This is a genomic window from Streptomyces sp. NPDC054813 (assembly GCF_053611365.1).
In genome coordinates, this window is the sequence record NZ_JBSHAF010000008.1 from 119,925 (window position 1) to 175,706 (window position 55,782).

51 protein-coding genes, 1 other RNA gene and 2 pseudogenes (2 of these 54 running past the window's edge) are annotated in these 55,782 nt (G+C 70.9%); 27 read left to right on the top strand and 27 right to left on the bottom strand.

All coding sequences use genetic code 11. The features are described from left to right. On the bottom strand, positions 1-528 hold the 5' end (the start) of the coding sequence (locus ACWGJB_RS17950; protein ID WP_453381353.1) for a multidrug effflux MFS transporter. Its footprint begins 777 nt before the window's first position; 528 of the gene's 1,305 nt are visible here — the first part of the coding sequence; the start codon lies at positions 526-528; the stop codon falls past the left edge of the window. Between the two features lie 144 nt (positions 529-672). Between ACWGJB_RS17950 and ACWGJB_RS17955 the strand changes: the two genes are divergently transcribed. Both ACWGJB_RS17955 and ACWGJB_RS17960 read left to right on the top strand, forming a co-directional pair. Next, positions 673-1,671, top strand: a complete 999-nt coding sequence (locus ACWGJB_RS17955) for a Gfo/Idh/MocA family protein (protein WP_453381106.1) — start codon at positions 673-675, stop codon at positions 1,669-1,671. Positions 1,672-1,794: 123 nt separating this feature from the next. Continuing rightward, positions 1,795-2,553 (top strand): SDR family oxidoreductase, encoded by a 759-nt coding sequence (locus tag ACWGJB_RS17960; protein WP_453381107.1) that lies wholly within the window; start codon positions 1,795-1,797, stop codon positions 2,551-2,553. Between the two features lie 238 nt (positions 2,554-2,791). Here ACWGJB_RS17960 and ACWGJB_RS17965 read toward each other — a convergent pair whose 3' ends face one another. After that, the gene (locus ACWGJB_RS17965; protein WP_453381108.1) at positions 2,792-3,970 is read right to left on the bottom strand and encodes a D-alanyl-D-alanine carboxypeptidase family protein; all 1,179 of its coding nucleotides are present in this window, start codon (positions 3,968-3,970) and stop codon (positions 2,792-2,794) included. Between the two features lie 200 nt (positions 3,971-4,170). Here ACWGJB_RS17965 and ACWGJB_RS17970 point away from each other — a divergent pair, with 200 nt between their 5' ends. Together ACWGJB_RS17970 and ACWGJB_RS17975 are read left to right on the top strand one after the other, a co-directional pair. Next, positions 4,171-5,637 carry an ABC transporter permease gene (locus tag ACWGJB_RS17970; protein WP_453381109.1) on the top strand — a complete coding sequence of 489 codons (1,467 nt, stop codon included), beginning with the start codon at positions 4,171-4,173 and terminating at the stop codon, positions 5,635-5,637. 88 nt (positions 5,638-5,725) lie between these two features. After that, entirely contained in the window at positions 5,726-6,526 is an 801-nt protein-coding gene (locus ACWGJB_RS17975; protein ID WP_453381110.1) for an ABC transporter ATP-binding protein, read from the top strand. Between the two features lie 18 nt (positions 6,527-6,544). Here the strand turns inward: ACWGJB_RS17975 and ACWGJB_RS17980 are convergent, their stop codons facing one another. Further along, positions 6,545-7,531 (bottom strand): aldo/keto reductase, encoded by a 987-nt coding sequence (locus ACWGJB_RS17980; protein ID WP_453381111.1) that lies wholly within the window; start codon positions 7,529-7,531, stop codon positions 6,545-6,547. A 116-nt stretch (positions 7,532-7,647) separates the two neighbouring features. Then, the gene (locus tag ACWGJB_RS17985; protein WP_453381112.1) at positions 7,648-7,974 is read right to left on the bottom strand and encodes a nuclear transport factor 2 family protein; all 327 of its coding nucleotides are present in this window, start codon (positions 7,972-7,974) and stop codon (positions 7,648-7,650) included. A 120-nt stretch (positions 7,975-8,094) separates the two neighbouring features. Here ACWGJB_RS17985 and ACWGJB_RS17990 point away from each other — a divergent pair, with 120 nt between their 5' ends. The 5 genes from ACWGJB_RS17990 to ACWGJB_RS18010 all read left to right on the top strand — a co-directional run bounded on the left by ACWGJB_RS17990 (position 8,095) and on the right by ACWGJB_RS18010 (position 12,042). Continuing rightward, positions 8,095-8,640 (top strand): DoxX family protein, encoded by a 546-nt coding sequence (locus ACWGJB_RS17990; RefSeq protein ID WP_453381113.1) that lies wholly within the window; start codon positions 8,095-8,097, stop codon positions 8,638-8,640. Positions 8,641-8,671: 31 nt separating this feature from the next. Then, positions 8,672-9,052, top strand: coding sequence for a MazG-like family protein (locus tag ACWGJB_RS17995; protein WP_453381114.1), 381 nt, complete (start codon positions 8,672-8,674; stop codon positions 9,050-9,052). A gap of 162 nt (positions 9,053-9,214) precedes the next feature. After that, positions 9,215-10,165 carry a MerR family transcriptional regulator gene (locus ACWGJB_RS18000; RefSeq protein ID WP_453381354.1) on the top strand — a complete coding sequence of 317 codons (951 nt, stop codon included), beginning with the start codon at positions 9,215-9,217 and terminating at the stop codon, positions 10,163-10,165. Between the two features lie 185 nt (positions 10,166-10,350). After that, the gene (locus ACWGJB_RS18005; protein ID WP_453381115.1) at positions 10,351-11,250 is read left to right on the top strand and encodes a dihydrodipicolinate synthase family protein; all 900 of its coding nucleotides are present in this window, start codon (positions 10,351-10,353) and stop codon (positions 11,248-11,250) included. A gap of 159 nt (positions 11,251-11,409) precedes the next feature. Further along, positions 11,410-12,042 carry a DUF1345 domain-containing protein gene (locus tag ACWGJB_RS18010; protein ID WP_453381116.1) on the top strand — a complete coding sequence of 211 codons (633 nt, stop codon included), beginning with the start codon at positions 11,410-11,412 and terminating at the stop codon, positions 12,040-12,042. A 165-nt stretch (positions 12,043-12,207) separates the two neighbouring features. On the opposite strand, the gene ACWGJB_RS18015 is transcribed toward ACWGJB_RS18010, so the two are convergent. Next, positions 12,208-12,717, bottom strand: coding sequence for an RNA polymerase sigma factor (locus ACWGJB_RS18015; RefSeq protein ID WP_453381117.1), 510 nt, complete (start codon positions 12,715-12,717; stop codon positions 12,208-12,210). A gap of 50 nt (positions 12,718-12,767) precedes the next feature. Next, positions 12,768-13,895: a polyprenyl synthetase family protein gene (locus tag ACWGJB_RS18020; RefSeq protein ID WP_453381118.1), complete on the bottom strand. Its 1,128-nt coding sequence runs from the start codon at positions 13,893-13,895 to the stop codon at positions 12,768-12,770. Between the two features lie 278 nt (positions 13,896-14,173). Between ACWGJB_RS18020 and ACWGJB_RS18025 the strand changes: the two genes are divergently transcribed. After that, positions 14,174-14,725 carry an HD domain-containing protein gene (locus ACWGJB_RS18025; RefSeq protein WP_453381119.1) on the top strand — a complete coding sequence of 184 codons (552 nt, stop codon included), beginning with the start codon at positions 14,174-14,176 and terminating at the stop codon, positions 14,723-14,725. A gap of 112 nt (positions 14,726-14,837) precedes the next feature. On the opposite strand, the gene ACWGJB_RS18030 is transcribed toward ACWGJB_RS18025, so the two are convergent. The 5 genes and pseudogenes from ACWGJB_RS18030 to ACWGJB_RS18050 form a co-directional block, all read right to left on the bottom strand. Then, positions 14,838-15,671, bottom strand: a complete 834-nt coding sequence (locus ACWGJB_RS18030; protein ID WP_453381120.1) for a PIG-L family deacetylase — start codon at positions 15,669-15,671, stop codon at positions 14,838-14,840. A gap of 301 nt (positions 15,672-15,972) precedes the next feature. Beyond that, a complete protein-coding gene (locus ACWGJB_RS18035) occupies positions 15,973-16,515 on the bottom strand; it encodes an AMIN-like domain-containing (lipo)protein (protein WP_453381121.1) in 543 nt (180 codons plus the stop codon). 246 nt (positions 16,516-16,761) lie between these two features. Further along, the gene (locus tag ACWGJB_RS18040) at positions 16,762-17,577 is read right to left on the bottom strand and encodes an SAM-dependent methyltransferase (RefSeq protein ID WP_453381122.1); all 816 of its coding nucleotides are present in this window, start codon (positions 17,575-17,577) and stop codon (positions 16,762-16,764) included. Positions 17,578-17,794: 217 nt separating this feature from the next. Continuing rightward, positions 17,795-18,358, bottom strand: coding sequence for a hypothetical protein (locus ACWGJB_RS18045; protein ID WP_453381123.1), 564 nt, complete (start codon positions 18,356-18,358; stop codon positions 17,795-17,797). 9 nt (positions 18,359-18,367) lie between these two features. Then, a pseudogene (locus tag ACWGJB_RS18050) lies at positions 18,368-19,223 on the bottom strand (RHS repeat-associated core domain-containing protein); the annotation flags it as partial. Positions 19,224-19,331: 108 nt separating this feature from the next. Between ACWGJB_RS18050 and ACWGJB_RS18055 the strand changes: the two are divergent. The 3 genes and pseudogenes from ACWGJB_RS18055 (at position 19,332) to ACWGJB_RS18065 (ending at position 24,809) form a co-directional block, all read left to right on the top strand. Then, positions 19,332-20,459 (top strand): annotated as a pseudogene (locus ACWGJB_RS18055) (IS3 family transposase). Positions 20,460-20,817: 358 nt separating this feature from the next. Next, a complete protein-coding gene (locus ACWGJB_RS18060; protein ID WP_453381124.1) occupies positions 20,818-22,773 on the top strand; it encodes a DNA/RNA helicase domain-containing protein in 1,956 nt (651 codons plus the stop codon). 134 nt (positions 22,774-22,907) lie between these two features. Next, positions 22,908-24,809, top strand: coding sequence for a DNA/RNA helicase domain-containing protein (locus ACWGJB_RS18065; RefSeq protein WP_453381125.1), 1,902 nt, complete (start codon positions 22,908-22,910; stop codon positions 24,807-24,809). A gap of 298 nt (positions 24,810-25,107) precedes the next feature. Here ACWGJB_RS18065 and rnpB read toward each other — a convergent pair. The 4 genes from rnpB to ACWGJB_RS18085 all read right to left on the bottom strand — a co-directional run bounded on the left by rnpB (position 25,108) and on the right by ACWGJB_RS18085 (position 28,015). Next, positions 25,108-25,509: RNase P RNA component class A (gene rnpB, locus ACWGJB_RS18070), an RNA gene on the bottom strand. Positions 25,510-25,527: 18 nt separating this feature from the next. Then, a complete protein-coding gene (locus tag ACWGJB_RS18075; RefSeq protein ID WP_453381126.1) occupies positions 25,528-26,490 on the bottom strand; it encodes a DMT family transporter in 963 nt (320 codons plus the stop codon). A 16-nt stretch (positions 26,491-26,506) separates the two neighbouring features. Then, positions 26,507-27,337 (bottom strand): AraC family transcriptional regulator, encoded by an 831-nt coding sequence (locus ACWGJB_RS18080; protein WP_453381127.1) that lies wholly within the window; start codon positions 27,335-27,337, stop codon positions 26,507-26,509. A 36-nt stretch (positions 27,338-27,373) separates the two neighbouring features. Continuing rightward, complete coding sequence (locus tag ACWGJB_RS18085) at positions 27,374-28,015, bottom strand: TetR/AcrR family transcriptional regulator (RefSeq protein WP_453381128.1); 642 nt, start codon at positions 28,013-28,015, stop codon at positions 27,374-27,376. Positions 28,016-28,061: 46 nt separating this feature from the next. Here ACWGJB_RS18085 and ACWGJB_RS18090 point away from each other — a divergent pair, with 46 nt between their 5' ends. Beyond that, the gene (locus ACWGJB_RS18090) at positions 28,062-29,624 is read left to right on the top strand and encodes an FAD-dependent monooxygenase (RefSeq protein ID WP_453381129.1); all 1,563 of its coding nucleotides are present in this window, start codon (positions 28,062-28,064) and stop codon (positions 29,622-29,624) included. A gap of 87 nt (positions 29,625-29,711) precedes the next feature. On the opposite strand, the gene ACWGJB_RS18095 is transcribed toward ACWGJB_RS18090, so the two are convergent. Beyond that, the gene (locus tag ACWGJB_RS18095) at positions 29,712-31,148 is read right to left on the bottom strand and encodes an RNB domain-containing ribonuclease (RefSeq protein WP_453381130.1); all 1,437 of its coding nucleotides are present in this window, start codon (positions 31,146-31,148) and stop codon (positions 29,712-29,714) included. A gap of 136 nt (positions 31,149-31,284) precedes the next feature. Between ACWGJB_RS18095 and yaaA the strand changes: the two genes are divergently transcribed. Beyond that, a complete protein-coding gene (gene yaaA, locus ACWGJB_RS18100) occupies positions 31,285-32,067 on the top strand; it encodes a peroxide stress protein YaaA (RefSeq protein WP_453381131.1) in 783 nt (260 codons plus the stop codon). A gap of 94 nt (positions 32,068-32,161) precedes the next feature. After that, entirely contained in the window at positions 32,162-32,809 is a 648-nt protein-coding gene (locus ACWGJB_RS18105) for a bifunctional 4-hydroxy-2-oxoglutarate aldolase/2-dehydro-3-deoxy-phosphogluconate aldolase (RefSeq protein ID WP_453381132.1), read from the top strand. Here ACWGJB_RS18105 and ACWGJB_RS18110 read toward each other — a convergent pair. From ACWGJB_RS18110 to ACWGJB_RS18120, 3 genes are read right to left on the bottom strand one after another with little or no spacing between them, the layout of a single operon-like run. Next, the gene (locus tag ACWGJB_RS18110) at positions 32,781-34,046 is read right to left on the bottom strand and encodes a bifunctional RNase H/acid phosphatase (protein WP_453381133.1); all 1,266 of its coding nucleotides are present in this window, start codon (positions 34,044-34,046) and stop codon (positions 32,781-32,783) included. The two genes, ACWGJB_RS18105 and ACWGJB_RS18110, sit on opposite strands and share 29 nt — an antisense overlap. 19 nt (positions 34,047-34,065) lie before the next feature. Continuing rightward, complete coding sequence (locus tag ACWGJB_RS18115; RefSeq protein ID WP_453381355.1) at positions 34,066-34,809, bottom strand: zinc ribbon domain-containing protein; 744 nt, start codon at positions 34,807-34,809, stop codon at positions 34,066-34,068. Continuing rightward, complete coding sequence (locus ACWGJB_RS18120; RefSeq protein WP_453381134.1) at positions 34,806-35,645, bottom strand: Nif3-like dinuclear metal center hexameric protein; 840 nt, start codon at positions 35,643-35,645, stop codon at positions 34,806-34,808. Before ACWGJB_RS18120 ends, ACWGJB_RS18115 begins: the two co-directional genes overlap by 4 nt. Positions 35,646-35,831: 186 nt before the next feature. Between ACWGJB_RS18120 and ACWGJB_RS18125 the strand changes: the two genes are divergently transcribed. Then, positions 35,832-37,037, top strand: coding sequence for a hypothetical protein (locus ACWGJB_RS18125; RefSeq protein ID WP_453381135.1), 1,206 nt, complete (start codon positions 35,832-35,834; stop codon positions 37,035-37,037). A gap of 117 nt (positions 37,038-37,154) precedes the next feature. After that, on the top strand, positions 37,155-37,307 hold the full coding sequence (locus tag ACWGJB_RS18130) for a hypothetical protein (protein WP_453381136.1): 153 nt from the start codon (positions 37,155-37,157) through the stop codon (positions 37,305-37,307). A 58-nt stretch (positions 37,308-37,365) separates the two neighbouring features. Here ACWGJB_RS18130 and ACWGJB_RS18135 read toward each other — a convergent pair whose 3' ends face one another. From ACWGJB_RS18135 to ACWGJB_RS18145, 3 genes are all read right to left on the bottom strand, one after another. Continuing rightward, positions 37,366-38,310, bottom strand: coding sequence for a 3-oxoacyl-ACP reductase (locus ACWGJB_RS18135; protein ID WP_453381137.1), 945 nt, complete (start codon positions 38,308-38,310; stop codon positions 37,366-37,368). Between the two features lie 71 nt (positions 38,311-38,381). Then, positions 38,382-39,458, bottom strand: a complete 1,077-nt coding sequence (locus tag ACWGJB_RS18140; protein ID WP_453381138.1) for a Zn-dependent alcohol dehydrogenase — start codon at positions 39,456-39,458, stop codon at positions 38,382-38,384. 61 nt (positions 39,459-39,519) lie between these two features. Continuing rightward, complete coding sequence (locus tag ACWGJB_RS18145; protein ID WP_453381139.1) at positions 39,520-40,377, bottom strand: MaoC/PaaZ C-terminal domain-containing protein; 858 nt, start codon at positions 40,375-40,377, stop codon at positions 39,520-39,522. Positions 40,378-40,637: 260 nt separating this feature from the next. Here ACWGJB_RS18145 and ACWGJB_RS18150 point away from each other — a divergent pair, with 260 nt between their 5' ends. The 3 genes from ACWGJB_RS18150 to ACWGJB_RS18160 are packed head-to-tail and all read left to right on the top strand — an operon-like array spanning position 40,638 to position 43,656. Beyond that, positions 40,638-41,645, top strand: coding sequence for an ABC transporter ATP-binding protein (locus ACWGJB_RS18150; protein ID WP_453381140.1), 1,008 nt, complete (start codon positions 40,638-40,640; stop codon positions 41,643-41,645). Beyond that, positions 41,645-42,361, top strand: coding sequence for an ABC transporter permease (locus tag ACWGJB_RS18155; protein ID WP_453381141.1), 717 nt, complete (start codon positions 41,645-41,647; stop codon positions 42,359-42,361). The genes ACWGJB_RS18150 and ACWGJB_RS18155 overlap by 1 nt, the downstream gene beginning before the upstream one ends. 17 nt (positions 42,362-42,378) lie before the next feature. Next, positions 42,379-43,656: a sensor histidine kinase gene (locus ACWGJB_RS18160; protein ID WP_453381142.1), complete on the top strand. Its 1,278-nt coding sequence runs from the start codon at positions 42,379-42,381 to the stop codon at positions 43,654-43,656. On the opposite strand, the gene ACWGJB_RS18165 is transcribed toward ACWGJB_RS18160, so the two are convergent. Further along, the gene (locus ACWGJB_RS18165; protein ID WP_453381143.1) at positions 43,634-45,202 is read right to left on the bottom strand and encodes an alpha-L-arabinofuranosidase B; all 1,569 of its coding nucleotides are present in this window, start codon (positions 45,200-45,202) and stop codon (positions 43,634-43,636) included. The genes ACWGJB_RS18160 and ACWGJB_RS18165 overlap by 23 nt on opposite strands. 260 nt (positions 45,203-45,462) lie before the next feature. On the opposite strand from ACWGJB_RS18165, the gene ACWGJB_RS18170 reads away from it, so the two are divergent. After that, positions 45,463-46,095, top strand: a complete 633-nt coding sequence (locus tag ACWGJB_RS18170; protein ID WP_453381356.1) for a response regulator — start codon at positions 45,463-45,465, stop codon at positions 46,093-46,095. A 22-nt stretch (positions 46,096-46,117) separates the two neighbouring features. Here the strand turns inward: ACWGJB_RS18170 and ACWGJB_RS18175 are convergent, their stop codons facing one another. From ACWGJB_RS18175 to ACWGJB_RS18190, 4 genes are all read right to left on the bottom strand, one after another. Beyond that, a complete protein-coding gene (locus tag ACWGJB_RS18175) occupies positions 46,118-46,951 on the bottom strand; it encodes a hypothetical protein (RefSeq protein ID WP_453381144.1) in 834 nt (277 codons plus the stop codon). Then, positions 46,951-47,490, bottom strand: coding sequence for a SigE family RNA polymerase sigma factor (locus tag ACWGJB_RS18180; RefSeq protein ID WP_453381145.1), 540 nt, complete (start codon positions 47,488-47,490; stop codon positions 46,951-46,953). The genes ACWGJB_RS18175 and ACWGJB_RS18180 overlap by 1 nt, the downstream gene beginning before the upstream one ends. A 51-nt stretch (positions 47,491-47,541) precedes the next feature. Further along, complete coding sequence (locus tag ACWGJB_RS18185; RefSeq protein ID WP_453381146.1) at positions 47,542-48,978, bottom strand: MFS transporter; 1,437 nt, start codon at positions 48,976-48,978, stop codon at positions 47,542-47,544. 140 nt (positions 48,979-49,118) lie between these two features. Then, positions 49,119-50,339 carry a lipid-transfer protein gene (locus ACWGJB_RS18190; protein ID WP_453381147.1) on the bottom strand — a complete coding sequence of 407 codons (1,221 nt, stop codon included), beginning with the start codon at positions 50,337-50,339 and terminating at the stop codon, positions 49,119-49,121. A 204-nt stretch (positions 50,340-50,543) separates the two neighbouring features. Here ACWGJB_RS18190 and ACWGJB_RS18195 point away from each other — a divergent pair, with 204 nt between their 5' ends. From ACWGJB_RS18195 to ACWGJB_RS18215, 5 genes are all read left to right on the top strand, one after another. Beyond that, positions 50,544-52,295, top strand: coding sequence for an MFS transporter (locus tag ACWGJB_RS18195; RefSeq protein WP_453381148.1), 1,752 nt, complete (start codon positions 50,544-50,546; stop codon positions 52,293-52,295). 189 nt (positions 52,296-52,484) lie between these two features. Then, positions 52,485-53,138 (top strand): class I SAM-dependent methyltransferase, encoded by a 654-nt coding sequence (locus tag ACWGJB_RS18200; protein WP_453381149.1) that lies wholly within the window; start codon positions 52,485-52,487, stop codon positions 53,136-53,138. 111 nt (positions 53,139-53,249) lie between these two features. After that, positions 53,250-54,155, top strand: coding sequence for an N-acetylmuramoyl-L-alanine amidase (locus ACWGJB_RS18205; protein WP_453381150.1), 906 nt, complete (start codon positions 53,250-53,252; stop codon positions 54,153-54,155). 134 nt (positions 54,156-54,289) lie between these two features. After that, positions 54,290-54,838 carry a hypothetical protein gene (locus ACWGJB_RS18210; protein ID WP_453381151.1) on the top strand — a complete coding sequence of 183 codons (549 nt, stop codon included), beginning with the start codon at positions 54,290-54,292 and terminating at the stop codon, positions 54,836-54,838. A 290-nt stretch (positions 54,839-55,128) separates the two neighbouring features. Then, on the top strand, positions 55,129-55,782 hold the 5' portion of the coding sequence (locus tag ACWGJB_RS18215; RefSeq protein WP_453381357.1) for a hypothetical protein. The gene runs 180 nt beyond the window's last position; only the first 654 of its 834 coding nucleotides appear in the window; the start codon lies at positions 55,129-55,131; its stop codon lies off the right edge, out of view.

Consider the following 55,782-nt stretch of genomic DNA (forward strand, 5'->3'; position numbering starts at 1 on the left):
CCCGCCGATCAGCGGGGCGACGATCGGGGCCACTCCGGAGACCAGCATCAGGGTGGAGAAGAACCGGGCCATCGCGACACCGTCGTAGAGGTCGCGTACGACGGCCCGGGCGATGACTATGCCGGCCGCGCCCGCGAGGCCCTGGGCCAGGCGGAAGGCGACCAGCGTCTCGACGTTCGGCGCGAGGGCGCACAGGGCGGTGGCGGCGACGTAGACGGCGAGGCCGGCCAGCAGCGGGCGACGGCGGCCCCAGCGGTCGCTCATCGGGCCGACGACCAGTTGGCCGAGAGCCATGCCGGCGAGGCAGGCGGTGAGGGTGAGCTGGACGGTCGCGGCGGGGGCGTGCAGGGAGCGGGTGACCTCCGGCAGGGACGGGAGGTACATGTCCATCGCCAGCGGGGGTGTCGCGGTGAGCGCGCCGAGGACCAGCACCAGCAGCAGACCCGCGCGGCGGGCGGTGGGGGTGGTCGTGGGGGGTACGGCGGTGTCCTGGGCGTCCGGCGTCGGCGGTGCCGGCCGCTCCGGCATCTGGCGCATGTGTCCCCCCGCTCCTTCGGTTCCCGGCGGTCTCGCCCTGCGGATCCGCCCTTGATGAACCCCGATGTCCGCCGCCTATGCTCTCAGCTCGTACGGACTGCCTGGAAACACATGAGCGAGGGTGGGGCTGCCGGGATGGCTGAGCAGAGTGTGCGGTGGGGGATCCTGGCGACCGGCGGGATCGCGGCCGCGTTCGCGGCGGACCTGGTGGATCTGCCGGACGCGGAGATCGCGGCGGTGGCCTCGCGGTCGGCGGAGTCGGCGGAGGCCTTCGCGGAGCGGTTCGGGATCGGGCGGGCGTACGGCGACTGGGAGTCGCTGGCCCGGGACGAGGACATCGATGTCGTGTACGTCGCCACTCCGCACTCGGCGCACCGGGCGGCCGCCGGGCTGTGCCTGGAGGCGGGGCGGAACGTGCTGTGTGAGAAGGCGTTCACGATCGACGCCCGCGAGGCCGGGGAACTGGTGGCGCTGGCGAAGGAGCACGACCGCTTCCTGATGGAGGCGATGTGGATGTACTGCAACCCGCTGGTGCGGCGACTGAAGGCGCTGGTCGCGGACGGGGCGATCGGCGAGGTGCGGACCGTGCAGGCGGACTTCGGGCTGGAAGGGCCGTTCCCGCCGGCGCACCGGCTGCGGGACCCGGCGCTGGGCGGCGGCGCGCTGCTCGACCTGGGGGTGTACCCGGTGTCGTTCGCGCATCTGCTGCTCGGCGAGCCGGACGGGCTGTCGGCGCGAGCGGTGCTCTCGGACGAGGGCGTCGATCTCCAGACGGGTGCGCTGCTCTCCTGGGAGAGCGGTGCTCTCGCGGCGGTGCACTGCTCCATCGTCGGCGGCACCGGCACCACCGCCTCGGTCACCGGTTCCCGAGGCCGGATCGACATCCCGGACGGCTTCTTCAACCCCGAACGCTTCGTCCTGCACCGCGACGGCCGCGACCCCGAGGAGTTCGCCCTGGACCCGGCCGACGGCCCGCGCAACACCCTCCGCCACGAGGCCCGGGAGGTCATGCGCGCCCTGCGGGCCGGCGAGAGGGAGTCCCCGCTGGTCCCGCTCGACGGCACCCTCGCCGTCATGCGCACCCTGGACACCCTCCGCAACCTGATCGGCGTCCGCTACGCGGGCGAGGCGTAAAAGCACCCCGAGGTAAAAGCGCCCCAAAGGGGCGCGGGGAACTGCGCAACCAGCCACGACGGCGCCGCACCCAACCACCGACCCAACACGGCCCTCCCAGCGGAGCGCCTACGCTGCGACCCCATGAATGCCAAGCAATCGAAGATCGCCGTGGTGACCGGCGCCGGTTCCGGTGTCGGACGGGCCGTGGCCGTGGAGCTGCTGCGGGCCGGCTGGTCGGTGGCGCTGGCCGGGCGGCGGCCCCGGACGCTGGAGGAGACGGCGGGGCTGGTGCCCGAGGGCGCCTGCCTCGTCGTACGCACGGACGTGGCGCAACCGGAGGACGTGGCCGGGCTGTTCGCGGCGGCCGTGGCACGGTTCGGGCGGGTGGACCTGCTGTTCAACAACGCGGGGACGTTCGGGCCCGGCGGGGTGCCCGTGGAGGATCTCGCCTACGAAGCGTGGCGGCATGTCGTGGACACCAACCTCAACGGGGCGTTCCTGTGCGCGCAGGCGGCGTTCCGGCAGATGAAGGAGCAGGAGCCGCAGGGCGGGCGGATCATCAACAACGGGTCCATCTCCGCGCACACGCCCCGCCCGAACTCCGCCCCCTACACCGCGACCAAGCACGCGCTGACCGGTCTCACCAAGTCGCTGTCCCTGGACGGGCGGCCGTACAACATCGCGGTCGGGCAGATCGACATCGGCAACGCGGCCACGGACATGACGGCCCGGATGCAGACCGGCGCCCTCCAGGCCAACGGGGAGATGGCCCCCGAACCCGTGATGGACGTGGCCGATGTGGCGCGTACCGTCCGGCACATGGCCGAGCTGCCCCTGGCGGCGAACGTGCAGTTCGCGACGGTGCTGGCGACGACGATGCCGTACGTGGGCCGGGGCTGAACCACCGTTCAGCCCGGGCCTCCGCTACCTGCACAACCGGAGTTCAGACATCCGCGGTATTGCGGCCGGTAACGCGCCTATGCTCAACTTTCCTCCACCAGAGCTTCACAGTTGAGGCTCTGGTGTTCCGCCGACCACATCGAGGGGGAGGCGGCAGCCGTCCCACCGGACCGGGTGGGGGTGAACCCGTGCGGGACCGCGGGTACGCACCGGTGGGTGGGACGGCTGCCGCGTGACGTCAACTCGCCGGTGTGTCGGCCGAGTCGGCGCCGGCCGCCCGGCGACGCCGGCGCAGCGCCCAGGCCCCCGCCCCCAGCAGCGCGAGCGTTCCCGCGCCGCCCTCCGCGAGCCGCCACGGCGACGGTCCGGACGACCCCGAACCGGCCGCGGCCCCCGTCCCGGCCGCTCCCGCGGCGCCCTTGGCCGTACTGGGCGACGGGCTCGCGCTCGCGCCGCCCTCGCTCAACGGGTCGACCAGGGTGCCGACCGGCTGTGCCGAACTCCCCTTGCCGAAGCCCCAGTCGAGCAGCGCTGCGGTCTCCTCGTACACGGCGTTGCTGCCGGTGTCGGGGTGCATCACGGTGACCAGCAGGGTGCGGCCGCCCCGGGTGGCACCGCCGGTGAAGGTGTTGCCGGCGTGGCTGGTGTAGCCGTTCTTGACGCCGAACAGGCCCTTGTAGACGCCGAGTCCCCAGGAGCCGGTGAGCAGGCGGTCGGTGTTCTGGATCTGGAAGGTCTTCTTGCCGCCCGCCGGGAAGTCCGCGGTCCTGGTCCCGCAGTAGCCCCGGAAGTCGTCGTCCTTCAGCCCGTGCCGGGCGAAGAGGGTCAGGTCGTAGGCGGAGGACAGCTGGCCGGGGTGGTCGAAGCCGTCGGGGCTGACCACATGGGTGTCCAGGGCCTGCAGGTCGGCCGCCTTGGCCTGCATCTCGGCGACGGTCTTCGCGATGCCGCCGTTCATGTGGGCGAGGACGTGCACGGCGTCGTTGCCGGAGCGCAGGAAGACGCCCTGCCACAGCTGCTCGACGGTGTAGGTGATGCCGGGCTTGATACCGACCAGGCTGGAGCCGGCCGGGACGTCGGAGATGTCGCTGTCCTTGACCCGGTAGCGCTCGGTCCGCTCGAACTTCTTCAGCACGGTGTCCGCGAACAGCATCTTCAGCGTGGACGCGGGCGCCAGGCGCCGGTGCGCGTCGTAGGAGGCCAGCACCTCCCCGCTCGCGCAGTCGGCGAGCAGCCAGGCATGGGCGGTGATCTTCCTGGGAAGGCCGGTGGCACCGCGCACCTGGACGCCGCCGCGGGCGAGGCGCCCGCCGCCTATGACGGTGGCCGCGGAGGCAGTGGTCGCCGCGGAAAGGGGAAGAGCGGCGGCCGTCAGTCCGAAGACGGCACGCCTGGTCAGCCGAGAGGAATCGCGCACCCCGGGACCGTACACCGCATCGAACAGCGGATTCCTGGGCGGGCCCCCTCGCCGCGATAGAAATTTGCCGTCTTATGAAAGTTTGATAAGACTACGGGTTTTCTCAGCTCTGACACATCTTTTACCCAGTGTGACTCAAAGGTTTCTCCCTAGCTTGAGCTCGCGTCCACAGCGGGCGCCAAGAACCTTCGAGGAACGGGATGTTTGGCATCTATCTCAAGCGCGAGCTGGGCCGTAGAAAGAAGGCGGCCCTGGTCATCGCACTGGGTCTGGCGCTCGGAATCGCGCTGGTCATCACGGTCAACTCGGTGTCGGCCGGCATGACCCAGGCGCAGGACAAGGTCCTCAAGTCGCTGTACGGCCTCGGGACCGACATGACGGTCACCAAGGCCCGTACGGCACCCACCTCGGGCAGCTCCGGCGGCCCGAACTTCAAGTTCGGCGCCAAGTCCAGCAGCAGCTCCACGCAGAGCTCGGACCGCGTACAGACGCAGGGAGGTCAGGCCCTGAAGTCGACCCTGGTCACCAAGGTCGCCGCACAGAAGAGCGTGGAGAGCGCGGTCGGAGCGCTCTCCCTGAACGTGACCAAGGTCGACGGCTCCTTCACCCAGGGCAAGGCGCAGAGCTCCAGCGGCAGCAGCAACAGCGGTGGCGGCGGCCAGGGCCAGCCGGGCGGCGGCACCTCCACCGGCCAGCCGCAGGTCCAGGGCGGCGGCGCCAACTTCAACGTCAACAGCTACTCCGTCGTCGGCGTCGACGTGGCCCACCAGGGCCTCGGCCCGCTGTCCACGATGAAGATCACCTCGGGCAAGACCTTCACCTCGGCGCAGACCGGTGCCAAGGTCGCGGTGGTCAGCAAGTCGTACGCCAAGGAGAAGAAGTACAAGGTCGGCTCGACCTTCAAGATCTCCGGCACCAAGTTCACGGTCATCGGCATCGCGACCCCGGACAGCAGCGAGTCCGACACCGACCTCTACATCCCGCTGAAGCCGGCGCAGACCCTCGGCGACGCCAAGAACCAGGTCACCACGATCTACGTCAAGGCGACCGACTCCAAGCAGATCTCCACCGTGAAGAAGGAGATCACGTCCAACATCTCCGGTACGACGGTCACCACCTCCGCCGACCTGGCGTCCACCGTCTCCGGTTCCCTCTCCACCGCCTCCAGCCTGGCGACCAGCGTCGGCAAGTGGCTGTCCATCGCGGTCCTGGTGGCGGCCTTCCTGGTGGCGGCGCTGCTGACCTCCTCCGCGGTCTCCCGCCGGGTGCGTGAGTTCGGCACCCTGAAGGCGCTGGGCTGGCCCTCCCGGAACGTCACCCGGCAGGTCGTCGGCGAGTCCATGGTGAACGGCCTGATCGGCGGCGCCCTCGGTATCGCCCTCGGTGTCGGCGCGGCCTACGCGGTCACCGCGATCAGCCCCAAGCTGACGGCCCAGCTGGGCAGCACCGGCGGCGGTGGCGGCATGGGCGGCGGCCCGGGCGGCGGCGGGCCCGGCCAGCAGGCCACCCAGAACACCCTGGAGATCGCGCTGACCGCGCCGGTCTCGCTCACCACCATCGCGCTCGCGGTCGGCCTCGCGGTCACCGGCGGCCTGATCGCCGGTGCGATGGGCGGCTGGCGCGCCTCCCGGATGCGCCCGGCCGACGCCCTGCGCAGCGTCTCGTAACGCCGCCAGTCCCCCTCGGACCGGGGCGCCGCTTCCGATCCCCCCGGGACGCGGCGCCCCACCCCACTCACCACCCAGTGGAGAACCCATGTACAGACTCACCGGAGTCACCAAGCGCTACACCCGGGGCAAGGAGACGGTCGAGGCGCTGCGCGGCATCGACCTGACCATCGAGGACGGCGACCAGCTCGTCATCCAGGGCCCGACCGGCGGCGGCAAGTCGACGCTGCTCCAGATGATCGGCGGCCTGGACCGGCCGACCGAGGGCAGCGTCGAGCTGGACGGCGTCGACCTCGCGCGGATCAGCGAGGCGAAGCTGACCCGGCTGCGGGCCGAGAAGATCGGCATCATCTTCCAGTCGTTCAACCTGATCCCGACGCTCACCGCGCAGGAGAACGTCGAGACGGCCCTGGTGCCGCTCGGCGTGAAGCCGGCCGAGCGGCGCGAGCGGGCGGCGGAGGCGCTGCGCTCGGTGGGCCTGGGCGAGCGCCTCACCCACGCCCCCGCGGAGCTCTCCGGCGGCCAGCAGCAGCGGGTCGCCATCGCCCGTGCGCTGGTGAAGAAGCCGAAGGTACTGCTCGCCGACGAGCCCACCGGCAACCTCGACGAGGGCACCCGGGACGACATCATGGGCCTGCTGGAGGGCCTGTGGCACGAGTACGGGCTGACCTTCATCATGGTCACCCACGACTCCTCCATCGCCCGCCGCGCCCCGCGCCTGGCCACCATCAAGGCCGGCCAGATCACCCTCACCGAGCAGGGCCGCGGACAGCAGTACGCGCAGCAGCCCGCGGGCCACGGCGGCCCGCAGCAGCAGGACTACGGCCGGCAGCCGCACGGGCAGCAGCCTTACGTGCAGCAGCAGTACGGCGGCGGACCGGGCCACTGATTCATCCGCGGGGGCCGTTCAGCGCCCGAGCAGCCGGTCGATCTCGGCCAGCTGCCCGGCGGTGAGCGGCCCCTTCGCCATCGCCCCGGCGTTGTCCTCGGCCTGGCCGACGGACCGGAAGCCGGGGATGGGGACCGTGCGCGGGCTGCGGGCCCAGATCCAGCCGAGGGCGCCCTGCGCCAGGGTCCGGCCGCCGCTGGTGAGGACGGCCCGCAGCGCGTCGATCCGCGCGACCCACTCGGGATCGGCCCCGTCCCCGTCCCCGAACCCGGGCAGCCAGGCCGGCGGCCTGCTCCGGATGTCCCCCGCACCGGCCGCTTGCCGCCGCCCGCCGAGCAACCCCATCGCGAGCGGGCTGCGGTTGACGGCGGCAAGACCCAGGTCGTCCGCGACCCGCAGGAGTTCGGGCGCGTCCTGGAGCACGTTGAGGGTGTGCTGCACGGCCGTACAGTGCGGGCCCTCGGCGAAGACCGCGGCGCGGGCCGGGTCGTCGGTGCTCCAGCCGTAGGCGCGGATGAGCCCCTCCGTCACCAACTCCTCGCAGACGTCACGCAGTTCGACGGCACGGGCCGGGTCTGCGTCGGAGAGGTGCAGCTGGTAGAGGTCGACGTGGTCGGTTTCGAGGCGGCGCAGCGAGGCGGTGAGGGCACGGCGGACGTACGCCGGGGAGTCGTCGCTGCCGGTGAGGGTGCGGGTCTCCTCGTCGAAGACGTTGCCCCACTTGGTGGCGACGACGACCTCGTCCCGGCGCTTGCCGAGGGCGCGGCCGAGGACGCGCTCGCTGTGCCCGGCGCCATAGGTGTCGGCGGTGTCGAAGAAGGTGACGCCGAGGTCGAGGGCGCGGTGGACCGCCCGTACGGACTCCTCGTCGTCGACCTTGCCCCAGCCCAGCGGCTGCCCGGTGCCGTCCTGCCACTCGCCGCCGATGGCCCAGCAGCCGAAGCCGAGCGCGCTGACCTCGATGCCGGAACGTCCCAGGGTCCTGGTGGTGCTGTAGCTGTCCATGCCTGAGGACGCTAGGAGTTGAAGTGCACGCGAGGGCAAGGGGGCAGACAAGGAGGGCAAGGGGACGGACAAGGGGACGGGCAAGGGGACGGACAAGGTGCCGGACGAGGTGGCGGTCAGGCCTGCCCGGTCTCGAAGTGGGAGATACGGCCGTCGTCCTCGACGGTGAAGGCCCACCTGGTGCGCATCTCGCCCCAGGTGTCGTTGCGGTAACCGGCGACCAGGGAGCGGCCGTCGCGGGACTCGCTGTCGACGTCCAGGTGACCGTGGGAGGAGAAGATCTCGCGGTCGATCCACTCGGTGAGGTCCCGGTCGGAGCCGTCGTCGGCCATGGTCGCGTCCGGGGTGAGCAGTCCGAGGAGGCTCGCGCGGTCACCGGCGTTGACGGCGCCGACGAAGGCGCGGACGGCCGGGTCGCTGAGTCTGTCTGTGTGAATCGTCATGTCAGTCAGCGTCACACCACGGCCGGGGGCCCGCCACCCTAACGGCGCCGAGGACGGGCCGGTCGGGTGGCTCGGTGCGACGGTGGAGACCTGATCGCACCCCCGGCCGGAGGAGCCACCGTGACCTGCTACGACCGACGTGATGTGGGCCTGCTGCTGCTCCGGCTGGGGACCGGCGGGGTGCTGGCGGCGCACGGCGCGCAGAAGCTGTTCGGCTGGTTCGGCGGGGGCGGGATCGAGGGCACCGGCCAGTTCATGGAGTCGGTCGGGTACGCGCCCGGACGGCAGAGCGCGCTGGCGGCGGGCCTGGCGGAGGCGGGCGGCGGCACCCTGCTGGCGCTGGGCCTGGCGACCCCGGCGGCGGGAGCCGCGGCGGCCGGCGCGATGGCGGGCGCGGCCGCGCTGCACATGCCGAACGGGTTCTTCGCGGCGGAGGGCGGCTACGAGTACGCGGCGAGCCTGGGCCTGGCCGCCACGGGCCTGGCGGTCTCCGGTCCCGGCCGGCTCTCCCTGGACCACATGTTCTGGCATGTCTTCGACCGGGGCTGGATGGTCCCGGTGACGCTGGGAGTGACGGCGGCGGTCACGGCGGCGGTGATCGGAGCCCGGAACCAGCGGTTGCAGCGTCGACGGGAGGGCGAGCAGGAGACGTTGTTCGAGGAGTAGCGCCAGGTCGGTGCGCGGCAGACTACGACCCATGAGCGAACAGGACACCCCCGTCACCACCCCCGTCGCCACCCCTGTCACCCCCGTCACCCCCGTCGACCTGTGGCCCACCGTGGACGGCCTCTGGGCACGCCTGGAGGCCACCCGCGTCCACGCCGGACCGGAGGGCGTCCTCCTGCGCATCCTCAAACTCTCCGAGGAGGTCGGCGAGGTCGCCGAAGCGGTCATCGGTGCCACCGGTCAGAACCCGCGCAAGGGCGTGACCCACACCTGGGACGACGTACAGGGCGAACTGTGCGACGTGGCCATCACGGCCCTGGTGGCACTGCGGACGCTGACTCCGCAGGCGCAGGAGGTGTTCGAGGCCCACTTGCAGGGTGTCAGGGACCGGCCACTGGGTCCGTCGGCGTGAGGCCGCTCCCTGTTCGGCGCCGGACGGCACGTTGATTGCGCATCGCCGCACCAGCGGTGGACGGTGTTCCCGCAGGCCGCCGCGTGAGGCCACGCCCCGGTGCCTTCGCTTGACCTTGCCCCTGGGGGCAGGGTCTAGCGTGTGAGCAGCGAGGTGAACGGCATGAAGATCGGTGAGCTGGCGCGTCGAGCCGACGTGACGACGAAAGCGGTGCGGTACTACGAATCACTGGGGCTGGTCACGCCCGAGCGTCTCGCGAACGGCTACCGGGACTACGCCGAGGACGACGTGCGCCTCGTGCGGGAGATCAAGGCCCTGTACCGGCTGGGCATCCCCGTCGAACGCACCCGGCCCTTCCTGGAGTGCCTGGCCGCCGGGAGCCTGTACGCCGACGACTGCCCCGCCTCGCTGGCCACCTACCGGGAGGCCATCGACGAGCTCACCGAGCGCATCGAGGCCCTCAACGCCCGCCGCTCCACGCTGATCACCAACCTGCAGACGGCGGCCCACCGGGGCAGCGGCGTCGTACCGCCCGAAGGAACCGCCGGTGAGGACTACCTGACCCTCCCCGCGGACCTGCCGGTCCCCGTGGACGACGGCGCCGCCGCTCACCTGCCCGGCACGGCCATGCCGCCCCTCACCGTGCCGGACACCGCGGGCCGGGCGGTCCGCCTGGACGCGCTCGGGCCCCGCCGTACGGTGATCTACGTCTACCCTCTCACCGGCCGCCCCGGCACCGACCTGCCGGAGGGCTGGAACTCCATCCCCGGCGCCCGCGGCTGCACCCCGGAGACCTGCGGCTTCCGCGACCACTTCCAGGACCTCCTGGAAGCCGGCGCCGGCCGCGTGTACGGGCTGTCCAGCCAGGACAGCGACTACCAGAACGAGATCGTGGAACGGCTCGGTCTGCCCTTCGACATGCTCTCCGACCCCGCCCTCGACCTCGCCGACGCGCTCGGCCTGCCCACCTTCGAGGCCGACGGCGCGAGGCTGTTCCGGCGCCTGACCCTCGTCGTCCGCGACGGCACCGTCGAGCACGCCTTCTACCCGGTCTTCCCGCCGAACGAGCACGCCCAGCAGGTCCTGGACTGGCTGCGCGACAACCCGCTGTAGGCCCCTCGCAGGACCGGCATCCGTCGCGTCAACACACCCACAGATGATTCGTCTACTGCGGCCACATCCACCACCCGTGTGCGGCGACACCGTCCTGACCGCCGAGGAGCGGACCGCTCCCGGCACGATGATGGTCCGCGTCTCCACCGACCCGTCACTGCTCGTACCGTTCCAAGGAGTTCTCCATGTTCCGCGGCCTCAGCGCCTTCCCCCTCACCCCCACCAGCGAGGACGGCATCGACGAGAACGCCTTCCGCACCCTCGTCTCCCGCCTGGCCGCCGCCGGCGTCGACTCCATCGGGGCCCTCGGCTCCACCGGCGGCTACGCCTACCTCACCCGCGAACAGCGCGCCCGCGTGACGGCGCTCGCGGTCGAGGCCGCCGACGGTGTGCCGGTCATGGTCGGTATCGGTGCGCTGCGGACCTCGCAGGTCCTCGCCCACGCCGAGGACGCCCAGAAGGCGGGCGCGTCCGCGGTCCTGCTCGCCCCGATGACGTATCAGCCGCTCACCGACGACGAGGTGTTCGGCCTGTACGAGGACGTCACCCGCGAACTGTCCGTGCCGCTGTGCGTGTACGACAACCCCCGCACCACCCACGTCGACTTCACCGACGAACTCCACGGCCGTATCGCCGAGTTGCCGAACGTCGCCGCCGTCAAGATCCCGCCGGTGCCGGACGACCCGGCCGCCGCGGAGCAGCGCGTGACGGCACTGCGGGCACGACTCCCCGAGACGGTGAGCATCGGCGTGAGCGGTGACTGGGCGGCGGCCGGCGGTCTGAACGCCGGATGCGAGGCGTGGTACTCGGTCCTCGGCGGCCTGTTCCCACGAACCGCCCTCGCCCTCACCCGCGCCGCCCAGGCCGGCGACACCGAGCAGGCCACCACCCGCTCCGAACGCCTGGAACCTCTCTGGGACCTCACCCGCCGGTACGGCGGCCTGCGCGTGATGTCGGCGGCCGCCGCACACCTGGGCCTCACCACCGAGCCCAACCTGCCGCTCCCGCTCCGGGGCCTGCCCGCCGACGCCCGAGGCCGGCTGGTCACCGTACTGGACGACCTGGACCTCGGAACGACGGCGTGACCCCTGCCCCGGGCAGGCCTCCCGATCACTGTGCGCTCGACGCAGTCCGCAAGGTGGCGGCCGGCGAGGTCGCCCAGGCGGACGGCGCCGCGCCCCGCCGTGTCGATCAGACGCCGTGAAGCGCGCTGACCGGCGGCGACGGGGCTACCGTGATGACGCATGAGACGCTCGTTGCCCCTGGATGCCGTGCCCCGCCTCACCGGCGCGGCGATCGTCGGAGCGGTGGTCGGCGTGGCCGTGGCGCTGCCGACCGATGGAGCGCTGGGCGCACTGGCCGCGATCGCCGCGACGGAGCTGTCCTTCGTCCTGGCGGGCTGGGCGGTGCTGTGGCCGATGGACGCCACGGCCACCCACCGCAATGCACGGCGTGAGGACTTCCGTCCCGTGACCGACGAAGTCGTGGTGGTCGCGGTGGCCCTGTGCGGACTGGCCGCCATCGTGCTGCTGCTCCTGCGCGGCAAGTCCGACCCCGGCCATGTGGCGGCGGCGACCGCCCTGTGCGGCGTCTTCACGGCCTGGGCCGCGCTGCATTTGATGTACGCCGCCCGCTACGCCTACGTGTATTACGAGTCCGCGGGCGGGATCGACTTCAATTCGGACGACCCTCCGGCGTACCGGGACTTCTTCTACTTCAGCTACAACCTCGGCATGACCTATCAGGTGTCCGACACCGATGTGTCGAGTTCGGCGATCCGGGCGATCGTGCTGCGTCACACACTGCTGTCCTACGTCTTCGGCACCGGCATTCTCGCCACCGCCATCAATCTCGTCGTGGGAATCGTCAGCGGCTGAGGCGGCGGCTCCGGGGCGGGGTCGGGCCACGACTGCCCAGGGCCCGGTGCCCGCACAGCGTGAGCCGGTGTTTCCAACGCCCTCCCGAACAGAGCGTCACCTCCCGGGCGGCTCTGCGTGACGTGCTCACCGGCCTGGCGGCCCCGCGGCGGACCGCTTGAACCGTCAGGAGGCCGGCGTGGGAGCGGCGGCGGCCCGCTCCCGGGCGGCGTCGAGCATCCCGCGGGCCTCGACGCGGCTGGCGCGGACCCGCTGCCTGGCGTCACCGTGCGCGACGTCCGCGCTCGCGGCCAGGGCCGCCGCCAACTCGGCACGCCCCCGGCTGAGCCGGCTGCGCACCGTCCCCACCGGAACCCCGCACGCGAAGGCGACCTGCTCGTAGGAGGCGTCCCCGGCCGAGAAGTAACGCAGCACCAGCGGCATGCGCAGCACCGGGGACAGCTCCTCCATGGCCGCCCATATCCAGTCCCGCACGGCGGGGCGCTCCAGCCACTGCTCAGGGCCGGCGTCCGGTGCCGGCAGGGGCACTTCCTCCACCGGCCTGACCAGGGCGGAGTTCCGCAGCACGGACCGGCTCCCGTTGCGCACGATCATCCGCAGCCAGGCGCCCACCGCCGCCGGATCGCGCACGTCCCCGATCCGCAGCAGTGCGGTGAGCGCCGCGTCCTGGAGCACGTCGTCGACGTCCGTGCCCGCTCCCTGAGCGGGTGAGCGGGCGGGCGGGTTCAGTGGGAGCGGTCGACGCTCCAGTGCGGCAGCAGCTCGAAGAAGGCGACCGCCTCGCTCCGCCAGCGCGGCCGCCAGCCCTCGGCCACCAGGGCGGCCTGCTCGGCATGGTCACGCATCCGCGCCCGTAGCCGGCCGGCCACCCCGCGCGCCTCGGCGATCTCCCGGATCGTGTCGATCGTCCCGGCGGTGCAGGCGGGGTCGCCGAGCGCCGTCTCCAGCACGGTCCGCTCCGCCCTGGTGAGCCCGTCGAGCCCTTCTTGCCCGTCTTGCCCGTCGAGGGACGACAGCAGCGCGGCCACGACATAGCTGCGCTTCCCGTCACGGATGTCGGTTCCGGTCGGCTTGCCCATCACCTCGCCGTCCCCGAACAGGTCCAGATAGTCGTCCCGCATCTGCGCGCAGATCCCCACCAGGCGTGCGTAACGGCTCAACTCCCGGTCGTGGCACTCCGGTTGGGCACCGGCGGCAAGGAGTCCCAGCCGCAGGGGCGCGAGCAGCGAGTAGCGGGCCGACTTGTAGTCCGCCACCTGGTCGATGACCTCGACGTCCGGGAGTCCGCCGGTGACATCGCGCTCCAGGTCGACGATCTGACCGAGGAACGTCTCCGCCGCCGCCCTGGTCTGCGCCTCGATCATGGCCTGCCGTACCGGCGGCGCGGCCTCCGCGTCGAGGAGGACCCGCAGGGACAGGGCCAGCGCGAGGTCGCCGGCGAGCACGGTGAGGCCGAGCGCGGTCCGGGGGCGGCCGGGGAACCGCTCGCGGTAGGCGTAGTAGGTGGAGGGGCCGCCTCGGCGGGTGGGGCTGTCGTCGATGAGGTCGTCGTGGATCAGGCCGTGACTGTGCAGCAGTTCGAGGCTCAGGGCCGCGTGCTCCAGTCCCGGCACCGGCCCGTCCGTCACCAGGCGGGCCGCCTCGTTGAGGATCACCACACGGATCCGCTTCCCGCCGCGCAGCGACAGCTCCCTCAGCAGGTGCAGGCACTCCGGGGTGAACCTGCTGAACGAGGGGGTGTCGAGGGCACCGCCCAGGGAGTCGAAGTACTCCGCGAAGAGCTTCTCGAAGGCCTGGGTGTGACCGGCGAGACGAGCCGTCAACTGGTCATGGCCACCAGTGGTGTCGGGCATGGCGGGGCTCCTGAGGCGGGCGTGCGGACGCGGGTGTCCCATCATGCGCGACGGGATGCCGACCACCCCTCCCCGCCGACGGCCGTACCGAACGCTCCGCCGAAGACATAGGGAACGCGGAACGCAGAGAACGCGATACGACCGTCCGGACTGTTCACCTTCCGGGTCAGGGCCGTTGGCCGACGGCAAGTTGTCCGGACGAGTCGGGCGGACACCGTTCCTGGTGAGTACGACCAGGTATCCGGAGATCGCGGACCGGCTTCCGACACGGAGGAATCATGAACACGCTCACGAGTGACCGACTGGCCGAACTGATCGACGGCCTCGCGGGCCTCCCCTACGGCGGGGAACAGGTCGACCAGCGCACCCACGCCCTCCAGGCCGCCCACCTCGCGGTGGCGGCGGGCGCCGACGACGAACTGGTGGTCGCCGCCGCGCTGCACGACATCGGCAGGGCGAAGCAGGTACGGGCCGAGCACCCGGGTCTGCCGCACGAGCTGGCGGGCGCGGCGTGGGCCCGCCGGCACCTGAGCGAACGCGCGGCCTGGATCATCGCCCAGCACGTCCCGGCCAAGCGCTACCTGGTGGCCACGGACCCCGCGTACCGGGCCATGCTCAGCCCGGCGTCCATCGCGTCCCTGAAGGTCCAGGGCGGCCCGATGGGCGAGACGGAGACCGCCGCCTTCGCCGCCCACCCGATGGCCGAGGACGCGGTGTCCCTGCGCCGCTGGGACGACGCGGCGAAGGACCCGGAGGGGCCGGTACTGGGGTTGGGGGAGCTGGTGGCGGCGTATGAGCGGTGCACGAGGGGCGGGACCGGCGGCTCCTGATCGCCGTTACGGCCCCCGCCCCTCCCCCTCGCCCAGGTTCCGATCGAGGGGGACATGCCGCTTCACCGTCACCCCGCCGGGCGGCGCAGCGGGCCGACCGGGGTGCGCGCGGTCAGCGCAGTCCGGCGAAGAGGTCGTTCTCGGGCACGGCCGCGCCGGTGGTGTCCTGGACGCGTACGAAGGTCTCGACGCCCATCAACTCGGTGAACTTCTCCGGGCCCATCCTGAGGAAGAAGATGTTCTCGCCCTGGCTGGCGTGCGCGGCCAGCGAGTCGAACTTCTGGCCGCCGAACCCGGTGGTGTCCACCCAGGTGGTGATCTCCTCGTCGGGGAGACCGATCTCGGCCAGTGCGGCGGCCTCGGCGGGATCCGGCTCCGGCATCTCCTCACCGAACTCGCGCAGGACCTCCCCGAACCGCTGCATCGCCGAGCGGGGCATCGTCGTCCAGTACACCTTCGACGCGGACTCGGTCATCGCCAGCGCCGCCATCGTGATGCGGTTGGCCTGGATGTGGTCGGGGTGCCCGTAGAAGCCGTTCTCGTCATAGGTGACGACCACGTCGGGCTGGTAGTGCCGGATGAGTTCCGCGAGCCGTGCGGCCCCCTCCGCCACCGGCGTCTGCCAGAAGGATCCCGGGGCGTCGTTGGACGGCCAGCCCATCATGCCGGAGTCGGCGTAGCCCAGCATCTCCAGGTGACTGATCTTCAGGATCTCGCAGCTGGCCTCCAGCTCCCGACGCCGAATCGCGGCGACGGCCGCCGGATCGTGCCCGGGATCACCCGGTTTGACACCCCCCGGGCCGTCACCGCAACCGCCGTCGGTACACGTCACGAGGACCGTACGCACGCCCTCCGCCGCATACCGCGCGAGGACGCCTCCCGTGCTCGTGGCCTCGTCGTCGGGGTGGGCGTGCACGGCCATGAGCGTCAAGGGCCGGTCGTTCATAAAACAGTCCTCCTACTGGGAAAATCGTCGGTCCGAGTCCACGGTCGGGCACATGGTCGAGCGCCGGCCCCCTAATGAAAGACGACCGGGCACACCGATTCTCATCGCCCCCGCGACACCGCTTCCTCGACCGCTGCAACAGCGCCGACCGAACAGACTGTTCCCGCCGCACACCGGCAGGTTCCCCGGCCGGCCCGACCAACGCCCGTCGGGGAAGGCCGGAGCACCCGGCACCCGGCACCGGTCTCGCCCCCGCGCCACCGCGATACCCGGCACAGTGGCGCCCCGTGCCCGTACGGGATCACCAGGTGTGAGCCACGTCCACCACGAGATGGTTGGCCGTCTGGAAGACCCGGAACGGCAGTCGGGCGCGGACGCCCAGTCCGGCCTGGGTGTAGCCCTCGGAGCCACCTGTGACCTTGAACTCCCGGAAGGTCCTGTACCCGGCGACGTTGACGGCGGGAAGCGGCGGGTAGGGCTGTCCGGTCGCCGGGTCGTAGCGCGGGGCGAACAGCGAGATCTCCAGAATGGCTCCGCCCTTGATCGGAACCACGACGTCGGACGGGTCCTGGTGCAGCACGTCGACGTAGCGAACCGTGTACCCGATCGGGTCGGCCCCCGTCCCCTGGGCATCGAAGACCAGCCGGTCGAAGCACTCGTGCTGTCCGGCCCTCACGTCGGCCAGGCGCCGTGAGGCACCAGCGTCACCGCTCTTCTCGAGACTCCCCCACGTCACGGCACAGTCCACGGCGGCCGTCGGCGCGGCCACCGCCGGAACCGTGCCGGCCAACAGACCGCCGCCCGCCAGCATCATCGCGGCCAGTGCAGTACCTATCCGTCGCATGACTACCCCCGGTAGCTCGCGCAGGTGTGTGTCTCTTAGACCGGCGGCCTTCCGGAAGGTTGTGCGCAGTGGAGCAGCCCATTGCGGCGCAGGGGGCCGTCCAGCACCAGGTGCCCCGTGAGACCTCAGCATTTCCGCGTGCACCGGGCCTGTACCAGCAGGCGCAGCGACCGGTGCGGCGGCGGCACCGCCCCGCAGCAAGGCCGACCCGTTACCGTCGGCCTGCCCGCCGCACCACTCCTGTCGTTACGGCTTACGCGCAAGTCCACCGTGCTCGGCGATGACCTCCGGGACGCCCGAACCGGGCTCCGGACGCCACTCCGTCACCGAGACGACACCGGGCTCGACAAGCTCCAGACCGTCGAAGAACGCGGTGATCTCATCGATGGAGCGCAGGTTGTACGGAACGGCGCCGCTGCTGTTGTAGGCGTCCTGGGCCTGCTCGAAAACGGGGTCGATGCCGCGCGACCCGTCGTTGATGGAGAGGTAACTACCGGATGGCAGGGCGCCCATCAGCCGGGTGACGATGGAACGCGCCTGGTCGTAGTCGGCGACATGGCCCAGGATGTTGCTGAGGATGAGCGCGGTGGGACGACCGAAGTCCAGCGTCCTGGCAGCGACTTCAAGAATGCGATCCGGATCCGTCACGTCGGCATCGATGTAGGCGGTCGCGCCCTCGTCGGTGGAGAAGAGCAGCGCACGGGCGTGGGCGAGCACCATCGGATCGTTGTCGACGTAGACGATCCGCGCCTCGGGAGCGAGCCCCTGGGCGACCTCGTGGGTGTTCTGCGCGGTCGGAAGCCCGGTACCGACGTCCAGGAACTGCCGGATACCCGCCTCGGAGACGAGATACGCGATGTTGCGACGCAGGAAGCCACGGCTGGAGCGGGCGATGGTGACGATCCCGGGAAACACCTCGGTGTACGCGTCACCGGCCGCCTCGTCGACGGGGTAGTTGTCCTTGCCGCCGAGCCAGTAGTTCCAGATACGGGCGGAGTGCGGCACCGACGTGTCGATCTTCTGCTGCTCCGCCGGCTCGGGCGTCGTCACAGGGTCACTCATGAGTCGTGTACGTCCTTCAACCGGGGCGAGGATTATCCGAGGCACATCCTACGATCGAACTCCCTTCCCCTGCTTACCAGTTCACGCCTCCCTTCTGTGCGGTCGGGACAGGGGCGCCCGGTTCTCGACCGACCGAAGCCGTTCCGCCAACCAAGCCGGTACTCGCTCGTGGAATCGGCCTTTGCCGCCCGCACGATGCGACCCTGCTCTACCTCCATCACCGACCGCGCACCTCGGACGCCCACGTGCCCGCCTTGTGAACTTCCGGCCCCTCGACGTGTGTGGCACCGGCCACGTACAGCAGCCACAGCAGCTCAAGGGAGCCGAAGAAGGACTCCCCCCAGCTGTCGACCCAGACGCGGACCCGCGACGGCCCCACCCGGACAATGTCCCAGAACTCCCAGCCGCGAGAATCCTCTTCCGGGTCGAACCGATAGATCCAGTTCTGCAGGGACCAAGGGCCTCCACCGCTACGGTCCACGTAGGCGGTGCGGCCGTGTCGGGCGAATTCCTGTGGCGGCGCCTCACCGTCCCGGACGGACACCGCCCTGAACCAGTCAGGGAACTCGTCCGTCGGCAGATCTTCATCGCCGAACTCCGCCGTGCAGGCCAGGTGGAGAGCGGCCGACAGGACGCGACGCACGCGTAGCGCGTACGCCTCGGGGGTCCCCTCGAGCACATCGACAGTGAAAGCGGCCAGAACCGGCGGAGCCGACTCGATCGCGGGACGCTGCCGAACGCGGTCCAGTTCGGCGGCGACACTCTCCTCGCTGTGAATCATCGCACGATCCTATCTTTCCTGTACAACATCTCCGGAGCCCTTGATGATGTTGTCGCGGAGTTCATTGAGGAGCTTGGCCGGGATTCCGTAGAGGTCCTTCCCCTTGGTCGGATCGGAGATTTCCGGGTACTCCTGGAGCAGGCCTTTCCATTCCGTGCGGGTGAAGGCATCACCGTCAGGATGATCATCCTTGTTCTGCGGCAGAGCGGACTCGCGGATCTTGACCAGGTAGTCTTCGGGGATCTTGAAGGAGACGATCTGACCGTCGTCACCCCGGTATTCCAACGTGTGCTTGATTTTGCCGCTCATGTTCAGATAGAGCTTGCCCTTGCCGGTGATTGTCACCTCGCCGTTCTCACCGATGTGAATCCGCTGGCTCAATGGGTGGTCGGTCTGTTTGCGGTAGACCGTGATCAGGTCCTCGCCGCACTCTTCGAGACCGAGTGGATCGGTCCTGGTGTACGGGTTGTGGACGTAGGTGTTGGGGTTGGGGGCGGGGGTGAGACCGAGGAGGTCGGGGGTGAGGTAGCGGGCGGTTTCGGGGTCGTAGTGGCGGAAGTAGTTGTAGTGCAGGCCGGTTTCGGGATCGTTGTACTGCCCGGGGAAGCGGAGGGGGGTGTAAGTGGGGGCATCGCTGCTCCAGGTGATGGTGTCCCAGAGGGTGCTGCGAGCGTGCAAGGCAATATCCCCTTGTTCGTCGACGAGTTCACGGGAAGAGCCCACGAGATCCGTGACGATCGCGAAGAAGCGGGAGTCGATCTCCTGTTGAGGTGCATCCGGCTGCGGTGATGCGTTCGGTCTGAGCGATGGGTTTGAGGCCCTGGTGATCCCAGGTGAGGGTGACAGGGTTCGGGAGGTCGGCGGATGGGCCTTCCACCTTGATCGTGGACACCTCGACGCTGGATCTTGAGTCCAGGGAGAGGAGTCCCGGGTAGGGACCTACAAGTAATCGGCGGACTTCCGGGCCGACGCGGTGGCGTTGGCCCGCTCGTCGGGCCGGCCCGTCTCGCGTATCGCCGCCGAGCTGGGTGTTAATCACGAGACGCTGCGGCAATGGATCAAGACGGCGGAGAAGGCCGAGCGGCCCGAGGCGGTTGCGGAGTCGGCGAAGGACGCGGAGATCGCGGCCTTGCACAAGCAGGTGCACGAGCTGGAGATGGAACGTGACATTCTACGCCGGGCGGCCAAGTATTCTGCGGGCGAGACGAACTGGTGAGCCGCTGCGAGTTCGTTGCCGATCACCGCGGCGCCTTCGGCGTGAAGCGGCGTGCACCGTGTTGAATTTGTCGAGGTCCGGGTTCTACCGGTGGCTGAAGACTGCCCCGGCCCGCGCCGCGAAACAGGCCGCGGACGCTGCACTCACCCGGCGGATACGCAAGGTCCACGCGGAGTCCGGAAAGACGTACGGGGCCAAGCGGAGCACCGCCGAGCTTCGCGCGTGCAGTGTGGTCGTCAACCGCAAACGCGTCGAACGGCTCATGCGCCAACACGCCATCCAGGGGCGGAGGCTGAAGCGTCGACACCGAACCACCATTCCGGACCCCGCCGCCCAGGCGGTGCCCGATCAGCTGCGGCGCAACTTCACCGCATCCGCCCCCAACCGGGCCTGGATCGGCGACATCACCTATCTGCCCATCGCCGACGGGAAGTTCCTGTATCTGGCCACCGTCATCGACGTGTACTCCCGTCGCCTACTGGGCTGGTCGATGGCCGATCACATGCGGGCCGAACTCGTCACCGACGCGCTCAAGGCGGCCGTCCGAACTCGCGGCGGCCGGGTGGACGACGTCATCTTCCACAGCGATCACGGGGCTCAATACGGGTCGAAGGCATTCGCCGAAGCCTGCCACCGGGCCGGGATCCGCGGGTCCATGGGAGCGGTCGGCACCTCCGCGGACAACGCCCAGCGGAGTCGTTCTTCTCCTCGCTCAAGCGCGAGATCCTGCCCGACCGACGCAGCTGGCCGACCGAACCAGCCGCCCGGCTCGCAGTCTTCCGCTGGCTCGGCTTCTACAACCACCGGCGCAGGCACTCCACAATCGGCTACCTCGCGCCGGCCGTCGTCGAGCAGGGATCAACTACGCTGGCCATCGCTGCATGACAACCGGTGTCCACGACCAAGGTGGAAGCCCCGGCCGCCTATCGTCGCCTTGTGGAACAGCACGCCGACGGCCCTTCGCTGCTTCCAGAACTCGGCGAATCCGGCCGTTTCCTTCGACTGCACACCCCGCAAAAGTCTTCCGGCCGACCCTACCTTGCAGCGATTATCTCCCCCCATGCGTGCTTGAGGCTCCTGGCTCGATCTTGCACCCACGGCTCCGGATCGAGCTAATGTTGCACGCTGTCATCGCGGCCCGCCAGGCTTCCGCTTCCCAGGACATGCCTCCACCCGCAAGGGATTCGGCGTGCCGTGGGGGAAGTCCTTGTCGTCCTATCTGCTCCGGGAGTCTGCCGCTTCGTTGGCCGAAGAGGTCAAGCGCCAACCTGGAATGGCTCATCGTCCGCTGACCGAGCGGCTGATCCTGGCCTACAAGGACAAGCACAAGCGGAAGAAGGGCAAGGACCAGGAGGGGACGCCTCCGGCGAACGGTCTTGTCGAGGCCTGGGAGAACAGTCTTCCTCCGGTGATCAATGCCCTCGTCGAGCGGGGTCTTGGTCAGGTGGAGGTGTTCATAGAGTTCGGGCTTCCGCACACCGACGCCGATGTGGACATGCTCCTGGCCGGCGTGCACCCGGGCAGCGGCGCACCCTCGTACGTGTTGATCGAGCTGAAGCAGCAACGTTCCGCCACTGTGCACCCGGAGCGGTCGGTCGCTGTCGATCTCGGTTTCGCCAACTGGAAGCTGCATCCGGTCCGGCAGGTGCAGAAGTACTGCGACTATCTGGTGCAGTACAAAGCCGCCCTGCGCGGTAAGCCCGAGAGCGTCGTCGGAGCGGTGCTGATGCACAACGCTCACGACGATGACGTGCGAGAGCTGTTCCAGCTTCCGGAGAGCGAGCACGGGCGGCTCTACACCATGGACCGGTTCGAGCAGTTCCGGAAGCTGCTGGGTGCGCGGCTGGCCGCACTGCCGGGTGGAGAAGCCGCCCAGGTACTGATCGACTCCCTTGAGTACGATCCTCCGAAGATCGCCGACGTCAACCTTCCCACGCGTATGGGACCGCCGGAGCGCTTCCAGCTGCTGGACGAGCAGGAGTTGGCGCACCAGGACGTACACGAAGCGGTACGACGGGTCCGTGAGGGCCGCACCAAGGAAGTCATCATCGTCCGGGGCGGGCCGGGCAGCGGCAAGAGCGCCATCGCGCTCGAGCTCCGGCGCACTCTTGACCAGGCCGGCTGGAACGTCGTTCACGCGTCCGGGGCCAAGGCACTCACCCTGACCCTTCGCGAGACCTACGCGCAGAACGCGCCGCGTGGCATGAAGGGAAAGCTGCAGAAGGAAGCCACACGCCTGTTCACCTACTTCAACCAGCTGAAGAAGCTGCCGCCGGACAGCTGTGACGTGGTCATCTGCGACGAGGCACATCGCATTCGCCGCCACTCCGTCGACCGGTACACGCCGCGCGAGGAGCGGGAGAACGCACGACCTCAGGCCGACGAAATCATAGAAGCGACGCGTGTCCCCGTCTTCCTGCTCGACGACTGGCAGTCCCTTCGCCCCGGCGAGGTCGGCACGGCCGAGTACCTGATCGAACGCGCGAAGGCGTTGGGGCTTCGGCACACCCTCATCGACCTCGGCGGCATGTTCCGGGCCCAGGGAAGCGCCTACTACCGGGACTGGGTGCTGAAGCTGCTCAGCGTGGGCGTGCACACGCCTCAGGTCTGGGTGCCCGACGGGCGCATGCAGGTTCACCTCGCCGACTCTCCGCAGGAGATGACGGACTTCTTGGAAGAACATCGGCTCACAGGGGCAAGCACGCGAACGGTCGCCGGTTTCTGCTGGCCGTGGAGCAATCCGGACGAGAACGGCGAGCTGGTCCCGGACGTCACAATCGGCGATTGGCAGCAGCCCTGGAACGTGAAGAGCGGCCATGCCGTGGAGGGCGCACCCGATGCCGACTTCTGGGCCACCGACCCGCGGGGAACCGGGCAGGTCGGTTGCGTCTACACCGCCCAGACCTTCGAGTTCGACTGGGTAGGCGTGATCATCGGCCCGGATCTCGTCTGGCGTGAGGGCCGTTTCGTCATCGACCGGACCGCCACCCATGACCCCGAGCTGCGGCCCAGAACGATCGATGAGGCCGATATCGACCGATGCATCCGTAACGCCTATCACGTCCTGCTGACCCGCGGAATCATGGGCGTGGTGATCTACTCGACGGACGAGGCCACGCGGGACGCTCTACGCGGGCATGTGATCACCTCGGTACAGCATCCGCTCCCCAAACCGATGCGCAAGATCGTCGGTCCTTGACGGCGGTATTCCGCCAGTCGGCCCGGCACACCGTTCGGTAGCATTCGATCAATCGTCAACGCGGCCCGCCGGGCTTCCGTCTCAGGACATGCCCCCACCCGCACGAGTCGTTTCGTGCTGCCTGGGGGCCTCTCTTGCTGTTCCGCGACTCCGCCGCTGCAGTCGCCGCCCGCCGCCTCGAAGGATCGTTGGGCCTGTATCTCACCGAGCAGTTCACTCGGGTACATGGGTACAGGCCGAGCATGGCGGAAGCACGCTCCTGGGAGCGGAGTATCCCGGCTCTCACCGACGCGCTGCTCGACGCCGGGCTCGGTCAAGTGGAGGTGCTGCTGGAGTTCGGGCTGCCGTTGACCAGCAAGCGAGCCGATGCGGTTCTCGCCGGAGTCCATCCCCGGACCGGTGAGCCCTCGTATGTCGTCGTTGAGCTCAAGCAGTGGAGTGAGGCTCACCCCGACGATGACGATCCTCTGCTGTGCTTCCTGGCCGACTACTCCCACCCGGTCCTCAACCCCATCGAGCAGGTGCGCGGATACTGCGACTACCTCGCCGCCTTCAACGGGGCGCTGGCTCAGCATCCTGAGCGGATCTCGGGCGTCGCCTACCTCCACAACGCAACCGCGTTCGGCGTTTCCGGCCTCGACGAAGTCGAACTCAGTGAACGCGGGCGCATGTTCACGGCAGACAGACGCGGCGACTTCCTCGCATACCTGCAGTCGAAGCTGGCCGCCGCATCCGGAGCCAAGGCAGCCGACGAGTTGTTGCTCGCCAAGGTCCAACCTTCGAAGCAGTTGATGGCCGTCGCAGCGCAGGAGGTCCGCGAGCGGGAGCAGTTCGTGCTTCTCGACGAGCAGCGTGTGGCGTACGAGACCGTGCTGAAGGCCGTCGAGCGGGCGCACGAGGCTGATCGCAAAGAGGTTGTGATCATCACGGGCGGCCCGGGGACCGGCAAGAGTGTGATCGCCCTGTCGCTCCTCGGGGAGCTGTACCGGCGTGGAGTTCCCGCTCTGCACGCGACCGGCTCGCAGTCGTTCACGAAGACCATGCGCAAGGTGGCCGGCGCGCGGAAGCCCGAAGTGCGGGACCTCTTCAAGTACTTCAACAGTTTCGGGACCGCCAAGCGGAACAGCCTGGACGTGCTGGTGTGCGACGAAGCCCATCGAGTGCGGGAGACCTCTGCCAGCCGTTTCACTCCGGCGGCGCAACGCACCGGTAAGCGGCAGATTGAGGAGCTGATCGACGTGGCCCGCGTGCCCGTCTTCCTCCTGGACCAGCATCAGGTTGTACGGCCTGGGGAGACGGGGACCGTCGAGGAGATCAAGGCAGCGGCCGCGCAGAAGGACCTGCAGTGCCGGGTGGTGGAACTGGACAGCCAGTTCCGCTGTGGTGGGAGCGACGCGTACCTGCGGTGGGTCGTACGACTGCTGGGACTGGAGGGCGACGAGGCCGTCGCATGGGAGCCCGATGGTCGGATGCAGCTCGATGTCGTCGATTCTCCGGAGGAGTTGGAAGCCCTTCTGGACGAAAAGCGGTCGAAGGGGTACGGGGCCAGGCTGTCAGCCGGGTTCTGTTGGCGCTGGTCGGATGCCAAGCCCGGTGAACCACTTCCCACCGACGTTCAGATCGGCGACTGGAGCCGACCGTGGAACCTCAAGGGTGAGCGGTCGATCATGGGTGCACCGCCCTCAGCGCTCTGGGCCACTGACCCTGCGGGCTTCGGCCAGGTCGGCTGTGTCTACACGGCGCAGGGCTTCGAGTACGACTGGAGCGGCGTAATCATCGGGCCCGACCTCGTCTGGCGGGAGAACGGCTGGGTCGTCGACCGGGCCGCTTCGAAGGACCCCGCCCTGCGGAAGGGGAACGGCACGACTACGGCATCGGACATCGATGTGGATCGGCTGATCCGCAATACCTACAAGGTGCTCCTGACGCGTGGCATGGTCGGCACGGCCATCTACTCGACAGATCCGGAAACTCGGGCGAAGTTGCGTGAGCTGGTGAAGCCTGGGAGATCGACTGCCACGGCTCTCAGCGCGTGATAGCGACGCTAGATCAACTGCTGCAGCCGCAACCACGGGAAGCAATCTCCTGCCTCGTCGCGAGTGCGGTCCACTACTCAGCCATCGCGGCGGAAGCCGGATACTTCAGGGCAGAGGTCGCTTGCCTCAGGCCAGCCCCGAGGACCCCAATCCCGCCGCCCCACGGCTACTTCCATGGCTGCCATACGTAGCCGCGCGACCCGTTTGGACCGGTGGGGAACAGTGTCTGGCCAAGCCTCAGATTCAACAATAAAGGGCCCCCGGGCCAGCACTTTCACTGGTCAGGGGCCCTTGGGGACAGACGAGTCGGGCTGTACGCCGGGTTCTGTTCCCCGGTCCCTCGCGGGTGCCGGGGTGACGGCCATCCATCTAGGGCCGGTGTTGCCACCGGCCTCGTGCGGTCTACCCGGGGACTCGGGCGGGCAGCCCTCGAACGTCCCCGCAGAAGCACCGGGGTGCTTCCTTTTGACCTTGCTCCGGGTGGGGTTTACCTAGCTGCCCAGGTCACCCTGGGCACTGGTGGTCTCTTACACCACCGTTTCACCCTTACCGAGGACCGAGGTCCCCGGCGGTTTGCTTTCTGTGGCACTGTCCCGCGAGTCGCCTCGGGTGGCCGTTAGCCACCACCCTGCCCTGTGGAGCCCGGACGTTCCTCGGGAAGCCCCCTGAGGGGACTCCACGCGGCCGTCCGCCCGGCTCGTCTGCCGTGTCGACCATGTTACCGGGCGCCGGCCTCGTCTCGTTCCGGCCGGGGGGCCGGGGCCGGTCCGCGGCGGAGCCACTGTCGGGCGGGACGCACCGGCACCGGGTCCGCCGACTCCTTCGGTGCCGAGGCCATCGTCGCCAGCACCGACCCCGCCAGGATCAGCGCGAAGGAGACCGCGATCGTCGCGGTGAAGCGCTCGTTCAGGAAGAGGGCCCCGGCCGCCACCGCCACCGCCGGGTTGACGTACGTGATCACCGTCGAGCGGGTCGGGCCTATCTCCTTGATCAGTTCCAGGAAGGCCACGAAGGCGACCGCTGTGCACAGGACACCCAAGGCCAGGAGGGAGAGGAGGGCGCTGGAGGACGGCATCGAGGCGGGCCAGGTGGCTGCCGCCGCGGGGGCGTAGACCAGGGTGGCCAGGGTCAGGCAGGGGGCTATGAGCTGCAGTGTCGGGACGTCCTTCAGGCGGCGGGCCGCTATCAGGGGCGCCGTCGCGTAGCCGATCACCGTGATCAGGACCTCGCCCAGGGAGCGGGCGTCGCCGCCGGTCAGGTGGGGGACCGTCAACACTCCTACGCCGGCCAGGCCGATCAGGAGGCCCGCCACCCGGCGTGTGCCCAGGTGTTCCGTGTCGCCGAAGTAGCGAGCCGCGACCACGCCCACGATCGGTACGCCCGCGATCAGCAGGCCCGCCGTCGAGCTGGACAGGTGGCGTTCCGCGTCCGTGAGCGTGAACCAGGGGCCCATGATCTCTATGCACGCGAAGGCCAGCATCGGGCGCCAGTGGGTGCGGATCGTCAGCCACAGGCCTCCCTGGCGGATCGCCAGGGGGAGGAGGAGCAGGGCGCCCACCGCGCAGCGGGCGAACACCACCATCGACGGGGACACCTCGTCCACCGCCACCTTGATCATCAGATAGGGGATGCCCCAGATCACTCCCATGAGGGAGAAGAGGAACCAGCCTCGTGCAGTCATGCGGCAAGCATCGATGTCAGGAGCGTCCCGCGTCTTGAACGCTGTTGCGGTAGGCGGCGGGGGTCACGCCCAGCACCCGGCGGAACCAGCGGGTGAGGTGGGCCTGGTCCGCGAAGCCCACCAGGGTCGCCACCTCCGCCGGGCGCAGGCCCGAGTCCAGCAGGGCGCGGGCCCGGGTCACCCGGTACTGCGCCAGCCAGGCGTACGGCGGGACGCCCATCGTCGTACGGAAGGCCCTGAGGAGCTGGTAGCGGGAGAGGCCGAGGTCGGCCGCCAGGTCGGAGAGTGAGGGTGGGGCGGTGAGTTCGTCGGCGAGTCTGTCCCGGACGAGGTGGGATATCCCCTGCGCCCCGGGGACGTGGTCCGTTGCCGGGCGGGCCGTGGAGTGGCGGTGGGACAGGGCCGTCAGCAGCCAGGGGAGGCGGGATTCCGCTTCCAGCGGGTCGGGGCAGGTGGCCAGGTCGGTGTGGGCCTGGCGGAGGGCCGCGGCCAGTTCCGGGTCGTCCAGTACCGGCTCGCGGAAGTGCGGTGTGCCGGCGCCCAGGGTGCCCTCCGCCAACAGGGACGGGTCCGCGTACAGGGCACGGTAGGCGTAGCCCTCGGTCGGGGTGGCCGGGCCGCCGGTGTGCATCTCGCCGGGGGCCAGTACGACGATCGCGCCGGGGCCGTTGCGGATGTGGCCGCCCCGGTAGTCGATGATCTCGGAGCCGCCCACGCACACCCCGATCGTGAACTCCGCGTGCGCGTGCGGGGCGTAGGTGTGGCGCTCGAAATGCGCCGTCAGCAGGTCGAGCGGCGGCCCGCAGCGGCCCAGCCGAGCCCTCGTCCACCGTGCTTGTTCCGCCACCTTCGGCACCCCCTAGACCTCACACCTGCAACGCGCTCAGGCGCCGGTTTCATGCCCCGTCCGCTCCATCCGCTCCAGCGCGTCGAACGCCGCCCCCATCCGTTCCCGGTGGTCCCGCGCGATCTCCGGGAACGGCTCGCCCGCGAGCTGGCGCCGCACGGAGGTGACACACACCGAGCGGTACGCGGCGACGGTCACGGCCGCCAGCAGCTCCGGGTCGGCCTGCCCGGCCTCGGCGAGCGCTCCGGCCAGTGCCCGCTCCACCTCCTCGGCCCCCTCGCGGGCGCGCGCCAGCAGCGTCGGCGAGGCGGCGACGACCGGCCAGAAGCCCTCGAAGCCCTCCCCCACCCCGCCCAGCGGGTGCCCCGCGTCGATGAACCGGAAGGCAAGGCGGCGCAGCGCCGTGAGCGGGGGCTCGCCGGGGGCCCGGTCCCGTACCGCCCCGGAGAAGGCCTGGACGGCCTCCGGGATGCGGTCGAGGAACAGGTCCTCCTTGCGCGGGAAGTAGTTGAAGACGGTCATCGCCGAGACGCCCGCCGCCCGCGCGACCTCGGCGACGGTCACCTGGTCGAAGCCGTGTTCCCGGAACATCACCGTGGCGACGTTCGAGATCCGCTGCCGCGTCTCCCGCTTCTTGCGCTCCCGCAGGGACTCTCCTGGCCTGTTCTCATCGATCACAAGAAAACTATAGCCGCTCGAAACTTTTAGTGACTACAGTGAAGTCATGACTACGACGACAACAGAGCGCAAGAACGTGGACATATACGACGTGGTGGTGGCAGGTGGCGGCCCCGTCGGGCTCTTTCTCGCCGGGGAGCTGCGGCTCGGCGGGGCGAGTGTGCTGGTCGTGGAGCGGCTGGCCGAGGTGGACGTGACCATCAAGGCGGGCGGGATCAACACGGCCGGCGCGGTGGCCCTCTACCGGCGGGGCATGCTGCCCGAGCTCGCGGAAGCCTGGGAGAAGAACCGCTGGCGGTTGCAGGCCTTCCTCGGGGACCGCGGTGCCGACGCGTCCCGGACTCCCCCGAAGTTCGCGGGCCACTTCGCCGGGATCATGATGCGCGGTGACCTGTTCGACGGCTCCGACCCGGCGTTCGCCGACATCGGCCCCGCCGACCGGGTCGGCCTCGGTGTCCCGCAGGCCGACCTGGAGCGGATCCTGGCCGCCCGCGCCGAGCGGCTCGGCGTCGAGGTCCGCCGGGGCGTGGAGCTGACCGGCTTCGACGCCGCCGACGACAACATCACCGTACGGCTGGGCGCCTCCGAGACGGTCCGGGCCGGCTGGCTCGTCGGGTGCGACGGCGGGCGGAGTACCGTCCGCAAGCTCGCCGGGATCGACTTCCCCGGTACCGAACCGGAGATCACCGGCTACCAGGCCGTCGTCGAGATGAGCGGGGGCGAGCGGCTGGGGAAGGGGTGGAACACCACGGACGTCGGGACGTACGTCAACGGGCCCTTCCCCGGCCGGATACTCACCGTCGAGTTCGACGGGCCGCCCGCCGACCGTTCCGCGCCGATCACCGCCGAGGAGCTCCAGGCCGCCCTGCGCCGGGTGTCGGGGGTGCCGGAGGTGACCATCCACGAGGTGCACTCCTCGACCCGGTTCACCGACAACGCCCGGCAGGCGAGCACCTACCGCAAGGGCCGGGTGCTGCTCGCCGGGGACGCGGCGCACGTGCACTCGCCGTTCGGCGGGCAGGGACTCAACCTCGGGCTCGGCGACGCCATGAACCTCGGCTGGAAGCTGGCCGCCGTGGCGCGAGGGCGGGCCCCGGAGTCCCTGCTCGACAGCTACACCGGCGAACGGCATCCGGTCGGCGCCTGGGTGCTGGACTGGACCCGCGCCCAGATCGCCGTCATGCGGCCCGACCGGCACGCCCGCGCGCTGCGCCGGGTGGTCACCGATCTCGCGCTGACGAAGGACGGGACGACGTACCTCGTCAAGCAGATCTCCGGTGTCTGGCAGCGGTACGACCTGCCCGGCAAGCACCCCCTGACCGGGCGGAGCGCCCCTGACCTGGAATTCTCCGACGGCACCCGGCTCGGCGACCATCTGCACGACGGCCGCGCCCTGCTCCTCGACCTCGCCGACGACCCGAAGCTGCGCGCCCGGGCGGAGGGGTACGGCGACCGGGTGGACGTCGTCGGTGCGGCCTGCCCGGGGCGGCCGGAGCTGACCGGTCTCCTCGTGCGGCCCGACGGGTTCGTGGCCTGGGCCGCGGACGGGGACGACGACCGGGGAGACGACCTCGACGACGCCCTGATCCGCTGGTTCGTCACCGCCTGAGCCCGCGCCTGCCCCCGCCGGGCCGCCGCCGCGAGGTGAGCGTCGTGCGGTTCCACGCCGACGACGCCACCGGTCTCGTACGACAGCTCACGCGGGCGCGAACCGCACCTTCGCCGTCCCCGGATCGGCCTGGGTCAGCCGCACCGGCAACCGCTCGCCCAGCGGAAGAGGCGCCCCGCCCTCGATTCGGCCTATGACGGCCGGCTGCTGCAACAGCACCTTCCCGACGGCCGGCTGACGCGGCTCGACCTCCACCACGTACCCGTCGAAGACCTCCCCGACGCGGTCCTTGAGCAGGGCCGCCTCGACGACGTCGACGCACTCCCGCTCCACCGTGCCCGCCCGCCGCGCGCCCTCGGCCATCTCCTTGGGGAGCAGGTCCAGCGCCATCAGCACCCAGTCGGGCGGGGCCTCGCCGGCCGCCGCCGCCAGGCACAGCTCCGAGGCGTAGCGGTCGGCCAGGCGGCGCAGCGGCGCGGTGCAGTGTGCGTAGGGGGCGGCCACGGCCGCGTGGGTGCTGACCGCGGGCAGCACGCCGTCCCGGAAGACCGTGTAGCCGGCCCCGCGCAGCAGCGTGGTGCACTCCTGGAGGAAGGCCGCGTGGCGGGGGCGGCGCGGGTTCAGGGAGCGGATCAGCGCGGCGTACGAGACATGGTGCGGCCAGTCGATGTGCAGGGCGGTGGCGGTTTGGCGCAGCCGCGCGACGGCGCCGTCGGGGGCGGTGGGCAGGGTGCGCAGGACGCCGGTGCCGTGGGCCAGCATCAGATCGGCCGCGGCCATGCCGGTGAGCAGGGAGATCTGGGCGTTCCAGGACTCGGCGGGCAGCGCGGCGCGGTAGCTGAGCCGGTAGGTGTGGTCGTACTCGACGATCTCCTGCTCGGGCACGTTGAGCGAGATGCCGCCGCGCTCCACCTCAAGGCGTTCGCGCGCCTCGCCGATCTCCTTGAGCAGGGCGAGGGGTTCCTCGGCGGTCCCCTCGTCGATCTGCTGCTGCACGCCGGCGTAGTCCAGCTTGGCCCGGCTGCGGACGAGGGACCGGCGGACGTCGGCGGTCAGGGTCCGTCCCTCCTCGTCCAGGTCGATGGTCCACAGGACGGCCGGGCAGGCCTGGCCGGGGAGCAGGCTGGCCGCGCCCTCGCTGAGCACGGCGGGGTGCAGCGGGACCCGCTCGTCCGGGAAGTAGAGCGTGTTCACGCGGTGGTGCGCCTCGGAGTCCAGGTCGCCGCCGGGCACGACGAAGGCGGCGACGTCGGCGATGGCGTACCGGACGCGGTAGCCGCCGCGGCGCCGGGAGAGGTGCATCGCCTGGTCGAGGTCCTGGGCGGTGGGCGGGTCGATCGTGAGGAAGGGGAGGTCGGTCGCGTCGTGGGCGGGCACGGCCGGGTACGTGGCGGCGCTCTCGGCCTCCGCGAGCACCTCGGGCCGGAAGCCGTCCGGGATGCCGAGGTCGTCCCGGAGCGCGGCGAGCGCGGCCCGGAGGGGCGCCTCGGGGGCACCCGTGACGCGTATGTGGCGGCTGGGCATACGACGAGCGTAGTCACATCGTGCCGGTCCGGCGCTCTACGCTGGCGCGAAGCGTCGATGACGCACTTGACGACGGACTTGATGTCGAGCCTGTTGGTGACCTTGCTGGTGAGCTCGACGGTGAAGAGGAGTACGTGTGCTGGTCCTGCTGCCGCCCTCGGAAGGCAAGGCGTCCTCGGGCCGTGGTGCCCCGCTGAAGCCGCACTCGCTGTCCCTGCCGGGGCTCGCGGACGCCCGCGAGGCCGTGCTCGCCGAGCTGGTCGACCTGTGCGCCGGTGACGAGGAGAAGGCGCGCGAGGTCCTCGGGCTGAGCGAGGGACTGCGCGGCGAGGTCGCCAAGAACGCGGAGCTGCGGACGGCTGGCGCACGGCCGGCCGGGGAGATCTACACGGGGGTGCTGTACGACGCCCTCGGCCTGGCCTCCCTGGACGCGGCGGCGAAGCGGCGGGCCGCTCGGTCGCTGCTGGTGTTCTCGGGGCTGTGGGGCGCGGTCCGGGTGACGGACCGGATCCCCTCCTACCGCTGCTCGATGGGGGTGAAGCTGCCGGGGCTCGGGGCGCTGGGGGTGCACTGGCGCAAGCCGATGGCCGAGGTGCTGCCGGAGGCGGCCGGGGCGGGGCTGGTGCTGGACCTGCGGTCGGCGGCGTATGCGGCGGCGTGGAAGCCGAAGGGGGAGGTGGCCGCGCGGACGGCGACCGTGCGGGTGCTGCACGCGCCGACGCGGAAGGTGGTGAGCCACTTCAACAAGGCGACGAAGGGGCGGATCGTACGGAGTCTGCTGACCGCCGGGATCGCGCCGGGCGGTCCGGGTGAGCTGGTGGAGGCGTTGCGGGACCTGGGGTACGAGGTGGAGGCCGCGGCGCCGGGGAAGGCGGGGCAGGGGTGGGCGCTCGACGTGTTGGTGGACGAGGTGCATTAGACGAGGTGCATTGGACGAGGTGCATCAGACGTCACGTTGCGGCGCATTGCAGTGTGTGCAACGACCTTTGCGCGGTGCGCATCGCCCCGGCAGGATGTCGGCCATGCCCACCTCCGTGCTGGACCTCGCCCCCGTCGTCCCCGTCGTCGTGATCGAGGACGCCGGTGATGCCGTACCGCTCGCGCGGGCGCTGGTGGCCGGGGGGCTGCCCGCGATCGAGGTGACCCTGCGGACCCCGGCGGCGCTCGACGCGATCCGGGCGATCGCCGCCGCGGTGCCGGACGCGGTGGTCGGGGCGGGGACCGTGCTGACGCCCGCCCAGGTCACGGAGTGTGTGGCGGCCGGGGCACGCTTTCTCGTGAGCCCGGGGTGGACGGACGGGCTGCTGGGGGCGATGACCGCGTCCGGGGTGCCGTTCCTGCCGGGCGTGTCGACCGCCTCGGAGGTGGTGACGCTGCTCGAACGCGGGGTGCGGGAGATGAAGTTCTTCCCGGCGCAGGCCGCCGGCGGCACGGCCTACCTGAAGTCCCTCGCGGGTCCACTCCCGCAGGCCCGCTTCTGCCCGACCGGAGGGATCGGCGCGGACAACGCCCCGGAGTACCTCGCCCTGCCCAACGTCGGCTGCGTGGGCGGCACTTGGATGCTCCCGGCGGACGCCGTGGCCGCCCGGGACTGGGCCCGCGTCGAGTCGCTGGCGCGGGCCGCGGCGGGCCTCAGGGACGCAGGTGGGACGTGTCGTTGAAGAGCCGTACGCTCGCGTTGCCGTCCGCGTAGTACGCCACCGCCGACAGCGAGGCCGCCGACAGTTCCATGCGGAACAGGGACTCCGCCGGGGCACCGAGGGCGAGCCGCACGAACGTCTTGATCGGCGTGACGTGGGTGACCAGCAGGACCGTGCGGCCCGCGTAGGCGGCGACCAGCTTGTCCCGGGTGGCCGCGATGCGCGTCGCCGTCTCGGCGAAGCTCTCGCCACCGCCGGTGGGGTGGGCCTCCGGGTCGGCGAGCCAGGCGTTCAGGTCGTCCGGGTAGCGCTCGCGGACCTCGCCGAAGGTGAGGCCCTCCCAGGTGCCGAAGTCCGTCTCCTTGAGCCCCTCCTCGACGGTGACGTCGAGGCCGAGGCGCTCGGCGACCGCTCCGGCGGTCTGCCGGGTGCGGGTGAGGGGGGAGGCGAGGATCACCTCGATCGTGCCGCGGCGGGCGAGGGCGTCGGCGGCGCGCTGCGCCTGCTCCAGGCCGACGTCGGAGAGGGCGGGGTCGGTGCCGCCGCTGCCGGAGAAGCGTTTCTGGGGGGTGAGGGGCGTCTCGCCGTGGCGGAGGAGGACGAAGGTGGCCGGGGCGCCGAGATCGGGGGCCGAGCTCCAGCCGGGGGTCGCTACTTGGCTCGCGGCGCGGGTGTCGGCGGTGGCCTTGTCGGTCGTCGTCACAGTGCCGGTGCGTGGGGGCTGGTCGCGCAGTTCCCCGCGCCCCTTACGGGGCGCTGCCGGTGCCGTCGGCGACTCCGCCCGGCCCGACCGCTCAGCCCGTGCGTCAAGCTCCGCCGTAGACCCCGCAGCCGACCACTGTTCGCCCCGCTTGCCCGCGTCCATCGCCTCGTTCGCCAGGCGGTCGGCGTGCTTGTTCTCGGCTCTCGGGATCCACTCGTAGGTCACCCGGTCCGCCGGGAACACCCGTCCCGCCTCTGCCGCCAGGGGCTTCATGTCGGGGTGTCTGATCTTCCAGCGGCCCGTCATCTGCTCGACGACCAGCTTGGAGTCCATGCGGACGTGGACGACGGCGGCCGGGTCGAGGTCGTGCGCCGCGCGCAGGCCCGCCAGGAGGCCGCGGTACTCGGCGACGTTGTTGGTGACGACGCCGAGGTACTCGGCCGCCTCCGCCAGCGTCTCGCCGGTCGCCGCGTCGATGACCACCGCACCGTAGCCGGCGGGTCCCGGGTTGCCCCGTGAGCCGCCGTCCGCCTCGACGATGAACTCCCTTGCCACGTACGCCCCTTAAGTGTTCCTACAGACCCGACTCAGACGTGCGCACCAGGATGCGACGGCAGTTCTCGCAGCGCACCACCGTGTCGGGCGCGGCCGAGCGGATCTCGTTCAGCTCGGTGATGGCGAGCTCCTGGCGGCAGCCCTGGCAGCTGCGGGCGTACAGCTTGGCCGCGCCGATACCGCCCTGCTGCTCGCGCAGCTTGTCGTAGAGCTTCAGCAGGTCCGCGGGGACGGTGCCCGCGATGACCTCGCGCTCCTTGGTGACCGTGGCCGCCTCGGCGTCGAGCTCTCCGGACGCGGCGTTGCGGCGGGCGGTGGCCTCGTCGATCCGGCCCTGGACGGCGCCGGTCCGCTCGGTCAGTTCGGCGACCCGCTCCTGGGCGGACTCGCGGCGCTCCATGACCTCCAGGACGACGTCCTCCAGGTCACCCTGGCGCTTGGCGAGGGAGACGATCTCCTTCTGGAGGTTCTCCAGGTCCTTCGGGGAGGTGACCGCGCCGGAGTCCAGGCGCTGCTGGTCGCGGGCGGCGCGCTGGCGCACCTGGTCCACGTCCTGCTCGGCCTTGGTCTGCTCGCGGGCGGTGTCGCTCTCCTCGGTCTGCGCGGCCACCAGCAGGTCGCGCAGCTGGGTGAGGTCCTTCGTCAGCGAGTCGATCTCGGCGTGTTCGGGCAGCGACTTCCGCTTGTGCGCCAGCTGCTGGAGGCGGACGTCCAGGGCCTGGACGTCGAGGAGTCGGATCTGGTCGGCGGGCGCGGCGTTCAGTTGGGGGCTCCAAGGGAGGGGGTATGGCTGGTCCAGGGGTCGGTGACCGTCTTGGAGACGTGCACCCGAAGGTCCCAGCCGTTGCGGTCGGAGATCTCGTCGAGCTGGGCTGCGGCCAGCTCGCACCAGGGCCATTCGGTGGCCCAGTGCGCCGCGTCGAGCAGCGCGAGGGGGCTGTGGGCTACGGCTTCGGAAGCCGGGTGGTGGCGCAGGTCCGCCGTCAGGAAGGCGTCCACGCCGGCGGCGCGTACGACGTCGAAGAGGCTGTCGCCGCTGCCGCCGCTGACGGCGATCGTACGGACGAGGGCGTCGGGGTCGCCGGCGACGCGGATGCCCTGCGCGGTGGCGGGGAGGCGCTCGGCCGCCCTGCGTGCGAGTTCGCCGACGGTGACCGGGTGGTCCAGTTCGCAGACGCGGCCCAGGCCCCGGCGGCCCTCCGGGTCGGTGGGGTCCGGGACGAGGGGGCGTACCACCCGCAGGTCCAGGGCGCCCGCGAGCGCGTCGGAGACGCCCGGGTCGGCGGTGTCGGCGTTGGTGTGGGCGACGTGCAGCGCGATGTCGTTCTTGATGAGGGTGTGCACCACGCGGCCCTTGAAGTGGCTCGCCGCGACCGTCGTCGTACCGCGCAGGTAGAGGGGGTGGTGGGTGACCAGCAGGTCGGCGCCCAGCTTCACCGCCTCGTCGACGATGTCCCGCACCGGGTCCACGGCGAACAGGACCCGGGTGATCTCCTGGTCGGGGTCGCCCACGACGGTGCCGACCGCGTCCCAGGACTCGGCCCGCTCGGCGGGCCACAGGTTCTCCAGCGCGGCGATGACTTCTGACAGACGGGGCACGGGGAAAGGCTACCTGCCTGTTCCCCGGGGCCGTACCTGCTCGCCCACGGGAGGCAACGTCCAGCACACCCGTCCCCGTTTCCTCAGGCGAATCGCCGAGTGTGCACCCGTATGTGTGAAGCCGTGTGCCGCCGCTCCCCGTCTGTGCGTACGAAAACTAGCTTCGTTGCCGGAGGTGACCGAGCGATGACGGTCTGTGCGATCGAACCCTCGGCTGCGGACGAGGACGACAGCGCGCCGAGAGCGGGCTGCACCATCACGGCGGACGGGGCGTACGCGGCCCGGCTGGTCCAGCAGGAAGGTTCCTGGTACCCGGAGCGGTGGACGCTGGACGGCTTCGAGCCGTACGCCGTGCCGCTGCCCGGCAACCAGCCCGAGGAGCCGGGCACGGAGGTGCAGCCGATGGGCGACGGGCGGGTGCTCATCCACCGGCGGGTGGACGGGCGGCACCACTTCGCCCTGCTCTATCCGACCGGGCCCGGCACCGGTGAGCTGCCGCTGGGTGCGGTGGAGTGCCCGGACCCGGGGACCTCGCTGCGGCTGCTGCCGCCCGCACCCGGCGGCCGCGACGCGTGTGCGCTGGCCGTGGGGGAACGCTCCTCCACCGTGTGGCTGGTGACGGGCGGGGCCTTCGGGCCGGAGCGGCTCGCGGTGGTTCCGGGGCGTTGTTCGGGCGGGGTGTGGCTGGACCGGGGCGGGCGGATGCTGGCCCTGGACCGGGAGCTGGGCGGGCGGACCAAGGCGGTCGTGGTCGATCTGGAGCGGGGCGGCGAGGTGTCGCCGCTGCTGCAGATCGCGGCGGACAGCGACGACCGGCTGCTGGTCGCCGACCCGGACAGCGGGCTGATCCTGGTCGGCTCGGACGCGCCCTCCCCCGGGCAGGAACGGTTGGGCTGGGGTGTCCTCGGCAGCACGCTGCCGGTGCGCTTTCCGGAGAGCCTGCGGCTGGCGGAGTGCACGGTGACGCCGTTCGCGATCCAGCCGGGGCTGGTGCTGATGCCGGAGAGCTGCGGGGTGGCGCTGCGCATGGACGGTCCGTTCGGCAGCTGGGTCGGCGCCTGGCGGCCGAGGGACCGCGGGGTGTGCCATCTCCCGGCGCCGGAGGGGTGGTTGGCCGGCGCCGGGCTGTGGACGCAGGACGGGGTGCTGCGGCTGCCGTACGCCACGGGGGAGGTCCCGTGCGGCGTGGCGGAGGTCGCGGTGCCCTGGGGGGAGACGGGGGAGTACGGGGGGCCGGGGGACGCGGGCCCGGGGGATCCGGTTCGGGACGGCACGGCTGCCGGGGCGTCGGGTACGCCCGGGGAGCCGGCGGAAACGGATCCTCCGGAGCCTGTCGTGGCCCGGCCGGTGCCCTTGCAACAGGCTCCGCTGGGGCGGCTCGTAACGAAGTAGAGAAGGCTTGTAACGAAGTAGCACCGGTCGGCGTGGCCGCCTGGATTCGCCCCGCGGTGGGTTGGTTAAACTCGCCGCGCTGTAAGAAAGATCATGTTGACGGGGTGAATTCTTCCGATGAGCGACACCAGCACGTCTCAGCACCTGTCCGCCGGCCTGCAGGAGTCCGACAGCCACGGCAAGCACCGTGGTCCGGTCTCGGCCCAGGACGGCGAATCGGCCCCGAGCGGCCGGCACCGCAAGCCGGAGCCGGCCGAGACCGCGGCCTGACGGTTCGTACGACAGCGGCTCCGCCCCTCTCGGGGTGGGGCCGCTGTCGTTTGCCGTACTACTGCCGTTTCAGCCCCAGTACCTCCGCCGCCGCGAAGGTCTCCCCCGGCGGCCGGTCGGCGTAGTGCGGGGTGAGCAGGGCGTCGAGTTCGTCGTAGCTGAAGGTGTCCTGCTTGCTGTCGAACCTGGCCTGGACCCGCGGCCGTTCGACGATCGCGACCATGCCGCCGTGCACGACCAGCAGCTGGCCGTTGATCAGCTCGGCGGCCGGGGACGCCAGGTAGCCGACGAGCGGGGCGACATGCTCGGGGGCGAGCGGGTCGAGGCCCTCGGCGGGCCGTTCGAACCCGGCGAAGACGTCCTCGGTCATCCGGGTGCGGGCGCGCGGGCAGATCACGTTGGCGGTCACGCCGTACTTGGCGAGGGCGAGGGCGGTGGAGGTGGTCAGGCCGACGATGCCGCCCTTGGCGGCCGCGTAGTTGGGCTGGCCCGCGGAACCGGCGAGGAAGGCCTCGGAGGAGGTGTTGACGATCCGGCCGTACACCTTCGCACCGCCGGCCGCCTTGGACCGCTCCCGCCAGTGCGCGGCCGCGAAGCGGGTGGTGTTGAAGTGGCCCTTGAGATGGACCCGGATCACCGAGTCCCACTCGTCCTCGGTCATGGAGAAGACCATGCGGTCGCGCAGGATGCCGGCGTTGTTGACGAGGATGTCCAGCTTTCCGTACTGGGTTGTCGCCAGGGTGAGAAGGTCTCGCGCCTGTGAGAAGTCCGCGATGTCCCCGGTGTGGGCGACGGCCCGGCCGCCCGCCGCGCGGATCTCCTCGGCGACCTGTTCGGCGGGGCCGGTGGAGGCCGTCCCCGAGCCGTCCCGGCCCGGCTGTCCGAAGTCGTTGACGACGACGGCCGCGCCCAGCCGGGCCAGTTCGAGCGCCTCGGCCCGGCCGAGCCCCCGGCCGGCGCCGGTGACGATCGCACTGAGCCCTTCGAGCGGCTTCTCCGGCAACGACCCCTCCGGTAGTGGCTTCTCCGGCAGCGGCCTCTCCGGCAATGACCTCTCCGACATACGGTGGCCCCTCAGATCTCGATGCAGGTGCGCAGCGCCGTGCCGGTGCGCATCTGGTCCAGGGCTTCGTTGATCTCCGCCAGCGGCACCCGGTGGGTGATCAGGCCCTCCAGGTCGATGCGGCCGGCCCGCCACAGGGCGATCGTGCGCTCGTAGGAGCCGACCACGTCGCCGCCGCCGTACATCGACGGCAGGATCCGCTTCTCGTCGAAGAACAGCTCGAACATGTTGAGCTGGAGGAAGTCGTCCATGGCACCCGCGCCGACGACCACGAGGGTGCCGCCGCGGCGGGTGTTCTCGTACGCCGTGCGGGCGGTGGCGGACCTGCCGACGACCTCGAAGACGTAGTCGAAGCCCTCGCCGGCGGTGACCTCCTGCTTGGCGCCGGGCAGTTCGTCGGGCGAGACCGCCCTGGTCGCCCCGAACCCGATCGCGGCCTCGCGCCGGGACGCGACCGGGTCGACGGCGACGATCTCGGCCGCCCCCTTGAGCCGTGCCCCCTGGATCGCCGAGATCCCGACCCCTCCGCACCCGATCACGGCGACCGACGAACCGGCCTCCACATCGGCCGTGTTGAGGGCCGCGCCGAGCCCGGTGGTGACCCCGCAGCCGATCAGCGCGGCGATGTCGAAGGGCACGTCGTCCGGGATCGGCACCGCGCACCCGGCGTCGACCACGACCTCCTCGGCAAAGGTGCCGGTGCCCGCGAAGCCGAAGACGTCACCGCCGGGGCGCCTGAAGTTGGGGGTGCCGGCGTTCATGAACCCGGCCAGGCACAGCTCGGTCTGCCCGCGCCTGCAGGCCGGACAGGCCCCGCAGGCCGGCAGCCAGCAGACGACGACCCGGTCGCCGGGCTTGACCCGGGTGACGCCCTCCCCCACCTCCAGGACCTCGCCCGCGCCCTCGTGGCCCGGCACGAACGGGGCCGGCTGCGGCAGCACCCCGTTCATCGCCGACAGGTCCGAGTGGCACAGCCCGGTGGCGCGCACCCGGATCCGCACCCTGCCGGGGCCGAACCCGACCGCCTCGACGTCGTCGAGGACCTCAAGCTTCTCCTGGCCTATCTCCTGCAGTACGGCTGCGCGCATGGTGCGGCTCTCCCCTCGACTGCGTTCCGGAACAAAGTGGATCAAACTGGCTCGAGCTGGATCAGGAGTGTTCGACGATCGTGTCGGCGAGGACGGGCGCGTCGTCCCGCTCCACGGCTCCGACGGCCACGCGGACCTGCGCGTCGCCCCGCCACATGCGGATGCGCAGGGTCTCCCCCGGGTAGACCACCCCGGCGAACCGCGTCGAGTACGACCGCACCCGGCTCACGTCCCCGCCGAGCAGCGTGTCCACGACCGCCTTGAGCGTCATGCCGTAGGTGCACAGTCCGTGCAGGATGGGCCGGTCGAAGCCGGCGAGCTTGGCGAACTCCGGGTCGGCGTGCAGCGGGTTGTAGTCGCCGGAGAGGCGGTAGAGCAGAGCCTGGTCCTCGCGGACCGGCCGCTCGACGGTCCGGTCGGGGTCGCCGGCGGGCGGGTCGAGCCGCGCGGACGGGCCGCGGTCGCCGCCCCAGCCGCCCTCTCCCCGTACGAAGATCTGCGCGTCGTTGGTCCACAGCGGGCCGTCGGCGTCCGCGACCTCGGTGCGCATCACCAGGACGGCCGCCTTGCCCTTGTCGTACACGGCGGCGATCCGGCCCGTGGCGGTGGCCGTGCCCCGCACGGGGAGGGGGCGGTGGACGGTGAGCGACTGGCCGCCGTGCAGCACCTTGGCGAGGTCGACGTCGACGCCGGGCATGGACAGTCCGCTGATCACCCCGGGCGAACCGGCCCCCGCGACGGTGGCGAAGCTGGGCAGGACGTGCAGCCGGGACTCCAGGGTGTAGCGCAGTTCGTCGGGGTCGGTGGCGGGGCGGCCCGCACCGATGCCGAGGTGGTAGAGCTGGACGTCCCGGCGCTCCCAGCGGATCTCCCCGGACCGGGGTTCGGCGGCGAGGGCCTTGGCTGCGTCGATGGGCATACGGCTCCTGAGGTGTCTCAAGACCTCGGCGCGACCGTCCGCACCGTCGGCCGCACCGAGGTCGTCCACGGGGCGGGTCCAAGGGGGTGTCCCTAGAACGCGTTCCAGTCCAGCGCCCCTTGTATAGCCGAGCGCTCCACACTTGTGAAGGCTCCTGACACAGTGTCAGATTCAGTCGTGCCGGGCCATGACATTTGTCATGCGCGAGTCCGTACAAGAGCATCTGCCGCGCGGGAGCCCGGTTCCGTAGCGTCGTAGCCATGACATGGACAGGTGGGACAGCAGGCCCGACAGAGCGTGCCGTGTCCTTCGCGGGGGCGGTCAAGACCTTCGGGACGGTACGCGCGGTGGACGGGGTGGACCTGGAGATAGGGCGCGGTGAGACGGTCGCGCTGCTCGGCCGCAACGGCGCGGGCAAGTCGACGACGATCTCACTGCTGCTGGGGCTGAACACGCCCGACGCCGGCACGGTCGAACTGTTCGGCGGACAGCCGGCGAAGGCCGTACGCGGCGGGCTGGTCGGAGCGATGCTCCAGGAGGCACGGGCGGTGCCCCGGGTCACCGTCGGCGAGCTGGTCACCTTCGTGGCCCGGCGCTACCCGACGCCGATGCCCGTCGCGCAGGCCCTGGAGCTGGCCGGTATCGGCGAGCTGTCCGGGCGCCGCGTGGACCGTCTGTCGGGCGGCCAGACACAGCGCGTGCGGTTCGCCGTGGCACTGGCCGGGAACCCGTCGCTGGTCGTCCTGGACGAGCCGACCGCCGCCCTGGACGTGGAGGCGCGGCACGCGTTCTGGCGCTCGATGCGGGCGTACGCCCGGCGCGGCCACACCGTCCTGTTCTCCACGCACTACCTGGAGGAGGCGGACGCGCACGCCGACCGCATCCTCGTCATCGACCGCGGCCGGATCGTCGCGGACGGCACCGGCGATCAGCTCAAGCGGGCGGCCGGCGGCAGCCTCGTCTCCTTCGACCTGGCGGCCCGCTCCACCGAGGGCCTGGCGCAGCTGCCCGGCGTGCGCTCCCTCGAAGTGCGCGGCGACCGCGCGCTGCTGCGCACCGACGACTCGGACGCGACCGTGATCGCGCTGGCCGCCCGGAACGCGATCCGCAGCCTGGAGGTCACCCCCGCCTCCCTCGACGACGCCTTCCTGGCCCTGACGTCCGGCCCGCGAACCGCAGACGGCGTACTGCCCGACCCGCTGCCCCGCGAAGCCGCCCCGAACGGCACCTCCCCCGCCCGCACCGCCGCTGAGACGGAGACCGTCTGATGCTCGACTACCTGCGCCTCGAAGTACGCCGGACGCTGCGCGACGTCGGCTTCGTGATCGGCGGGATCGCGATGCCGGTGATGATGTACCTGCTGTTCACCAACCTGGGCGGCGACGACAGCGGCTACCGGACCCAGGCCATGGTCGGCATGGCCGCCTACGGCGCGGTCGGCTCCGCCCTCAACACCGGCGGCGGGGTGGCCGAGGACCGGGCGATCGGCTGGCTGCGGCAGCTCCGGGTGACCCCGATGACCCCGCGCCAGGTCGTCCTCGGCCGGGCGCTGACCGGCTCGGTGACCGTACTGCCCGCGATCCTCGCGGTGCTCCTGGCGGGCGGCCTGGTCAACGGCGTACGGCTGGACGCCTGGCAGTGGGCGGGGATCGCGCTGCTGCTGTGGCTGGGCTCGATCCCCTTCACCCTGCTCGGCCTCGCCAACGGCTACGGCCTGACCGCCCAGACCACCGGCGTGGCGAACATGGCCTGCAACCTGGGGCTTGCCGTGGTCGGCGGCCTGTGGTTCCCGGTCAGCCTGTTCCCCGGCTGGTTGCGCGCCGTCTCGGAGTACACCCCGACCAACCGCTTCGCCGAACTCGGCACCTCCGTCGCCGACGGGCACACCCCGGCACTCGGCGCGATCGCGGTCCTGACGGCTTGGCTGTTCGCGTTCGGTTCGTACGCTGTGGTGGCGTACCGCCGGACCGGGCGGACCGTGTGACCGGGGGAGCGAGAGAGATGTCCTGGATGCGAGGGATCACCTGCCAGACACGCCGCTGGCGGGTGGCGCGGGCTCAGTGGAAGGCCGACAGGGCGGAGTTCAGGGCCGCGCAGAAGGAGGCGCGCCGCAAGGGCGAGTGGCCCGAGAACCCGGGTCCGCCGCCGACCGGCTTCTCCCTGCTGCCGTGGCTGCTGCTGGGGCTGGGCTCCTTCTCCAACCTCCTCCAGGGCAAGACCCCCAACCCCTGGATCGGCGGCCTGGGCCTGTTCGCCTTCAACTCCCTCTACATCTACGTCGTGTTCCGCTCCTTCGTGAAGGAGAAGCGCGAGGCGGTCTCGACGCGGGTGGCGCTCGGCCTGATGGGCCTGCTCACCTGCGGCCTGGCCCTCGGCTACGGCGGCAGCTGGCTGTACTTCTTCCCGCTGCTCGGCCTCGCCACCGGGGCCTGCCTGCGCGGCCCGCGGCTGGGTCAGATCGGCCTGTCGCTGACCGCCCTCGCGGCGGCGGTCTCCGTGTTCCGGGCGGGCTGGGACGCGATCAACGTCGCCTACGGCACCTTCCTGTCCACCATGGTGACCGCCGCGATCCTCTCCCTGTCCGAGGCGGTAAGGGAGCTGCGCGCCGCCCGCGAGGAGCTGGCCCGGCGCGCGGTGGAGAAGGAGCGGCTGCGCTTCTCCCGGGATCTGCACGACCTGCTCGGGCACACCCTCTCGGTGATCGTCGTCAAGTCGGAGGCGGCCCGGCGCCTCGCCCCCCGTGACATGGACGCGGCCCTCTCCCAGATCTCCGACATCGAGTCGGTGGGCCGGCAGGCGCTCACCGAGATCCGCGAGGCGGTCACCGGCTACCGCGAGGGCAGCCTGGCCACGGAACTCGACCGGGCCCGCTCGGTCCTCTCGGCGGCGAGCATCGAGCCGGTCGTCAGGCAGACCGGGACGCCGCTCGCCCCGCAGACCGAGACACTGCTGGGCTGGGTGGTGCGCGAGGCGGTCACCAACGTGGTCCGGCACAGCGACGCCACCCACTGCGAGATCACCGTCGACAGCGGCGCCGAGCGGGTCCGGCTGACCGTCAGCGACGACGGCACCGGCGCGAGTGCCGCCGAGCCCCGCCGTGCGGGCGTCGGCGGCACCGGTCTGAAGGGGCTGACCGAGCGCCTCGCGGCGGCGGGCGGCTCTCTCGAAGCCGGCCCGTCGCCACGCGGCGGTTTCGCGGTCACCGCTCAACTCCCCACCGAGTCGGTGGAGTTGCTGACCGCTATGACGGTGGCAACTACGGCGCCCAGGGCGAGCTGACGACCCAGCTCACGTCGTCGGTCCACGAGGTGGCGCTGTCCCAGGCGTTGGAACCGCCGTCGCTCGCTATGTAGACGTTGTAGTTGTAGTGGCGCAGATATCGCGTCGGGTAGTTGTACGAGGCGAACGAGGTGCCCGTGCCGCTCTTGCCGGTCTCCGGGCAGAACGTGGCGTCGGCTCTGAACGTGGCGGTGCCGTCCATGGGCTGCCGCAGGAGCTTGAAGTTGTAGTGGCGCAGGAAGTCGCCCGGGTAGTTGCGCGACTCGAAGGAGACGCAGGAGCTGCTCGCCAGTCCGCGGCGGACGATCCAGGTGGCGTCGTTCTTATCCAGGGCGGAGCTGCTGGAGGTGATGGCGGAGAGGACGGCCGCGTTGGCCTGGTGGCGGACGTAGTCGGTGGTGCAGCAGGACGTCGTGGCCTTCAGGGAGATCTCCGAGCCGGGGCTGAGCGTGCCGGTGGAGCCGGTCGCGCCGCCGTAGCCGACGGAGACGATGTTGGACTGGACGGCGTTGTCGGCGGCGTCGGTCGGGATGCCGGAGGTCATCACGCCCTCGAAGAACGAGCCGATGGAGCCGTTGCTGTTGTCACCGCCGGTGCCGAGGACGATCGCGCCCTCCTGGTGCATGGGCGAGTAGCCGCTGGTGGTGGGCTCACCGCCGGAATACGTGGTGGTGAGACCGCCGGATTGCGCGTTTCCCCATTTCAGTGCGAAATGGTCCTGGCCGTTGTTCTTCAGCAACGCGGTGACGAAAGGTGTCGCGCCCGTGCCCGTGTTGGAGGAGTTGGTGCTGTAGCCGAGGTTGGACTGGAACAGCCCGTTCTCCAGGTCCGCCTGCACCCAGGGCCCCGAGCCGTAGCAGGGCGCGAACCAGCACTCGGTGCCGAAGTTGATGGCGTCCATGTGGCCGTTGCCGGTGTCCTTGTTGTTGGTCTCGGCGTTGCCGTAGTCGAAGCAGCAGCTGCCGTTGACATGGGTGCCGGAGGTGACCATGTACATCCCCTCGGCGGCGCCGTTGGTGGCGACACCGGAGGTGGAGTTGTCCCGGTAGCCCATGCCGGCCGAGATCTCCAGGCCGTAGACCTGGTGCCCGCCGACGGTCACCGGCAGCGCGTCCGCCGGGGCCCCGACATCGGCCGCGCCGGCCCCGCCGGCGCCCTCGACGGTGAGGTCGTTGTGCCGGCTGGACTGGTCGTAGATCTTGGTGACGATGCAGGTCGTACCGGAGCAGAAGGAGTCCTGCGCGGCGGCGTTGGCGTATCCGCCGGTGGCCAGCAGGCCGATGTTCGCGGTGGCGCTGTCGGAGGCGCGCTGCACCTGGTAGAGGGATCCGCTGTACGACGAGTACAGCGCCCGGACCATGCTGTGCGCGGCCACGCACGGCGTGCCGGCGGTGGCGTAGACGTCACAGGGCAGCGAACCCGCGGCGGCGGCCTGCGGGGCACCGGCCCCGACGACGAGCGCGGCGACGGTCGCGAAGGCCGCGAGTGCGGAGAGCACGGCTCTCCTGACTCGTGACGGACAGGAGCGCAGGGCTCGTAGGGACACTGAGAACACGATGCACCTCTTCTTCGGTTCCTCGTAGGGCGGTGCGGGTGGGTGGTCGGTATACCGAACGCCGTTCGACCGAAATACCGAACCTATTCAGCGGTCGAAATACCGACCATTGGACGGGAATTCAGAGAATTGCAGAGGTGATTGTTTGAGCACGGTCAACCGCCGTCAAGCCCTGCGGCGCGGAACAATGACCACTCTTTAATTCCCGGGCCTGCGGCTAGGCTTGGGCCGTGTACGAGCCTGCGAACGAGATGCCCCGGGACCACCGGCCGGCCAAGTCCATCAGGGTGCTGCTCGCCGAGGACCAGGGCATGATGCGCGGGGCCCTCGCCCTGCTGCTCGGGATGGAGCCGGACATCGAGGTCGTCGCGCAGGTCGGGACAGGTGACGCGATCGTGGACGCCGCGCTGGCCCACCGGCCTGACGTGGCCCTCCTCGACATCGAACTGCCGGGCATCAGCGGCCTGGACGCGGCGGCGGAGCTGCGCGACCAGGCGCCCGACTGCCGGGTGCTGATCCTGACCACCTTCGGCCGGCCCGGCTATCTGCGTCGGGCCATGGAGGCCGGCGCGGCCGGCTTCCTCGTCAAGGACGGTCCGGTCGAGGACCTGGCCCGGGCGATCCGGCAGGTGCTCACCGGGGACACCGTGGTCGACCCGGCGCTCGCGGCGGCCGCGCTCAGCGCCGGGCCGAATCCGCTCACCGCCCGCGAGTGCGACGTCCTGAAGGCGTCCGTGGACGGCGCGACCGTCGCCGACATCGCGGCGAAGCTGCATCTGTCGGAGTCGACGGTCCGCAACTACCTGTCCGCCGCGATCGGCAAGACCGGCACCCGCAACCGCACGGAGGCGGTACGGGAGGCACGGCAACAGGGCTGGCTGTGACCTCCCACCACGCTCCGCGGCGCTACTTCGTCACCTCCGCCGACTTGTAGGCGGTGCCCTGCGGGGCCACGCAGACGAACCAGTTGGCTCCCGGGTAGTCGCGGACCGGCCGGAGCTCCGACTCCCCGGAGTAGGACGGGGAGTCGGCGGAAACGCGCGTGACCCGGGTCGAGGTGCCGTCCTTCCAGTGGCAGGTGACCTCCGCGGCGGTCGTGGCGACCTTGCCGACCACCAGCCGGTCGGCGCTCGCCGGATCGTCACCGAGCCTGGCGGCGGCGGCGTCCAGGTCGGTCCCCGAGAGCGGCTCCACCTCCCGCACCGTGTTGAACATGACCACCTGGCGGCGGAATCCGTCGTAACTGCGGGCGGCGAAGAAGGATGTCTTGCCGATCAGGTCGGCGGGCTTGTCCGCGTCCGCGGGCTGGAGCCCCCAGTCACCCATCGCCTTCCACTGCTTCTCGGCCTCGGCACGGGTGAGCGGCGCGCCCCACACCATGACCCCGACGCCCCACTTCTTGCCCTGGTAGCTGCCCAGCGCCAGGTCCGTCGACTCGGGTGTGTACACATGGCGCGCCTCCGGTGACACGGGCCGGACCGCCACCTCACCGCCCCGGTCCCCGTGACCCCCGCCCGGCAGCCCCGTCACCGCCAGCGTCCCCGCCGTCGCGCCGACGGCCAGCGCCAGCGCCGTGGCCCCCGTCACCGCCCACCGTCGGGCCCGGCGTCGCCTGCCGCCGCGCATCACCGCCTGGACAGGGGCTATGCCGATCTCGACCTCGTCCGCGGCGTCCGCGAGGAGGAGGGCGATGTCCGACTCCGTCTGTGTCATGCCGTGGTTCTCCCGGTTCGCGCTCATCAGCCACGCCCTCCCTGCGTCACCATCTCGGCCAGTCCCGGTATGGCACGGAGTTTCGCGATCCCCTTGGCCGCGTTGCTCTTGACCGTGCCCACCGAGCAGCCCATCGCCTCCGCCGCCTGGGTCTCCGTCAGGTCCTCCCAGTAGCGCAGCACCACCGCCTCCCGCTGCCGCGGCGGCAGTTGGGCGAGTGCCTTGAGCAGGGCGCTGCGGTCGTCGGCCTGGGCGATCCGGTCCCCCGTGTCGGGCACCTCGCGGACCAGGCCCGAGTCGTCCCTGGGCGCGAGGAACTCCTTGAGTTTCCTTCTGTGCCGGCGTGCGTGCGCGTTGATCATCACGCGCCGTACGTACGCCTCCGGATCATCGGCCGAGCCGACCTTGCGCCAGGCCACGAAGACCTGTTCGAGCGTCGACTGGACCAGGTCCTCGGCGGCGTGCTGCTCCCCCGTGAGGAGAAAAGCCGTACGCATCAGCCGCGGCCAGCGGCCGGTCATGAAACTCTGGAACTCCTCGTTCCGAGCGTTCTCCCGCTCCCCCATGGGCACCTCCTAGATGTAATGAGGAGTCCACGAGCCGCCCGGACCGTTGCCTCATCCGGCGGACGTCGGCGAAATTCTTCCCGGCAGCCACAGCAGCATCAGCACCGCCCCGGTCAGCAGCACGCCGGTGCTGGTGCGGAAGGCCAGCGCGTACCCCTCGGTCAGGGCCGCGGCCCCGCCGTCCGTGCCGGTCCGGGCCGCCGCGAGCGTCGACATCACCGCGAGCCCCAGCGAACCGCCCATCGTGCGGGAGGTGTTGATGAGCCCCGAGAGCAGTCCGGCCTCCGCCGGCGCCGCCCCGGAGGTGGCCAGTGCGGCCAGCGGGGTCGCGGCCAGGCCCGCGCCGAGCATCATCAGGATCCCGGGGAGCATGATCGCCGTCAGGTAGGCGCCGTGCGGACCCATGGTCGACTGCCAGCCGAACCCGGTCGCCGCCACCAGCGTGCCCGCCACCGCCACCGTCCGCGCTCCCGCCCGCCGCATCAGCCGGGGCGCCGTCTTGGAGCCGACGAGCACCGCGACCGAGCTGGGTATCAGGGCGAAGCCGGCCTCCAGCGGGGAGTAGCCGAGGACGTTCTGGGCGTAGAGCGTCATGAAGTACCACATGCAGAACATCGCCGAACCGGACACCAGCATGGCCGCGTTGGCCGACGCCACCGTCCGCCGCGCCAGCAGGCCGAGCGGCATCAGCGGGGCCGCCGTACGCGCCTCGAGGGCCAGGAACAGCCCGAGCAGCGCGAGCCCGGCGGCCAGCGGGACCAGGGTGGCGGCCGACGTCCATCCCTTGGCCTCGGTCTGCGAGACGCCGTACGCCAGGGTCGCCAGGCCCGCCGTCACCAGCAGCGCGCCGGGCAGGTCGAGCCGCCGTCCGGCCCCGGCCCGGCTCTCCGTCAGCCACACCACGGACCCGGCGAGGACCAGCGCGCCCACCGGCACGTTGATCAGCAGCACCCAGCGCCAGGACAGCACGTCCACCAGCACCCCGCCGACCAGCCCGCCGGCGGCGCCGCCGCCGGCACCGACCGCCGTCCAGGTGGCGATCGCCCGGGCCCGGGCCGGACCCTCCGGCACGGCGGCCGTGAGCAGGGTCAGCGTCGAGGGCGCCAGCACCGCCGCGCCCAGTCCCTGCACGGCCCGGGCGAGCAGCAGCTGCCAGCCGTCCTGGGCGAGGCCGCCGCCGAGCGAGGCCAGCGTGAACAGACCGAGCCCGACCAGGAACATCCGCTTACGGCCGTAGAGGTCACCGGCCCGCCCGCCGAGCAGCATGAACCCGGCGAAGGCGATGGCGTACGCGTTCACCACCCACTGCAGGCCGGACGCGCTCAGCCCCAGGTCCGCGCGCATCGACGGCAGCGCCACGTTCACCACGGACACGTCGAGCACCACCAGGAACTGCCCGGCGCACGCCAGCGCCACCACCAGCCAGGTGGGGGGTGCGGTACGGCGGGATATTCGTGAGGTGTCCGCGGCTTCGAGCATGACCGTCATGCTCTCAAGCCGGTTACGGTCCTTGCATCGGCTTTTCGGCCCACCTGGCCTCGGTCGTGCGGCCTACACCGCCCCGCACCGTGCCTTTCGCGGTCACACGGCCACACAGCCCCGCACCGCGCCCTTCGCCGTCGTAGGGCCTACACCGTCTTCCGGAGCATGGTCACCACCGCCGCGCCGCCCAGCCCGATGTTGTGCGCGAGCCCCACCCGTGCGCCCGGCACCTGCCGCTCCCCCGCCGTGCCCCGCAGCTGCCACACCAGTTCGGCGGTCTGCGCGAGGCCGGTCGCGCCCAGCGGGTGCCCCTTGGAGATGAGCCCTCCGGAGGGGTTCACCACCCAGCGCCCGCCGTACGTCGTCGCCCCCGACTCGACGAGCTTGCCCGACTCGCCCACCGCGCACATGCCGAGCGCCTCGTACGTCAGCAGCTCGTTGACGGAGAAGCAGTCGTGCAGTTCCACGACGTCGACGTCCTCGATGCCGAGCCCTGAGCGGTCGTACACCTGGCGGGCCGCCGCCCGTGACATCGGCTGCCCGACGGCGTCGATGCACGAGCCCGACGCGAAGGACTCCTCGGTGTCCGTCGTCATCGCCTGCGCGACGATCTCGACGAGGCCGGTGAGCCCGCGCCGTTCGGCGAACCGTTCCGAGACGACCAAGGCCGCCGCCGCGCCGTCGGAGGTGGGCGAGCACTGGAGTTTGGTGAGCGGGCGGTGGACGCTACGGGCGGCGAGGATGCCGGCCACGTCGTACACGTCCCGGAACTGGGCGTACGGGTTGTGCGCGGAGTGCCGGTGGTTCTTGGCGGCCACGGCCGCGAGCTGCGCCTCGGTGGTGCCGTAACGCTCCATGTGCTCGCGGGCCGCGTCGCCGAAGATCTGCGCGGTGGGCGGGGTCATCTCGAAACCGTGCCGGGCGGCCATGATCCCGTAGTGCCGGGCGACGGGAGACGTGGCGAAGTCCCCACCGTCCGCGCCGCTTCCGAGCGCGCCCTTCTTCATCTTCTCGAAGCCGAGGGCCAGGACGCAGTCGGCCGCGCCGCCCTCGACGAGCTGGCGGGCCAGCATCAGGGCGGTGGCGCCGGTGGCGCAGTTGTTGTTGACGTTGTAGACGGGGACGCCGGTGAGACCCAGCTCATAGGCGGCGCGCTGGCCGGCGGTGGAGGGCTGGAAGCAGTAGCCGACAGGAACCTGTTCCACATCGGCGTACGAGATCCCCGCGTCCGCGAGGGCGGAGCCACCCGCCTCCCGGACCATGTCCCAGTACTGCCAGTCACGGGTCTCGGGCTTCTCGAACCTGGTCATTCCGACCCCGGCGACATACGCCTTCGCAGCCCTGACGGCATTCATCGCGGCACTCATGGCGCGTGAGACTAGAACACGTTCCACAAATTGACCAGGGCCTGACGACAGATCAGAAACCCATGGGACGGTCAAGAATTCGTTAGCAGCTCGAAGCAACGGAATAGTTGCCTGTGCATACGAGGTTTACCCACCACTTATCCGCGGCGGATCCCGCCTCTCCCCGCTCTGCCCGTCACTCTCTTGGCCCGGAGGCCTCACTCAATGACGCACACGACCGACCAGCCCGCCCGGGGCGCCAGCGGGGCCGTGGTCCCGGTGCTCGCCTTCGCGGGCATCGTGGTCGCGGTGATGCAGACCCTGCTCGTTCCGGTGATCAAGGACCTGCCGCAGCTGCTGGGGACCGAGCCCAGCAACGCCACCTGGGTCCTGACCTCGACGCTCCTGTCGGGCGCCGTGGCCACTCCGATCATGGGCCGCCTCGGCGACCTGTACGGCAAGCGGCGGATGCTGATATTCAGCCTCTCCGTGATGGTGGTGGGTGCGCTGGTCAGCGCGCTCACCAGCGAACTGCTCACGATGATCGTGGGCCGTACCCTCCAGGGCTTCGCCATGGGCGCGATCCCGCTGGGCATCGGCCTGATGCGCGACATGCTGCCGCGCGAGAAGCTCGCCTCGGCGATGGCCCTGATGAGCTCCTCGATCGGCGTCGGCGGCGGCCTCGCGCTGCCCGCCGCGGCCCTGGTCGCGCAGCACGCCGACTGGCACGCCCTGTTCTACGGCGCCGCCGGCCTGGGCGTCGTGGCCATCGTCCTCACCCTCGTCGCGGTACCCGAGTCCCCGGCGCGCGCCGCGGGCACCTTCGACGTGCTGGGCGCGATCGGGCTCTCCGTGGGCCTGGTCCTCTTCCTCCTCCCCATCACCAAGGGCAGCGACTGGGGCTGGACCTCCGGCACCACGCTCGGGCTCTTCGCCGCCGCCGCCGTCATCCTCGTCCTGTGGGGCGTGATGGAGCTGCGGGTCAAGGCCCCGCTGGTCGACCTGCGCACCACCGCCCGCCCGGCGGTGCTCTTCACCAACCTCGCCTCGATCATGGTCGGGGTCAGCTTCTACGTCGTCTCGCTGGTCCTGCCGCAGCTGCTCCAGCTGCCGAAGGCCACCGGCTACGGGCTCGGCCAGTCGATGGTCACCGCGGGTCTGCTGGTCGCCCCGCTGGGCCTGACGATGATGTTCACGGCCCCCGTCTATGCCCGGCTGTCCGCCAAGTACGGCCCCAAGACCACCCTGATCCTCGGCATGCTGATCATCGGCATCGGCTACGGCGCGGGCATCGGCCTGATGAGCGCGGCCTGGCAGAGCCTGGTCATCGCCGTGGTGCTGGGCGCGGGCATCGGCCTCGCGTACTCCTCCCTCCCCGCCCTGATCGTCGGTGCGGTCCCCGCGTCGGAGACGGGCGCGGCGAACGGTCTCAACACCCTGATGCGGTCCATCGGTACGTCCGTGTCCAGCGCCGTCATCGGCATGGTGCTGGCCAACACGGCGAACCACGTGGGCGGCGTCGCCATCCCGACCATGCACGGTTTCCGGGTCTCCTTCCTGATCGCGACGGGCGCGGTGGCCGTGGGCCTGGTCCTCGCCCTGCTGCTGCCCAAGCGGAGCCGGCCGGCGGCGGAGGCCGCCCAGCACACGCAGCTGCGCGCGAGCAGCGACGAGGACGCCGCGCTGGCCAACGCCGAGGAGGTGCTGCGCGGCTTCCGCGGGCGCGTGCTCGACGCGGCGGGCGTTCCGGTGGCCCGCGCCAAGGTCACGCTGATCGACCGACGGGGGCGGCAGGCCGGGGCGACGCTGTCCGGCGCCGACGGTACGTACGCGCTCGCGGTGCCCACCGAGGGGGCGTACGTGCTGGCCGCGAAGGCACTGGGGCACGGGCCGTTGGCTTCCTCGGCGTCGCATGCGGGGGATGACCGGGCCGTTGACCTGGACCTTTCGTTGCCGGTAGAGGCTGTTACGGCCTAACGGGCGCGTTGTCGGCTGCGGGTGTGTGGGGGCTGGTCGCGCCCACGCGGCGGAGCCGCACATCGACACAGTCCCGCGCCCCAAGGGCGCGCCGGCCCCGAGGACGTTGCATCCGCACCCCCTGTCGGACTCCGGCAGGGGGTGCGGCAGCATGGGTGGCCGGAACGTCGTACCACCGAAGGGACCCCCATGGCCGTGGCCGCGCCCCAGCCCGAGACGCTCGCCGCGTTCGAGAAGGCCAAGGGGTTCATGCCCCTGCACGAGGGGCTGGCGCTGTACGCGGCCGCTGTCGAAGCCGGGGAACTCGGCCTCCCGCTCCTGGAGGTCGGGACGTACTGCGGGCGGTCCACCCTGCTCCTCGCCGACGCGGCGCGTGCCGCCAGGGTCACCGCTGTCACCGTCGACCACCACCGGGGCAGCGAGGAGCAGCAGCCGGGCTGGGACTACCACGACCCGGAGACCGTCGACCCGGAGCTGGGGCTGATGGACACGCTGCCCACCTTCCGGCGGACGCTGCACCGGGCCGGTCTTGAGGACCAAGTCGTCGCCCTGGTGGGCCGGTCCCCCCAGATCGCCTCCTTCTGGAACTCGCCCCTCGGCCTCGTCTTCATCGACGGCGGCCACACCGACGAGCACGCCACCGCCGACTACGAGGGCTGGGCCCCCCATGTGGCGCAGGGCGGGCTCCTGCTGATCCACGACGTCTTCCCGGACCCGGAGGACGAGTTCACCGGCCAGGCCCCCTACCGCGTCTACCTCCGCGCCCTGGAGTCGGGCGCGTTCACGGAGATCTCGGCGCAGGACTCGCTGCGCGTGCTGCGGCGAACGGGGGCGGGGATCTGAGGGCACGGCCGGAACCGGCGTCCCCTCCTGCCGGGGGCCGGTGTCACGCCGTCATCCCATCGGCCCTCTCGGACCGCGTGGACGCCGTGGACGGCCGCTAGGGTGGCTGATGTGTCGTACACAGCACCCGAATTCGATTCCCCGCAGCAGCGGCGCTCCCGGCGAGCGCCCATGACTGTCGCTCTCGCCGCGCTCGTGCCCGGTGCGCTGCTCGGATGGGTGGTGTTCGAGGGGGTGGGGAAGCCCGGTGGCAGTGGCGGCGGGGAGGCGAACGCGGCGGCGCCTCGGTCGGCGCCCGTGTCGCCCGGCGATGACGCCAAGGTGCCGAGCCCCAGTGCGGCTCCTCCGCTCAAGGGCAAGGTCGTCGTCATCGACCCGGGGCACAACCCGGGCAACTTCCAGCACACGACCGAAATCAACCAGAAGGTGGATATCGGGACGAACTGGAAGGAGTGCGACACGACGGGGACGGCCACCAACGCGGGTTACAGCGAGGCGCGGTTCACGCTCGACGTCGCGCACCGGCTGCGGGCGCTGCTGGAGAAGGAGGGCGCCACGGTGAAAATGACCCATGACGGGGACCGGCCCGTCTGGGGCCCGTGCGTGGACCAGCGGGCGAAGATCGGGAACGACGCGCACGCGGACGCGGCCATCTCCATCCACGCCGACGGGGCGCCCGAGGGCGACCGCGGCTTCCATGTCATCCTCCCGGCCACCGTGCACTCCGGCGGCGCCGACACCCGCCCGATCGTCGGCCCCTCGCGCACCCTCGGCGAGCACATCGAGAGCGATTTCGCGAAGGCGACCGGCAGTTCTCCGTCCAACTACGTCGGCAACGGCACCGGCCTCGACGTACGCAAGGATCTCGGCGGTCTCAACCTGTCAACGGTTCCCAAGGTGTTCATCGAGTGCGGCAACATGCGCGACAGCAAGGACGCGGCACTCCTGACGAGCGGGACCTGGCGGCAGAAGGCGGCGCAGGGAATGTCGGACGGCATCATCGACTTCTTGCACTGACCGCGACAGGCCTGCCGCGATCACGCTCGGATGTTCCTCAGATCACTTGTTGTCACACAACTCCCCCTGGCTGGCTCGATCCGACCAACAGTGATCGAACTTCCCGATCGCAAAGGGAACCAAAGGGGGAACACATGGGAACTCAGACCATGCGGCGCACTACCGTGGCGGTCGCAATGGCGATGTGCGCCGTGGGCGTCAGCGGCACGGCTCGTGCAGCCTCACCCGCCCCGGTGAAGCTCGACAACTCCACCGGCACGCAGGGGGTGAGCACCCGCTCCCAGGGTGACGGCCGTCTCTATCCGACCGAACTCGTCAACGTACGTTCCACCAGGAGCAAGTGCGGCAGCAAGCCGATCGCGGAAGCATCCGGACGGGGCAAGATAACGCTGCGGATCGACGAGACCCACTCCGTCAGCACGACACTGTCGAAGAACATCAAGGCGGAGTACAAGGCGATCAGTGTGGGTGTCGGCTGGGATGTCACCAAGTCGCGAAGCGTCACGGTGAGCGGCTCCAAGGAAGTACCGCGAGGCAAGTACGGCGTCCTCAAGGCGTACACAAGGTACTCGGGCAAGGAGTTCGACGTGCGGACATTCCCTTCGATCGGCGGCGATATCGTCCAACGGAACAAGAAGGCTTACAAGCCGATCGGAGTCTGCTACAAGTACAGCCAGCACTGACCGAAGCGAGATCCACTAAGCGCGTGAAGCGGCTGGTTCGAACCCGGGACGAGCCGCTTCACGCCGTCGGCTGTTTCCGGACCGGATGGCGCCCGGGCGGTCTCGGTCTTCACTGGTTCCCCAGGCGACGCAGGGGACATCTGAGGGAATCGTGAGTTTTCTGCGCGGTATGGCCATCGGCGAACAGGACCGGGCGGACACCTGATCGACCGGACGATAGTGTCCTTCCTACGATGAGAGGCCACACGCACGCCTCCTCCGCCGACGAGACGACCTACGAAGGACCTGAAGTGAATATCCGCTCCCTCACTAGAGGCGACGGCGTGGTGATCGGAGCAGCGGTGTTGCTGTTGATCGCGTCGTTCCTCGACAACTATTCGTACGACGGAGTGCCGGACAGCATCGACCTGCCGAGCCTCTGGTCGAGCGGACCGGTCCTCTTCAGCATCATCTTCGCGGGCATCGCGGGCGCCGCACTCGTCATCGTCTCGCGAACACTGCCGCAGCCGAGGAAGGTGGCCGGTCTGGATCTCGGTCCGTTCGGCGTGGCGTTCACGGTCTTCGCCGCATGGAGCGCGCTTGGCAATGTCATCGACCCGGCCGGCGCCGCCGACAACCTGTCCGGCTCCGCCAACGGCCCCAGCGCGGGCATGGGCCTCATCCTGGCCCTGATCGCCACCCTCGTCATGGCCGGCGCGGCCGTCGCGACCCCGCTCGTCCCCGCCCTCCAGGCCGGGCTCATCCCGGCTCCCAAGCCGCAGGCTCCGCAGCCCTACGGCGCCCAGCCGCCCGGCGGTTACGGCTACCCGGGTGCCGCCGCCCCGCAGCCCGGCCAGCCGTACGGCGCCCAGCCGCAGGCCGGTCAGCCGTTCGGCCAGCAGCAGCCCCCGGCCGCCGCACAGCAGCAGCCGGTCACCGCCGCACCCGACTTCTCCCCGTTCTGG

Bases quoted from the DNA above. Each gene is read 5' to 3' on its own strand.
- ACWGJB_RS18145 (WP_453381139.1), bottom strand. From the start codon at position 40,377: ATGCCCATCGACGCAGCCAAGGCCCTCGCCGCCGAACCCCGGTCCGGG.
- ACWGJB_RS17955 (WP_453381106.1), top strand. From the start codon at position 673: ATGGCTGAGCAGAGTGTGCGGTGGGGGATCCTGGCGACCGGCGGGATC.
- ACWGJB_RS18175 (WP_453381144.1), bottom strand. From the start codon at position 46,951: ATGAGCGCGAACCGGGAGAACCACGGCATGACACAGACGGAGTCGGAC.
- ACWGJB_RS18170 (WP_453381356.1), top strand. From the start codon at position 45,463: ATGCCCCGGGACCACCGGCCGGCCAAGTCCATCAGGGTGCTGCTCGCC.
- ACWGJB_RS18105 (WP_453381132.1), top strand. From the start codon at position 32,162: ATGTCGGCCATGCCCACCTCCGTGCTGGACCTCGCCCCCGTCGTCCCC.
- ACWGJB_RS17960 (WP_453381107.1), top strand. From the start codon at position 1,795: ATGAATGCCAAGCAATCGAAGATCGCCGTGGTGACCGGCGCCGGTTCC.
- ACWGJB_RS18160 (WP_453381142.1), top strand. From the start codon at position 42,379: ATGTCCTGGATGCGAGGGATCACCTGCCAGACACGCCGCTGGCGGGTG.
- ACWGJB_RS18010 (WP_453381116.1), top strand. From the start codon at position 11,410: ATGAGACGCTCGTTGCCCCTGGATGCCGTGCCCCGCCTCACCGGCGCG.
- ACWGJB_RS18185 (WP_453381146.1), bottom strand. From the start codon at position 48,978: ATGACGGTCATGCTCGAAGCCGCGGACACCTCACGAATATCCCGCCGT.
- ACWGJB_RS18090 (WP_453381129.1), top strand. From the start codon at position 28,062: ATGACTACGACGACAACAGAGCGCAAGAACGTGGACATATACGACGTG.
- ACWGJB_RS17980 (WP_453381111.1), bottom strand. From the start codon at position 7,531: ATGGACAGCTACAGCACCACCAGGACCCTGGGACGTTCCGGCATCGAG.
- ACWGJB_RS18030 (WP_453381120.1), bottom strand. From the start codon at position 15,671: ATGAACGACCGGCCCTTGACGCTCATGGCCGTGCACGCCCACCCCGAC.
- ACWGJB_RS18195 (WP_453381148.1), top strand. From the start codon at position 50,544: ATGACGCACACGACCGACCAGCCCGCCCGGGGCGCCAGCGGGGCCGTG.
- ACWGJB_RS18035 (WP_453381121.1), bottom strand. From the start codon at position 16,515: ATGCGACGGATAGGTACTGCACTGGCCGCGATGATGCTGGCGGGCGGC.
- ACWGJB_RS17970 (WP_453381109.1), top strand. From the start codon at position 4,171: ATGTTTGGCATCTATCTCAAGCGCGAGCTGGGCCGTAGAAAGAAGGCG.
- ACWGJB_RS18075 (WP_453381126.1), bottom strand. From the start codon at position 26,490: ATGACTGCACGAGGCTGGTTCCTCTTCTCCCTCATGGGAGTGATCTGG.
- ACWGJB_RS18180 (WP_453381145.1), bottom strand. From the start codon at position 47,490: ATGGGGGAGCGGGAGAACGCTCGGAACGAGGAGTTCCAGAGTTTCATG.
- ACWGJB_RS18200 (WP_453381149.1), top strand. From the start codon at position 52,485: ATGGCCGTGGCCGCGCCCCAGCCCGAGACGCTCGCCGCGTTCGAGAAG.
- ACWGJB_RS18095 (WP_453381130.1), bottom strand. From the start codon at position 31,148: ATGCCCAGCCGCCACATACGCGTCACGGGTGCCCCCGAGGCGCCCCTC.
- ACWGJB_RS18000 (WP_453381354.1), top strand. From the start codon at position 9,215: ATGAAGATCGGTGAGCTGGCGCGTCGAGCCGACGTGACGACGAAAGCG.
- ACWGJB_RS18140 (WP_453381138.1), bottom strand. From the start codon at position 39,458: ATGCGCGCAGCCGTACTGCAGGAGATAGGCCAGGAGAAGCTTGAGGTC.
- ACWGJB_RS18210 (WP_453381151.1), top strand. From the start codon at position 54,290: ATGGGAACTCAGACCATGCGGCGCACTACCGTGGCGGTCGCAATGGCG.
- ACWGJB_RS18155 (WP_453381141.1), top strand. From the start codon at position 41,645: ATGCTCGACTACCTGCGCCTCGAAGTACGCCGGACGCTGCGCGACGTC.
- ACWGJB_RS18040 (WP_453381122.1), bottom strand. From the start codon at position 17,577: ATGAGTGACCCTGTGACGACGCCCGAGCCGGCGGAGCAGCAGAAGATC.
- ACWGJB_RS18025 (WP_453381119.1), top strand. From the start codon at position 14,174: ATGAACACGCTCACGAGTGACCGACTGGCCGAACTGATCGACGGCCTC.
- ACWGJB_RS17985 (WP_453381112.1), bottom strand. From the start codon at position 7,974: ATGACGATTCACACAGACAGACTCAGCGACCCGGCCGTCCGCGCCTTC.
- ACWGJB_RS18150 (WP_453381140.1), top strand. From the start codon at position 40,638: ATGACATGGACAGGTGGGACAGCAGGCCCGACAGAGCGTGCCGTGTCC.
- ACWGJB_RS18125 (WP_453381135.1), top strand. From the start codon at position 35,832: ATGACGGTCTGTGCGATCGAACCCTCGGCTGCGGACGAGGACGACAGC.
- ACWGJB_RS18005 (WP_453381115.1), top strand. From the start codon at position 10,351: ATGTTCCGCGGCCTCAGCGCCTTCCCCCTCACCCCCACCAGCGAGGAC.
- ACWGJB_RS17975 (WP_453381110.1), top strand. From the start codon at position 5,726: ATGTACAGACTCACCGGAGTCACCAAGCGCTACACCCGGGGCAAGGAG.
- ACWGJB_RS17995 (WP_453381114.1), top strand. From the start codon at position 8,672: ATGAGCGAACAGGACACCCCCGTCACCACCCCCGTCGCCACCCCTGTC.
- ACWGJB_RS18045 (WP_453381123.1), bottom strand. From the start codon at position 18,358: ATGATTCACAGCGAGGAGAGTGTCGCCGCCGAACTGGACCGCGTTCGG.
- ACWGJB_RS18130 (WP_453381136.1), top strand. From the start codon at position 37,155: ATGAGCGACACCAGCACGTCTCAGCACCTGTCCGCCGGCCTGCAGGAG.
- ACWGJB_RS18020 (WP_453381118.1), bottom strand. From the start codon at position 13,895: ATGCCCGACACCACTGGTGGCCATGACCAGTTGACGGCTCGTCTCGCC.
- ACWGJB_RS18190 (WP_453381147.1), bottom strand. From the start codon at position 50,339: ATGAGTGCCGCGATGAATGCCGTCAGGGCTGCGAAGGCGTATGTCGCC.